This window comes from Embleya sp. NPDC008237, from assembly GCF_042956465.1.
In the GTDB taxonomy this organism is placed as follows: Bacteria; Actinomycetota; Actinomycetes; order Streptomycetales; family Streptomycetaceae; genus Embleya.
In genome coordinates this window covers 1-56,511 of the sequence record NZ_JBIBGL010000010.1, presented here as the reverse complement: position 1 = coordinate 56,511, position 56,511 = coordinate 1, and the positions used below count along the sequence as shown (strand labels likewise).

Sequence of the window (56,511 nt, the reverse complement as noted above, 5' to 3'; positions counted from 1 at the left end):
CCGCGCACCGTGCCGCCCGTTTCACAACACCAGCAGGTCGAAGAGCCGATCCAGGTCGGCCGCCGGATTCGCGGTCAACCCGCCGTGCACCGGACCGGGCTGCACGATGGTGCTGCGCGGCGCGGTCAGCCAGCGAAACCGCCGGCCGACCGGCTCGGCCCCGGGCGCGCCGGCCGCTTCGCTCCCCGCACATACGAGTTCCCACGCGGCGAGCACCGCGCGCGCCTGGGTGACGTCGGCGTCCGGGTCCAGCGCGCACAGCCTGGACTGTTCGACGTGGGTGCGCGCGCCCAGGAAGCCGAACGCCTGGCTGTACAGCGCGACACCGACGTTCAGGCACTCGCCGCGCTCCACGCGCGGCACCAGGCGGATGATCGAATACTCGAAGAACTCCCGTTGCGCGATCATCGTCATCACTTGAGCCAATCCGGGCGGTTCGACGGTTGTGCCGCGCCCTGCCGCGCGATCGTCTCGGGCGCGATGTCCGGAAGCCATGCGCGCGGTGCGGCGGCCCGGGCGAGCAGGTGCGCGATGTACGCCTCGCGCAGCGCGTCGGGGCTGTCCAGGCCCAGCGCGCGCTCGGCGTCACCGGACTCCAGCCACTCGTCCGGGACCAGCGCGAGTACCTCGGTGAGCAACTCGCGGGTGATCCGGGGCGCCAGTTCGGCGTCCGCCTTGAGCAGGCCCGGACCGCCGAGCGCGGCCAGCACGTGGTCGCCGGCGTCGAACGCACGCGTCGCGGCGGACTTCGCGGCCTGCCACGCGTGGTGGAACCACAGCGCGGCGCCGTGGTCGATCAGCCACAGCCGGCCGTGCCACACCAGCAGGTTCGGATTGCGCCAGGAACGGTCCACGTTCGAGGTGAACGCGTCCAGCCACAACACGCGCGCGGCCAGCTCGGCGTCCGGCTCCCACGTGGCAGGGGTGAAGTCGGCCGAGCCCGGCAGGAAGTCCATCCCCAGGTTCAGTCCGGCACTGGCCCGGACCAACTCCTGGACCTCCTGGTCCGGCTCGCCGCGCACGATCACCGGATCCACCTCGACCCGCACCAGGGCGGGCACCGGCAACCCGAGCCGGCGGGCCAGTTCGCCCACCACGACCTCGGCGACCAGCACCTTGGCACCCTGCCCGGCACTGCGGAACTTCACGACGTAGGTGCCCAGATCGTCGGCCTCGACGAGACCGGGCAACGAACCGCCCTCACGCATCGGCGTGACGTAACGAATGGCATGGACCAGGGGAAGCATTCCCGAACAATGCCACGGGGCGCACGGGGAAAAACACTCGCCCCATCGGGCCCGGGGCCGACACCCTGGGCCGATGACCTCCGCCGACCGCGTCCTGGTGCTCGCACCGCGCAGCACCGACACCGATCGTGCCCTGGTGGGCGCCGCGCACCGTCGCGGCCTGCCCGCACGCCGGCTGCACACCTGGCGTGTCCCCGAGGACCTGGTGGGTGCCCGAGCCCATCTGTACGCCGGCCCGCTGTTCGCCGACGCGATGGCACGCGAACTGGACCTGGGCCTGCTGGAGGCGCCCGAGGACTGGCCGGCCGAGCTGCCGTGCGAGCTGACCCGTCGGGAGATCACCGCGACCACGCTCGCGCACGCGTGGACGCTGCGCAGGCCGATGTTCGTCAAGCCGCCCAACGACAAGTCGTTCGCGGCGCGGGTGTATCGCGACGGCACCGAGTTGCCCGGAAGCGACGCGGCGGACCCGGACACGGTGGTCCTGGTCAGCGAGACGATCGCCTTCTTGACCGAGTTTCGGCTGTTCTGCCTGGACGGGACCGTGCGGGCGGCGTCGCGCTACGCGGTCGGCGGCGACCTGGGCGTCGCGCCGATCGACGAGTGCGCGCAGGGCGCGGACGCGCTCGCGTTCGGCGCCGACGTACTGGCCGCCGCCGGGTCCCGGCTGCCGTCGGCGATCGTGGTGGACGTGGGCACGACCGACCGGGGCTGGGCGGTCGTGGAGGCCAACGCGGCATGGGCCTCCGGAGCCTACGCGAGCGATATCGACGCCGTTCTGGACGTCGTGTTGCGCGCCGGTGGGCCGCGTGGGGAACACAAAGAGCGCGACACGTCGTTTCTGCGACACGCCCCCGTCGTTCGGCATCGGGCCTGACGGGACAATGGGCCACCCGGATCCGACCGGATCCCCGTTTCCCTGGACGTGACACGCGTGAGTTCGCCGGAATCCACCTCGGCGCCGATCGGCGACCTGTTCATGCGGCTGGCCAAGCGCATCCGGGTGCGCGCCGGACGTGAACTCGCCCCGCTGGGGCTGACCCCGGCGCAGGCGCATGCGATGAAGGTGCTTGCGCACGCCGACGAGCCGTTGCGGATGGCCGATCTGGCGGCGCGGTTGGAGATCGTGCCGCGGTCGGCGACCACCGTCGTGGACGACCTGGCCGCGCGGGACTTGGTCCGGCGCAGCACGTCCGAGTCGGACCGGCGCTCGACGCTGGTCGAGTTGACCGAGCTGGGGCGGGCCGAGCTGCGTCGGATCCGGGCGATCCGGCAGGGTGCGGGTGCGGCCGTCTTCGATCGGCTCGGCGAGGCGGATCGGGCCGAGCTGTTGCGGCTGTTGCAGTTGGTGGACCGGGAGTTGGTGGACCGGGAGGCTTCGGATCGGGAGGCGTCGGGCTCGGAGGGGCCGAGCTCGGAGGGGGCGGGCCGGCACGGGCCTTCTTGCCCGCCGCGGGGAGTGGGGTAGGCGCCGGGCCGGCGCGGGTTTACGCCGACAGCGATTCCGCCCAGAGCGTGAGGTGCTTCCCGTGATCGCCGCGGGTGGGCAGAGTCGAGCCCATGAGAATTCTGATTCTGGGTGGTAGCGCTTTCGTCGGCCGCGCCGTCACCGACGCCGCGTCGGCCAGGGGCTGGGACGTGACCGTTTTCAATCGCGGACGGCACGAACTCCCGGTCGGCGTAAGGTCGTTGGTTGGTGATCGGACCGCCGAGGGCGGCTTGGCCGCGCTCGCCGACGGTGAGTGGGACGTGGTCCTGGACACCTGGAGTGCCGCGCCGCGCGTGGTCCGTGACTCGGCCGACCTGCTGGCAGGTCGGGTCGAGCGGTACGTCTACATTTCCAGTTGCTCGGTGTACGCCTACCCGACGCCCGCCGGGTCGGGCGAGGAGGCCCCGCTGGTCGAGGCCTCGCCCGACGACGGTGACGACGTGGCCTATGCCAGGGCCAAGCGTGGCGCCGAGATCGCCATCGAGCAGGCGTTCGGCGACCGGTACGTGCATGCACGCGCCGGTCTGATCCTGGGCCCGCGCGAGAACATCGGCCGCCTTCCGTGGTGGCTCAACCGGATCGCCCGCGGCGGCCCGGTCCCGGCTCCTGGGCCGCGCGAGGCGCAGATCCAATACATCGACGCCCGCGACCTGGCCGAATGGACCCTGGACGCGGCCGAGGCGGGTCGTAGCGGCGCCTACAACCTGATCGGCCCGACCGGCCACACCACGATGGGCGAACTGCTCGACCTGTGCGTCCGGGTCACCGGTTCGGACGCCGAACTGCGCTGGCTCGACCCCGACACGATCCTGGCCGAGGGCATCGAACCCTGGCTCGAACTGCCGATCTGGCTTCCGGCCGGCGAGCTCTACGACAGCATCCACCGCCGGGACGTGCGCAAGGCACTGGGCGCCGGCCTGCACGTGCGCCCGGCCGAGGAGACCGTCGCCGACACCTGGACCTGGCTCCGCTCGGTGAACGGCGTCGTGCCCCAACGCCCCGACCGCCCGGTGGTGGGCCTGCCGGCGGAGAAGGAGGCGAAGTTGATGGGGAGCTGAGCGCGGTCGTTCGGAACGGGGGCGGGGCGGGGGCGGAGCGCGCGCGGGGGCGTGGGTTGGGACGAAGGGGCGCTGTGGGGGTCGCGGAGAGCGGGGCAACGCGGAGGTGACCGTGCGGCGCGCCGGAGTCCGGCGTGTGGCGTTGCCGCGTGTCGGGCGTCTTCGGCGCCGGCTCGCGACGCACCACCTTCACCCCGTCGGTCCCGCCGACTCCGGAGGTCAGTGGCCCCGGGGCGCATACATGATCACGCCGACGCCGACGAGACAGATCAACGCGCCGGCGACGTCGAAGCGGTCCGGGCGGTAGCCGTCCAACGCCATCCCCCAAGCCAGAGAGCCGGCGACGAAGACACCGCCGTACGCGGCGAGGATGCGCCCGAAGTTCGCGTCCTCTTGAAGGGTGGCGACAAACCCGTACGCACCCAGAGCCACGACACCCGCACCGATCCACGCCCATCCGCGGTGTTCACGAGTGCCCTGCCACACCAGCCACGCGCCGCCGATCTCCAGAACGGCAGCCGCCAGGAACAGAGCGATGGAACGGAAGATCGTCACGGGCGCGAGCGTACCGAGACACCGGCCGCGGACGGTTTGGCGTCCCCGCCGCCACAGTCGCACGACGACCCGCAGCCATGCCCCTTCTCGGCGCCTTCGGTTCGGCGACGCCACCAGGTCCAGCCGACCGGTGCGACGGCTGCGCCTTGTGCTGCCGCTCGGCGGCGGCATGTCGCACATGGCGGGGTTGGGCTGCTCGGCGCTTGTTGGTTCGATTCGCGTATCGGCTTCGGGTGGGTTCGGGGTGTGGCCGGGTCAGTGGGCGGCCGGTGGGGGGAAGGAGTGGTCGAGGAAGGCTGTCCAGGCTGATTGCACTCGTCGCCGGTGGGCCGTGGTGGTGCCGGCCAGGTGGTCGAGGAGGAGGCCGCGGAGGACGGCGAGGACCAGGGTCGGCGGGACGGGATGCTCGGCCAGGACGCGCCGGAGCGGGGGAAGCCAGTCGTCGAGGGACTTGCCGGCGAAGTCGGACCAGGGGCCGTCCGGGCCGTCGCAGGAGCGGACGTAGCCGTCGAAGAACAGCCGCAGTGCGCCTCGGCGTTCGGGAGCGATCAACCAGGTCCACAGCAGGTCGAGGGTCTCCCGGGCGGTGCCGGGGTGGCCGTCGGCGCGTTCGACCAGGGCGAGTTGTTCGGCTCGGCCGACGTCCAGAATCTCCCGGATCAGCCCCTCCTTGGCGCCGAACAGGTAGAGCAGTACGCGCGGGCTGGAGCCGATCGCCTGAGCCAGTGGGCGCAGCGAGAGTTCGGCCAGCCCGTGTTCGGCGACGTAGGCGACGCTCGCCGCGAGCAGCTCGTCGCGGCGGGCGGAAGTGGGGGGTTTCGCGTCGGCGGTCATCCGCATATCCTCTACTGAAACGACTGTTTCAGTGAAGGGTATCGAGACCATGACCTCGACACCGAGCCCCACAGCCGGCCAAAGCCCGGACCCGGGCCCGAGCGCCGTGACCGTGCGCGACGCGACCCGCCCCGGCGACCTGGGCGCGCTCGCGGCGCTGCACGGCGTGCTGTACAGCCGCGAATACGGCATGGACACCACGATGGAGGCGGGCGTCGCCGCGGGCATGGCCGAACTCGTGCTGGCCCGGGCCCGGGAGGGGCACGACGGACCCGGGCGGATGTGGGTCGCCGAGGACGCGGAACGGGTGCTCGGCGGCATCGGGATCACCCGCGAGGAGGACGGGTGGATGCGGCTGCGCTGGGTGATCCTGGATCCGGCCGCACGCGGTCGCGGCGTGGGCGGTGCGTTGCTCGACACCGCACTGGCCGAGGCCCGTCGGCGCGACGCGGTCGGCGTGTACCTGTGGACGATCGCGGGCCTGGATGCCTCCAGGCACCTGTACGACCGGGCCGGATTCACCCTGACCGAGGAACACCCGGCCCGCGCCTGGGGAATCGACGCCGTGGAGCAGCGCTTCGACCTGAAGTGGTGAACGGTGGTGAACGGGGTCAGCCGACGAAGGTCACATCCGTTTCGCGCAGGTGATCGGGGTCGGACAGCAGGTCGATGCCGACGATCCGGCCGTCCACGACGGTGAAGCCGAAGATCACCCGGGGCTTGCCGCGCGGTGCCCAGACGGCGCCGAAGATGCCGTCGACTAGCGCGGTGCGGGCGGCCTGGGCCCGGCCGGTGAAGGTCTCCGCGACCGCCATCGCGCCGCGAACGTCGTCCGTCGCGCCCGCCAGGACCGCGGCCCGGTCGGCGCGTACCACCACGTCCGGGTCGAGCAGGGCCAGTAGCGCCTGGAAATCGCCGGCACGCGACGCGGCGAGGAAGGCGTCGACCACCTCGCGCTGCCGGATGGGGTCGACGTCCGGGTCGCCCGGCGAACCCTGGACCCGGCGGCGGGCCCGGCTGGCCAACTGCCGGGTGGCGGTGGGTGTACGGTCCACGATCGGCGCGATCTCGTCGAAGGGCAGCGCGAACATGTCGTGCAACACGAAGGCGAGGCGCTCGGCGGGCGCGAGCGTCTCCAGCACGACCAGCAGCGCGAGGCCGACCAAATCGGCCAGGACCGCCTCGTGCTCGGGGTCGGTGCCCTCGTCGGGCGTGACCACCGGGTCCGGGACGTGCGCGTCCAACGGGTCCTCGCGACGGGTCCGGCGCGAGCGCAGCATGTTCAACGACACCCGGGCCACCGCCGTGGTCAGCCAACCGGCCAGGTTGTCGATCTCGCGCACGTCGGTGCGGCTGAGCCGGATCCAGGTCTCCTGGACCGCGTCGTCCGCCTCGCTCAGCGAGCCGAGCATGCGATACGCCACCGCCCGCAGACGCGCTCGGTGCTCCTCGAAGCGGCCCGCCAGGAACTCGTTCTCGTCCATCGGTCTCACATTCCCGTCGTGTCGTGTCACAGCCTTGACCGACGAAACCCGATGGATGTGACCGAACCGGCGATCCCGCGGGCGACCGACGAACACGCGCGGCGGACCCGACCCGTCGCAACGTCCCGACCCGGCAGGCGGCAGACGGCAGACGGCAGACGGCGATGGCCGACCACGGCCCACCCCGCCCGGCTCAGCGCAGCGGCAGCGTCACCCACACCGTCTTGCCGCCGGTCGCGTCCGGCTGGATCCCCGCGTACCCGCCGGCCTCCGCGACCAGGGCCTTGACGATCAGCAGGCCGCGTCCGCTGTCGTCGTCGACCGTCTCCAACAGCGCCTTGGGGCAGAACGGATGTCGATCGTGCACCCCCACCTGCACGCCACCGTCGTCGGTGCCGCACACGGTGACGCCGATGGCGGGGGTCAACACCCCCGCGTGCCGGACCGCGTTGGTCACCAACTCGGACACGACCAGACGCAGCGTGTCCACGAGATCGCCGTGGGCCGGCATGCCCCACTCGACGGCGATCGCGACCACCTTGCGCCGGGCCGCGGACACCTCCGCCTCGTGCGGCGGCAGATCGAACCGACACACCGGATGAGCATCGTTGAGCACGGTCATACCGCGCCTCCCGAGCCGGTGGCGGTCACGCGATGGACGGACACGGCACCGTGACGGTGCCCGGTGTGACTCATGATGTCCCCGATGGCGGGTGTACGGATCTTCCGAGGGAATTCCATCGGAGCGTACCGATTCCGACACCCGGTGCGTCCAGTTTGCGACACTTCCACGCCCCACTCGGCGGGGCGTTCGGGGGCGTGCGCGCGTGAAATGCCCTGGCGAGCGCGCCGTTCGTGCACGGCGCGCGCCAGGGGCGACCGGCCCGGGTCCACTCGTACGCGTGACACCCGCCCCGCGCGTCCGCCTCGGGCCCGCCGCGGCGACGGCCCCGGGGGTTCGGCGCCGGGGCGGACGCGGGGCGGGCTCGCCGCTACACCGTGGCGGGATGTACGCCCGACCCCTCCAGGTGCGGTCGGACCAGGACCTTGACGTGCTCGTCCGGCCGGCCCAGCGTGTCGATCGCGGCGGCCACCCCGCCGAAGCCCACCTGACCGGTGACCAGCGCCGCCGCGTCCACGCTGCCGGCGGCGATCCGGGCCAGCGTCTTCGGGTACTCCTCGGGCGGATAGGTCAGACACATCTTGACCGTGAGGTCCTTGTAGATGCCCACCACGGGTCGGAACGTGTCCTCGGTCATGCACACTCCGATCAGCAACACCGTGGCGCCCCGCGGCGCGGCGTAGGTGATGCGATCGAACATGCCGGCCCTGCCCGAGCACTCGAAGACGGTCAGCGGTTGTCCCGGCTCGGTGATCTCGCGCCACGCGACGAACGGGTCCTGCTCGGCCGGGTCGACCACGACGTGGGCGCCGAACGCGCGGGCGAGTTCGCGGCGGCGCGGCGAGGGTTCGGAGACCACCACCGGCGCCACACCGCGCTCGATCAGGCCGGCGATCGCGCCCAGGCCGATCGGCCCGGCACCGATCACGATCGCCGCGCCGCCCTTCTCCGCACCGGAGCGGGCCACGTTGCCGAAGCCGACCGCGAGCGGCTCGGTCAGCGCGGCGATGTGCGCCGGCACGTGGGAGGGCACCTTGACCAGCGCCGCGGCCTGCATCACCATGCGCTCGCCGAAGCCGCCGGGGAAGGTGTTGGAGAAGCCGATGGTGCGCAGGACGCCGCCGCCGTCCAGCGCCCAGGGCAGGCCGACCACCACCTCGCCCTCCTCGAAGCCGGTCACACCCGGACCGGGCCGCACCACCCGCGCGGACAACTCGTGACCCATCACCAGATCGGCGTCCGGGTCGAAGACGAACGAGGGTGTGTCGGAGTCGATGGACGCCTGTAGGAATTCGGCCGTGTGCTTGTATGCGGACAGGTCCGAACCGCAGATCCCGCAGGCCACCGTCTCCACGAGGACCTGCCCCTCGCCGGGTTCGGGTGCCGCGATGTCCTCGACCGTGAACGTGCCGCCGCGCAGTACCGCTGCTCGCATGATGGGCAATCTCCCTGTCGGGTCGACCGGTTCGCCGGTCACCGGGTCGCCGGGCCACGGGTCGCCGGGCCACGGGTCACCGGGTCGCCGGGCCGATGAACGAACGTGTGTCGGTGGGGTTCAGGACGCGGCGGGCGGCGTCATCGCGGCGACGACCGCTTGACGCAGCGCGCCGATGAAGCGCTCGCTGTTGTCGTTCGCCCAGGCCATCGAGGCCTGCCGTGGGCGGTTGGCGCCGGTGAAGTGCGGGACCACGTACTCGGCGAACAGTTCGTAGCTGCGCCGCTTGTCCGCGGGCCGCGCGATCGGCAGGTCGAGCAGGAGCAGCGTGCCGAAGCCTCCGGACCGCTCGGTCATCGCGGTGATGCGTTCGATCGCCTGCGCGGGCGTGCCGATCATCGCCACGCCGAAGGTCGGGAATCCCTCGCCGGTCCACTGCGCCACGGCCTCGTGGGGCGTCGCGCCCCAGGGCATGGTCATCCCGGACAGCCCCTGGATGTAGTCGACCAGGTGGTGCACGCCGTACTCGGCCTGCTCGCGCGCGGCCTCGGTGGTCTCGGCCAGGTGCATCGGCACCACCAGGCGCCAGCGCTCGCGGTCGGCGACGTGGCCGTGTTCGGCGCAAGTCTTGGCGTACACGTCCCAGTTCGTGGCCAGCGCGGCGAAGCCGGACGGGTCGGCGGCGGCGAGCGAGAGCAGGCCCATGCCGTGGGTTCCGGCCTGTACCGACCCGGACGGGGAGACGGTGGACGCGCATACGGTCTCGATGCCGGCGCGCGTGTACGGGCCCAGGTGCAGGCGGGCCTGGTCCAGGGTGAACCAGTCGGTCCGCATGGTCACCGTCTCGCCGCGCAGCAGCGGGACGATCGCGGCCAGCGCCTCGGCCATCATGCTGCGCTGGCGCATCGGGTCGATGCCCATCATGAAGGCGTCCGAGGCCAGTTGGCCGGGCCCGGAGCCGAACATCACCCGACCGCGCGACTGCAGGTCGAGCTGCACGATGCGGTCGGCCAGGACCAGCGGGTGGTGGTAGGGCAGCGAGTTGACGCCGGTGCCGAGTCGGATCCGGCCGGTGCGTTCGGCGGCGGCGGCGATGAACACCTCGGGCGAGGCGATCGTCTCGTATCCGGCCGAGTGGTGCTCGCCGATCCACGCCTCCTCGAAGCCGAGCGCGTCCAGGTGTTCGACCAGGTCGAGGTCCCGGCGCAGTTGCAGCGCGGGGTTGCCGTCGATGCCGTGGTAGGGGGCGATGAAGGCGCCGAAGCGGGTCGGCAGGGCGGCCTCGGACACGGCGGCATCGGACACGAGCGGGACCTTTCGTAGGACACAAGAACCTGCTTGGATGAGTTATGTCCTACATGGAGGATGGCGAGGAAACAAGGGGTACGCCCGCCGGTCGCACCGGACCGCGCACCCGGCGCACCGCAGCCGGCGGCCCCAGCGCCCGCACGCTGTTGTTGACCGTGCTGGGCGAGTACGTGCGCTGGCCCGGACACGACGGGGTGTGGTCGCCGACGGCCGTGGCGGCACTCGACGCGCTGGGGGTCCCGGAGGCGGCGACCCGGCGGGCGATCACCAGGCTGATCGCGGAGGGGTGGCTGGTGGCCCGCGCCGAGGGGCGGTACACCCGGCTGACCCTCGCGCCGTCGCTGTATCGGCTGCTGGCCGGGTGGACCGAGCGGCTCTCCCGGGCGACCCGGGAGACGCCCTGGTCGGGGCAGTGGCAACAACTGCTGTTCCGCCCGCCGGCGACGTTGCGCGAGGCGCGCGCGGTGGTCGAGGAGCAGCTCGCCTTCGAAGGCTTCGGCGATCTGGGTCGGGGCGTGTGGATCGCGGCGGACCCGGGCGGGGTGGGCGTGCTGCGGGCGCTGATCGCCGAGCGTGGCCTGACCGGGTACGCGACCTGGATGACGTCGAGCGTGAGCGACCCGGAGCGGGAACGGGCCCTGGTCGAACAGGCCTGGGACCCGGCGGCGATCCGGGTGGTCCTGGAGGCCTTCGTCGATCGGTTCACCGGGGCCCGGGCGAACACCGACGCGGAGGCGTTCGAGCTGCGTACCCGGCTGGTGCACGCGTGGCGGCTGACCTTCGAATGCGACCCGCGGCTGCCTGCGGCGCTGCTGCCGGCGGATTGGCCGGGGGCGGCGGCGAGCGACCTGTTCGTGGCCACGTGGCGCGAGATCCACGAACCGGCGCAGCGATGGTGGGCGCGGTTGGACCGAGACCCGAGGCCGGCCTGACCGAACCGCGAGTCACCTGCGGTGGGCGCGGGCCGGCGGGTCGGAGGGTGGGCCGCGCGCCGCCCTCTCGCGCCGCCCCGTCCCGCTCGGTTCGGCGGCCGTCCGGGCGATCGGCCGTCCGATCGCCCGGGCGATCGGCCGTCCGGGCGATCGGGTCGGGATGGGTGTGGCGCGGTTGCGTACCGATACCCCCTGCCCCTATGTTCTTCTCGTGCTCGTATGAAGAGCTGTTCAGACGTTACGATGTCCGAGTCGAGACGACGGCGGGTGGGGCGTGGACGCGATAGTGGAGGTGACCCGGTGGCGCAGCCGGTGAACGCGGACTTGGTGGACTCGGTGCGATCACGGTTGCCCGACGGTCCGCACCTGGCCGAGACCGCGGACGTGTTCGCGCTCCTGGGCGACCCCGGTCGGCTCACCCTGCTGGTTGCGCTCCTGGAGGGCGAACTGTGCGTCCGCGACCTGGCCGCCGCGTGCGGGCAGGGCGAATCGGCGGTCTCGCACCAGTTGCGGCTGCTGCGCGCACACCAGGTGGTGACGGTGCGCCGGGCGGGCCGGTTGGCCTACTACCGCCTCGCGGACGCGCATGTACGCCTGCTCCTGGACGTGGCGCTCGCGCACATCGGCCACGCCCCCGCCACCGATCACACCGGCTGCGCGAACGACCTTCCCGGAGGGACTTCATGACCACCCGCGACCACGACCACGGCCCGGACGCGCCCGGGCCCCCGGCGCCGACCCGAGAGCCGCGAGGGGCCCACGGCAGTCACGACGCGCACGGCAGTCACGACGGGCACGACCACGGGGGAGCCGGGCACGCGGGTCACTCGCACGGTGTCGCCGCGGACGCGGATCGGCGCTACCTGACCGCCGCGCTCGTGCTGATCGGCGCGTTCATCGTGGTCGAGGTCACGGTCGGCATCCTGGCGAGCTCGCTCGCGCTGATCACCGACGCCGGCCACATGGTCACCGACGCGTTCGCGATCGGCCTCGCGCTGGTGGCGATGCGGCTCGCGGCCCGGCCCGCGCGCGGGCGCTGGACGTACGGATTCAAGCGCGCGGAGATCCTGTCCGCGCAGATCAACGGCATCACATTCCTGGTCCTGGCGGTGTGGTTCAGCTACGAGGCGGTCCGGCGGCTGATCTCGCCGCCCGACGTCGAGGGCTCGCTGGTCATCGTCACCGCCGCGGTCGGCATCGTGATCAACGTGCTCGCGGCCTGGCTGATCTCGCGCGCCAACCGCTCCAGTCTCAATGTCGAGGGCGCCTACCAGCACATCCTCAACGACCTGTGGGCGTTCATCGCCACCCTGATCTCCGGTGTCGTGGTGCTGACCACCGGCTTCGCCCGGGCGGACGCGCTCGCCTCGCTGATCGTGGCGGCGCTGATGCTCAAGTCCGGTATCGCGCTGGTCCGCGAGTCGTGGCGGATCTTCCTGGAGGCGGCCCCCGCCGGCATCGAGCCGGACACGGTCGGGGCGGACCTGGCCTCGGTCGAGGGTGTCACCGAGGTCCACGACCTGCACATCTGGACCATCACGTCGGGTTTCCCGGCGCTGTCCGCCCACGTTCTGGTCGAGCCCGGAGACGACTGCCACCGGGTGCGCGACCGGCTCCAGGCGCGGCTGCGCGAACGGTACGCGATCACCCACACGACGCTTCAGGTCGACCACGCCGACCCGTCGGTGCTGGCGATCGGCGCGACCCGCGGGCACTGCGAGGACCCGCACGGGACGGTGCACACGCCCTGACGGGTGGTGGACGGCCGAGGAGCCCGCATACCGCTCGGCGGGGTATGCGGGCTCCTCGGCTCGGGTTCCTCCCCGAGTCGGCTCGGGTGCCGCCTCAGTTCGAGGCGGCTGCCCGGACCGTGCGCAGGCGCTCGGAGCGCAGCTGCTCGTGCCAGTGGTCGCCCAGCGGAGTCAGCGGCACGCCGGTGGCCCAGGTGAGCAGCAGGTCGGCGAGCGCCGGGTTGCGCGACATCACCGGCCCGTGCATGTACGTGCCGATCACCCGACCCGCGTAGGCGCCCTCGGTGCCGTCGCCGGTCCCGTTGCCGTTGCCGTGGGTGACCCTGGCCAGCGGCTTGGCGCCGGGGCCCACGTGGGTGACGCCCTGGTGGTTCTCGAACCCGGAGAGCACGGGCAGGCCGAGCGCGGGGTCGACCTCGGCCAGCACCTCGCCGACGCAGCGCTTGCCGGGCGCGCCCCGGCCGGAGCGCACGTCCAGCAGACCCAGGCCCGCCTCGGGCTGGTCGAGGTCGTCGATGAACTCGTTGCCGATGATCTGATAGCCCGCGCACACCGCGAGCAGCGCGGCGCCGGCACCGACCGCGGTGGCCAGCCCCGGGTCGCGGCGCAGGCGCTCGGCGGCCAGTCGCTGCGGCCGGTCCTCGCCGCCGCCGATCAGGTAGATGTCCCCGGAGGTGGGGACGGGCTGGTCGGAGCGTACGTCCACACGCTCGACCTCGATGCCGCGCATCAGCGCGCGACGCTCCACGATCAGTGCGTTGCCCTGGTCGCCGTATGTGCTGAGCAGGTCCGGGTAGATCCAGACCAGGCGCAGCCTGCTCTCACCGATCATGCCTGTGCCGCTTCCTTGATCGTCTTGCGCAGCTGTTGGAACGCCGTGTAGTTGGCGATGACCTCGATCTGGCCGGGCGGCGCCGCCGCGACCGCCTGGCCGAGCGTCTCGCAGACCTGGAACTGCAGGCCCGCGACCTCCAACCGGACGGCCAGGTCGAGTCGGCGCTGGCCCAGCACGAACAGCGGGCGGCCGGCGAGCTGGGTGAAGTCCACGTCCCAGATCCACGAGGTGTCCTTGCCGTCCGCGTCGAGCGCGTTGACGGACAGGATCACCGGGGTGGGCGGCGGATCGATCAGCGAGAACGTCTCGACCCAGCCGGCCGGGTTCTTCGCCAGGAGCAGCCGCAGCTTGCGGCCCATGTAGTCGACCACGTCGTAGCGGCCGGCGACGGCGGTGACGTGCTTCATCCGCTCCAGCGCCGCCTCCACGGGCACGCCGAACAAGGACGCGACGGCCGCGGCGGTGACCGCGTTGGCGCGGTTGGCCCGGCCCGGCAGCTGAAGGTGCAGCGGCCACACCCGCCCGTCCGGGTCGACCATGCGGTCGCCGGCGAGCGACCAGGCGGGCGAGGGGCGACGGAAGTCGCACTGCGAGCAGAACCAGTCGTCGCCCGGACGCTGCATCACGCCGCCGCACTGCGGGCAGGACCAGGAGTCCTCCTGCCAGGTCTGCCCGGCGGCGACCCACAACACGTCCTTGCTGGAGGACGCGGCCCACACGATCAGCGGGTCGTCCGCGTTGGCGACCACGATCGCGTCCCGCCCGCGCAGACCCTCGCGCCACTTCTCGGCGAGCATCCGGGTCTCCGCGGCACGGTCGAGCTGGTCCCGGGAGAGGTTGAGCAGCGCGATGGCGACCGGGTCGGAGTCCCGGGCGACGCCCGCGAGGTACTTCTCGTCGACCTCGATCACGCCGTAGCGGGCCTCGTTGCCCGCGCCCGCGAGGGCGGAGGTGATCCCCGCCGGCATGTTCGCGCCCAGCGCGTTGGACACCACGGGACCCGCGGCGCGCATCGCCTCGGCGACGAGGCGGGTGGTGGTGGTCTTGCCGTTGGTCCCGGAGATCAGCACCACCTGCAGCCCCACCGACAACTGCGCGAGCAGGTCCGGGGCGAGCCGCAGCGCGAGCTTGCCCCCGATGACCGAACCGCTGCCCTTGCCGGCGCGTCGCGAGATGGCCGCGGTCACCCGACTCGCGGTGATCGCCAATTTGGAACGCGGCGGCAACGCCTCGGAGGAGCGCTGCGGCGCACCCCCCTGGCCGGGAACGCTATTGCCTGACATCGAAGAAGGTTCCTCCAAGCGACGGCCCCGACCGGCGGTGGCCCATGACCGGTTGTACCGGCCGCCACCCTATAGGCGTGGACGCGCGGGGTGGTTGTCGTGGTTGCGCCCCGGCCGGGTCGGCAGGGCGTGCCTGTCCGCTCCGGCCGGCGCGCCGGCTGCGGGGGTTGGGATCTTGCGGCAGGTCGGTGGACCCGCTCCGGCCCGGCGGGCCGGGCGGGTCGATTGGTGCTTTGGGGTTACGCGAAGCGGTGGTTCGGGGTTCCCGGAAGTGGTGCTTCGGGGCTACGGGAGGCGCCAGTCGACCGGTTGGGCGCCCTGGGCGACCAGGAGGTCGTTGGTGCGGGAGAAGGGGCGGGAGCCGAAGAAGCCGCCGGCGGCCGACATGGGGGAGGGGTGGGCCGACTCGACCACGGCCGCGCCGGGGCCGAGCAGGGGCCGGGCGTTGCGGGCGTCGCGGCCCCACAGGATCGACACGAGCGGGGTGCCGCGGGCCGCGAGCGCCTTGATGGCCTGCTCGGTGACCTCTTCCCAGCCCTTGCCGCGGTGTGCGGCGGGGCGACCGGGGGCGGTGGTCAGGGCGCGGTTGAGCAGCAGTACGCCCTGGGCGGCCCACGGGGTCAGATCGCCGTTGGTGGGCATCGGCAGGCCCAGGTCGCGGTTCATCTCGGTGAAGATGTTGATCAGCGAGCCCGGCAGCGGACGCACCTCCGGGGCGACCGAAAAGCTCAGCCCCACCGCGTGTCCGGGGTTGGGATAGGGATCCTGGCCCACGATCAACACGCGTACGTCCGCGAAGGGTTGGGTGAACGCCCGCAACACGTTCGCGCCGGCCGGGACGTAACGCCGTCCTGCGGCGATCTCTCCTCGCAGGAAGTCGCCCATGGCGGCCACTCGGCCCGCCACCGGTTCCAGGGCCTTCGCCCATCCTGCCTCGACAATTTCGCCCAACGGCCGCGCCACCATGGGAGTTGAGCATAGGGCAAACGGGTGACAGTCCCGGCACGCCGGCAGCGTCGGCCACGGTACGGGCGTGCGGGCGGGGGACTTGGCCGGTTTCGGGGCTCGATGGTGCCGGGTGCCGAAGGCCCGATGCCCGATGGCCGATGGCCGATGGCCGATGGCATGGGCGTTTTTCGGTCGGCACGGGAAACGGGGAGGGCGGTCGTCGCGCCGGCGATCAGGCCGGGGACATCACCTCGTACAGGTTTCCCGTGTCGTCGGTGAAGAACAGGCCGCGTGGACACAAGGGGTGGTCGATGCGGCCGTTGGTCGGTTCGGCGGGGGAACTGCCGTACGGGATGTCGGCCGCCCGGAGTCGGGCCAGGATCGCGTCGAAGGTGGCCGGGTCGACGTCGAAGGCCAGGTGGTGTCCCTCCGCCGCGGCCACCGTCATGAAGTCGAGGGTGAGCTGCTCGTTGACCCGGACGGGCGCGAAGTGGCCGTGGGCACCGGCCGGAGGCAGTTCCTCCAGGCCCATCACCGTGGCGAAGAAGTGGGCCGCCGCCCGGTGGTCCGTGGCGGGGACGATGGTGTGGTTCAGCGAGACGGCCATCCTGCGGCACTCCCGGGAGCGTCGGTCGGTACGGACTCGCCTTCGCCATGGCAGACGACGATTCCGTCCGGAACGCGAGGCCGGTCGCCGGTCCGCCGGGCGAAGACGACGCCAGGGGAGACGCACGAGTTCCCGGCCGGGTTCCCGAGCGCGAGTCGTGGCGCGGTCGGCGCGGGTCGATCCGGGCAGATGCCGGTCGGGTCGGCGGACGGCGGCGGCGCGGGTCCGGTCCGGGATCGGACCGTGGTCACGGGATCGCTCGACCCGTTCGGCGCCGGTGCGGCCGACGCTCGGGCGCGGCGGCCGGCGTGTGGCGGGCGATCGCGCCGTGACGCCATGGGCATCCGCACGGCCGGCCGTACGGATGCCCATGGCGGTTCGCCGTCGGCTGTCCTGGCCTAGTCGAGCAGGCCCGTCACCGTGTCCCAGGCGTCCTCGGCGTCCGTGCCTGCCAGGGCCAGGGCCACCGCCGCCTCGCACGCGGCCAACGCGAAGACCGCCCCGACCCACGTGCGTTCCGCGGGGGTGAGGCGGCGCCACTCGATCGCGCCGCCGGCCCCGTCGACCAGATCCGACGCCACCACGAGCCAGCCCCACTCCGCGCTGCCCCGCCCGCCCGCCAGGGCGCGCAGTACGCCTGTGCCCAGCAACACATCCCGCGCGCCGAGACCGCGGCCGAGCAACGACGCCTCCCGGGCCGCGGTGGGCCGCAACCACACCCCGCCGCGCGGAGCCACCATGGACACCACCCCGGCGGCGACCCGTCCTGCCGCCAATACCGCCGCCACCCGTCCGGCCGACCCGGATATCGCCCCCGAAACCGCCACCACTGCCCCTTATCGACACCAGTTCGCACCCCCGGCCCATCGGCCGGCGGCCCACACCGTAGCGGTGCCCCGGATCGCAGCCCCCGCACCCCCACCACGCACACGACCCGCCAACGGTTTCCAGCCCACGTGTCCAACCGTCTCGACGCCGCCGGAAAGAGCCGGGCACGACCCGGCGGGGTCGCCCGGTGCGGCAGTGCGGCGGCGCGAACGGGACGCGGTGGGTGGCTTGCTTGCGCGACCGCGACCGCGAACGCGACCGCTATCGCTCCGCGCATGGCCTTGGTCCCGGGACCGCGGCGGGCCCGGGCCCGGGCTTGTTCCCGTGGCCCGGGCCCGGCGCTGTGACCGCAGTCGGGTTTGCTTCCGGTCGGGGTCAGTCGCGTAGGGCGCCTTCGGGGCGGTAGACCGTGAGGCGGCGGCCCTTGGCGATGCGTAGTTGGGAGGCGCCGGGGCGGACTTCGCCGTCGACGGCGAGTTCGGCGCCCTCCTGTATCTCGGAGAGGCGGACCGTGCGGGCCGTGGACGCCTCGTAGACGCGCGAGCGGCCGAGTGTGCCGGACAGGACGGCGGCCACCAGGCGGGTGCGGGCCAGGGGGCGCGAGGCGTCGACGATGCGCACGTCGAGGAGGCCGTCGGTGAGGTCGGGTCGGTAGGTGGGCGCGAAGCCCTCCGGGGCGTATTCGCCGTTGCCGAGGAACAGCAGCCACAACGAGCGCGGGCGGCCGTTGACGCGCATCTTGACCGGACCCGCATCCCGGAGCACCCGGACCAGGCCCACCAGCATGGCCGGCCACTTGCCGATCTTGCCCTCCAACTCCTCGCGGAAGCGCACCAGATCGGGGTAGACGCCGAGCGAGAAGGTGTTCAGGAAGAGCTCCGGACCCAACTCCCGACCGTCGTCGGAGAACGGGTGCGAGTGGTCGCGCTGCAACTCGGCGACGTCCACCAGCACCGCCTCGCCCGCCGCGAGCGCCAGCGCGGTGTCGTCCAACCGGGTCAGGCCCAGGTCGCCGGCGAAGTGGTTGAGCGTGCCGGCCGGGAAGACCGCCAGTGGCATGCCCCGGTCCAGTGCGATCCGTGCCGCGCAGTTCACGCTGCCGTCGCCACCCGCGACGCCCAGCACCTGCGCCTCCCGGGCCGCCTCGCACAACAACGCGACCAGATCGCCGTTCTGGCCGCGCTCGACCACCTTGGCTCCGGGCAACAACTCGCGCAGGCGTTGTGCCGTGTCGCCCTCGGGGCCGGCCGAGGAGTTGACCACGACCACCAGGCCTTCTCCCTCGACCAGCGACGGCACCTTCCCGCGCGGGGGCGGTGCGGACGCCGCCTCCACCGGCCGGGTCGGCCACCAGCGCAGTGTCACCGCCGCGAGGCCCGCGCCCAGCGCCGCGCCCGCCAGTACGTCACCCGGATAGTGCACGCCCGTGTACACCCGGGAGAAGGCCACCGATCCGGCCAGCGCGCCGGCCGCGACACCCAACGGCCGCGACTCCAACGCGACGCCCGTGGCGAAGGCCGCCGCGGACGCCGCGTGCCCGGACGGGAACGAGGTCGTCCACGGCTGCCGGCTGAGCCGGCGGGCCAGCGGCACCGCGTCGATCACCGGCCGGGGCCGGCGTACCCAACTCTTGAGGACCACATTGGTCACGGTCGACGCGAGCGCCACCGAGCCCAGTCCGCGCATTGCCGCCCGACGCCCGCTGCGTCCACCGGAAAGCGCCATCCCCGCACCGGTCACCGCCCACAGACGCGAATGGTTGGCCGCGCGGGACAAGGCGGGCAGCGCCTTGTTCGCCCACGGCACATGATGCGTTGCCACCCACGCGAAGGCCGCCCGGTCGGCGGCATGGATCTTTCCCATGGCGCCATCACTACCCGCAACCGGTCTCGCACACCACGACCTGCGTCACATCCGGAGAGCCTCGGACACCTCGGACAGTTCGGCCCGATACTCGATACGGTCGAGCCACTCGGCGGGCCAGCCGGTCAGGCCGTGTACGGCGCCGATCATCGCGCCCGTCAACGCGGCGATCGAGTCCGAGTCGCCGGACGTGGCCGCCGCGCGGGCGAGCGCCGACCTCGGGTCGTCCGGATACAGCGCGACGCACAGCACGGCCGTGGCCAACGCCTCCTCGGCGATCCAGCCGGCGCCGGTGACCTGGCACGGATCCGAGCGTCGGTCCCGCTCCAGCAGGGCGCGGTCCAACCGGTCCAGGACGCCCAGGCATTCGTCCCAGCCGCGTGCGATGAAGCCCTCCGGCGTGTCCGCGAACGGGCCGCGCCACAGGTCCTCGCCGAGCCAGTCGGCACGGTAGACCTTGCGCTGCGTCTCGGCGTGCGCACGCAGGTACGCGGGCAGTTCGGCGACCGGCACACCCGACCGCAGTCCGTGCACGGCGGTCGCGGTCAGATCCGATGCGGCCAGCGCGGTCGGATGACCGTGGGTGACCGCGGCCTGGAGTTGCGCGGCGCCGCACCGGGTGGCCTCGTCGAGGCCGTCGACCAGGCCCAGCGGGGTGACCCGCATGTTCGCGCCGCAGCCCTTGGAGCCGCGGCGGGTCGCGTCGAGCCAGGTTCGACCGGCGGCCAGCTCCGCGCACGCGGACATGCATGTGTGCCCCGGCGCGCGGGTGTTGTCCGGGGAGTCCCACCAGATCAGGAACCGCTCGATCACCAGCGGCGCGAACCGCTCCGCGGTCAACACCCGCGCGTTCGCGCGCGCGTCGATCAGCGCGTGGGCCACCGCCAGACCCATCTGGGTGTCGTCGGTGACCAGGGCCGGCGTGCCCTCGAGGTCCATCGGCCCGGGCAGTTCGTACCGGCGCACGATCTGCGCGTAGGACAGGAACTCCGTCGGCGCGCCCAACGCGTCCCCGTACGCCAACCCGAACATGCTCCCGCGCACCCGCTCCGCGTTCCCCACCATGTGGCACCACCCTTCGTCGAGGCCCCAGCCTGCCGGCCGCACGACCACCTTCCGGATCCTTTTCGACCCCGGCACCGAGGGCGACCGGAGCGCGGGCGGGCGGGGTGGGATGTGGAGGCGATCGTCGGGGCGGGTGAGGTGGGGCGGGATGGGGGTGGGGGCGGGGATGGGGATGGGGAGGCGGAGGCGCCGGATCGGTCGGGCTCCGGCGGGGGAGCGGGGCGTGGTGGCGGGCGGGGCGGTCGGGCGCGGTGCGGCGGCGGGCGCGGGGGCGCGGCGCCAGGTGTGGTGGTCGGCGGCGGGAGGGCGGCAGTCGGCGGCGCGACGGTCGGGGCGCGATGTCGTGCGGCATGGCCGAGGGTGGGTGCGTGGGTGGGATGTACCGTCTCGGGAGGGTTCGAAATCCGTGGATCGGGGCGAAGCTTCCGGTCATGGACGTACTCTCCGGCCGCATTCTGTTGCGCCCCATCGACCTCGATCGTTCGCTGGCCTTCTACCGGGACGTGCTCGGGCTTGCGATCGCCCGCGAGTTCGGGACCGGGATCCATCGGGGGACGGTGTTCTTCCTCGGCGGTGGTTTCCTGGAGGTCTCGGGCACCGCGACGGAGGCCGGGCCCGGGTGCGCGGACCTGCGGTTGTGGCTCCAGGTACGGGACTTGGTCGCCACTCACAAGGAACTCCTGGGCAAGGGCGCCACCGTGGTGCGCGAGCCGCGTCGTGAGGCGTGGGGGTTGGACGAGATGTGGATCGCCGATCCGGACGGTGTGCGGATCTGCGTGGTGCAGGTTCCGGACGAGCATCCGATCCGCTACCGACCCGGCATCTGACGGTTCGTCCGCAGCCGTCGCGAGAGCCGCCGGCTTCGCCGTGCGGTGCCGGTGCACAGCTCGATCGGCCCGTATCCCCGGGCCTCTTGACGCCCCCAGGCGCTGACGACACACTCAAGCTACCAGCCGGTAACAATTTCGACGACGTCCGGGGGCCCACCACCCATGACCGCCTTCAATCTCGCCCTCGACGAGGACCAGACCACCATCCGCGACTGGGTACACGCCTTCGCCGCCGACACCATGCGCCCGGCCGCGGCCGAATGGGACGAGCGGGAGGAGACCCCCTGGCCGATCATCCAGGAAGCCGCCAAGGTCGGACTGTACTCCCTCGACTTCTTCACCACCCAGGCCTTCGACCCCACCGGTCTGAGCATGCCGCTGATCATGGAGGAACTCTTCTGGGGCGACGCCGGGTTGGGCCTGGCGCTGACCGGCACCGCGCTCGCCGCGGCCGGCCTGGTGGCCAACGGCACGCAGGAGCAGATCATGACGTGGGCGCCGGAACTGTTCGGCACCGCCGACGACATCCGGGTCGCCGCGTTCTGCTCCTCCGAGCCCGACGCCGGCTCCGACGTCTCCTCGATGCGCACCCGCGCCACGTACGACGAGGCCACCGGCGACTGGATCCTCAACGGGGTCAAGACCTGGGCCACGAACGGCGGTATCGCGCACGTGCACGTCGTGGTCGCCACCACCGACCCGACCCTCGGCTCGCGCGGCCAGGCCAGCTTCGTGATCCCGCCGAACACACCCGGGCTGTCCCAGGGGCAGAAGTTCAAGAAGCACGGGATCCGCGCGTCGCACACCGCCGAGGTGGTCCTGGACAACGTCCGCGTCCCCGGCGACTGCCTGTTGGGCGGCAAGGACAAGCTGGACGAGCGGATCGCGCGGGCCAGGTCCGGCACGTCCGCGCGCTCGAACGCGGCGATGGCCACGTTCGAGTCGTCCCGCCCGGCGGTCGCCGCGCAGGCGGTGGGCATCGCGCGCGCCGCCTACGAGGTGGCCCTGGAATACGCGCAGATCCGCGAGCAGTTCGGCCGGCCGATCATCGACAACCAGGGCGTCGCGTTCACCATCGCCGACATGCGCACCCGGATCGACGCGGCCCGGCTGCTCACCTGGCGCGCCTCGTGGATGGCGGCGACGAACCAGCCGTTCACCGCGGCCGAGGGCTCGATGTCCAAGCTGTACGCCGGCGAGACCGCCAAGTGGGTGACCTCCGCCGCGATGCAGATCCTCGGCGGCAACGGGTACACCCGTGAATACCCGGTCGAGCGCATGCACCGGGACAGCGCGATCTACACGATCTTCGAGGGCACGAGCGAAATCCAGCGCCTGGTCATCGCACGCACGTTGTCCGGAGTGCCGATTCGCTGAGGACAGGGCGGCCGCCCGCCGGGTCCGTCAGCCGACCCGCGGCCACGATCGGAGATCGAGTGGACCTATCGGACGCCCACGATCGTGACCGTCACGTGCGAATCGGTGATCACGAACGTGGCGATGCCCTCGACGCAGAACGCGTACTCGCGCATGTTGTTCGACCTGGTCGGATGTCCGACGTGCCACGGGTCCGAGGCGAGCGCCCGCACCATGCTGTCCTAGGCGGACAGGACGTGGCCCGGTTTGCCCTTCAGCCACTGTTGGGTGCTGTACGAGGCGTCGACGCGGTAGCTCATCCGGGGTCTCCCCACTGGGTGCGGTCGGCGGGCACGGTGTCGACGGGGAGGCCGGCGTTCAACCGGCGGATGGTCTCTTCCATCTCGGGCCAGTCCGGGGAGCGGCGGCGTGCGAGTTCGCCCTGCCACAGGGGCAGCATGTCGGCGAGGGGCCGGAGATCGCCGTTGGCGTTGGCTGCGGTAAGTGCGGCCTGGTACTCGTCTTCGAATTCCATGCGCAGGTTGTCGGGCAGTTCGGCGCGCAACTCGGCCGGGGTGGCGTGCTCGGGCCCGCCGATTCCGATCGTGTGGCGGGGTCGACGGGGGTCCTCGGTCTGCTCGTCCATGCCTCCAGCGTGCCGGCCCGGCCGTCTCGTTCGGTAGCCGGCGTGCGCGCACCCGACGTGCGCCCCCGACGGCCCGTCGCGAGCCCCCGCCCGGTCCGCTCAGCGCAGTGGTCCCGGCTCCGGTGTCGGGTGCGGCTCGTCCGGGACAGGGGGCGAGCCCGGGTCGGGGGGCAGCGGTTCGGGGCCGGGTTCCGGCAGCGGGTGTGGCGTGGGCATCGGTGGGGCCGGGGGCAGTGGGTCCGGCCATGGGTCGGTCACGGCGACCTCCTGGACGAGGGCGGTTCCGGGCGTGCCCGGACACGTCGCGGCGGCGACGTCACCTTGCGAATACCCGCACCGACGCCGCCCCACCTCCGGCCACGCCGATCACGCCGTCGCGGGCATCTGCGAGCACCTGTGCACGCGCGTTCGCCGCGCCGTCCGTCGGCCTGATCACCCGACGAAATCCACCCATGGCGTCCTCGATCAATCGGGCAAATCCGGGTGGAAGCCGCATCGATAGGCCAGGAAGAAGGCCGACCACCCCCTGGTTGCACCTAATCTGAAGGCCCTCGTTCGAACAGGAGAAACCCCATGGGCGGCCAGGTCCCGATCAGCGAAACCCCCCTCCCGGGCATCGGTACGCAGTACACGCTCTCCACCGTCGCCGGCCGCGCCATCTCCGTGGTCGCCGGCCGGGACGGGGTGCGTCGGATCGCCTTCTACAACGTCGACGACCCGGACGCCTGCGGGCCCGGCGTGCGACTGACCCGCGCCGAGGCCGTGGCGCTCGCCGAACTGCTCGCCGAGGACTGACCCCCGCTCGCGGACCCCCTCACCCGCGTTCGAGCCGCAGACCGTCCTGCCCCTGCGAACACCGCGAGTACAGCCCCACCATGCACCCGGCAACACTGCTCATCGAACTCGGCGCCATCATCCTGGGCCTGTCCATCCTCGGTCGGGTCGCCACCCGAATGGGGATGTCACCCATCCCCTTCTACCTCCTCGGCGGCCTCGCCTTCGGGCACGGCGGCGTGCTCGACCTCTCGCAGAGCGACGACTTCATCGAGATCGGCGCCGAGATCGGCGTGGTCCTGCTCCTGCTGCTGCTCGGCCTGGAATACACGGCCGGCGAACTGGTCACCAACCTGCGCGCCGCCGCGCCCGCCGGGGCGATCGACGCGCTGCTCAACGCGGTCCCCGGCTTCCTGGCCGGCCTGCTGCTCGGCTGGGGGCCCACCGCCGCGCTCGCCCTGGCCGGCGTCACCTGGATCTCGTCGTCCGGGGTGATCGCGAAGGTGCTCGGCGACCTGGGCCACCTGGGCAACCGGGAGACCCCGGTCGTGCTGTCCGTCCTGGTCATCGAAGACCTCGCGATGGCGCTCTACCTGCCCATTCTCACCGCGCTGCTGGCCGGCGTCGGGCTGCTCGGCGGCTCGCTCACCGTGGCCATCGCGCTGGGCACGATCAGCATCGTGCTCTTCCTCGCGCTTAGGCACGGCGGCCGGATCTCCAAGGCACTCTCCAGCGAGGAGCCGGAGTTCCTGCTCCTCGGCGTGCTGGGCCTGACGCTGCTCGTCGCCGGCGTCGCGGACAAGCTCCAGGTCTCCGCGGCCGTCGGCGCCTTCCTGGTCGGCATCGCGATCTCCGGCGACGTGGCCGAACACGCGCAGAGCCTGCTGGCGCCGCTGCGCGACCTGTTCGCCGCGGTCTTCTTCGTGTTCTTCGGCCTGTCCACCGACCCGGGCGCGCTGCCGGGCGTGCTGCTGCCCGCCGCCGCGCTGGCGCTGGTCACCGCGCTGACCAAGATCGCCACCGGCTACTGGGCCGCCGCCCGGGCCGGCATCGCCAAACCCGGCCGCTACCGGGCCGGCGGCGCACTCGTCGCACGCGGCGAGTTCTCCATCGTGATCGCCGGCCTGGCCGCCACATCGGGCGTCGAACCCCGGATGGGGCCGTTCGCCGCCGCCTACGTGCTCATCCTCGTGGTCGCCGGTCCCTTCACCGCGCGCTACGCCGAACCGGTGCTGCGTCGGCTGTTCGGCCCCAAGCCGGTGCCGGCCCCGATCGAGGAGGACGACGACGACCTGAGGCCGCTGTAGCCCGCGGCCCGGTCGATCATGCCGAGAGGGCCTCGCCGGCCACGTGTACCGATCGGCCGACCCAGGTGTCGGTGCGCATGGACGCCAGTACGTCCGGGTGCGTCGAGGTCGCCACCGACCGTACGCCGCCGGTGCCCTCCACGACCGCGATCGCGATCGCCGGTTCGCCCCGCTCGAACGCCACCGTGCAGCCCACCACCTCGGCCGGCCCCGCGTAGTCCGGGTCCACCGGGCGGCTCGGCAACTCCGCGCGTATCTCGATCGCGCGGAAACCGTCGGCGGGCGGGCGATCCGACCACAGCGCGCCGGCCTGCTTGGTGACCATCCCGGACACGCTCGTCACCAGCCCGTCGCCGCCCGCGCGCACCCGTCGGGCCACCTCGACCGTCGCCTGCAACGCGTAGTTGTTCAGCGGCCCGCCGGCGAACGCCATCCCGCCCGTCGCGGTCAGCTCCCGCCCGGGGCGCCCGCTCAGGCCCAGCTCGTGCCGCTGGATCCGGACCGCCGCCGGAAAGCAGCTGTACAGGTCCAGGTGCTTCGTGTCGGACAGCCCGGCGCCCAGTGCCGCGCCGACCGCGGCGAATCCCGGGGAGCGGTCCGGATCGGGCCGGGCCACCAGCGGCACCATCGTGTTCGCCTCGGCCGCCGCCGTCGGGAACACCCACCGGTCGCGGGCCACCCCGAACCGGCGCGCGGCCTCGGCCGAGCACAGCAGCAACGCGGCGGCCTGGTCGACGTTCATCTGCGAGCAGTGCCACTTCGAGTACGGGCTCGCCAGCCACGCGTTGCGCCCGTCGGGTGCCAGCAGCTCGTCCGCGGACACCGCGCGGCCCCGGATCGAGTGCCCGGCGTCGGCGGCGACCGTCGAGAAATCCGCCCACAGCGCGGCGATCTCCCGGGCATCGTCCGCCGGCGGCCGGCCCCGCGCGGCGCCGATCGCCGACTCCATCACCGCGTACTGCCGCGCGGGCACGGCCAGATGCCGATCGATCTCGACCCGGGCCAGGATGTCCGCGCCGGGCGCCCACACCGTGTCCGGGACCCCCTCCGCGACCGGATCCGCGAGTTCGAGTCCGGCGATCCGCGCGCGCAGTCGCCGATGTGCCGCCTCGCCGCCCACGACGAGCACCGCCTCGGCCCGCCCGGCGGCGATCTCGGCGCAGGCCCGGGTGATCAACGACTGTTGCAGGACCCCCAGTTCGGCCAGCGTGCTGTGCGCGTCCACGATCTTGAACCGGTCCGCCAACCAGCGCCCGGGATCGCCGTGCCGCCAGGTCCCGCGCGGTACGAGCACGTGTCCTACCGCCCGCAACAGCGCGCCCGACCCCGCGGCGGCCTCCTCGACCGCCTGCGCCATCAGCTCCAACTCGCCGACTCCGGCCCCGGCCTCGGTCAGGCGCTGCCGCGCCACCCCGGCCCCGACCAACACCGGCGTCCGCGGATCGACCGCCTCCAGCCCCATCGCCGCCCCCTTGCCACAGCCCAGCCGCCCCGGACCACCCGGCGCGCGCCGACGTTAGCCGCGGATCCCGACGATCACCAGTGCGTTCGTCGCCCGTCGTGGTGCCGGCCGCGGTTGTGGATCACTGCTCGGCGGGCATAGGACAACCTTCGGCCGGTGGTTCGAGGAGCGGTGTGCGAGGAGCGATGTGATGACCGAGCACGATCCGTATGTGCGGGTGCGCGGTGCGCGGGAGCACAACCTGCGGGACGTGGACGTGGACATTCCGCGCGACACGTTCGTGGTGTTCACGGGGGTGTCCGGATCGGGCAAGTCCTCGCTGGCGTTCGGCACGGTGTACGCGGAGGCGCAGCGGCGCTACTTCGAGTCGATCGCGCCCTATGCCCGGCGGTTGATCCAGCAGGTCGGCGCGCCGCACGTGGACGAGATCAGCGGGTTGCCGCCGGCCATCGCGCTGCGTCAGCAGCGGTCCGCGCCGACCTCGCGCTCGACGGTGGGCACCCTGACGACGCTGTCCAATTCGCTGCGGATGCTCTTCTCCCGGGCCGGCGACTACCCGCCCGGCGCGGAGCGGGTGGATTCGGACGCGTTCTCGCCGAACACCGCGGCCGGGGCCTGCCCGAACTGTCACGGCCTGGGCCTGGTGCACGAGGTGAGCGAGGAGTCGCTGGTCCCGGATCCGGGCAAATCGATCCGGGACGGGGCGATCGCCGCGTGGCCCGGTGCCTGGTACGGGAAGAACCTGCGGGACATCCTGGCCACGCTCGGCTACGACGTGGACCGGCCGTGGCGCGAGCTGCCCAGGGCGGAGCGGGAGTGGATCCTGTTCACCGACGATCAGCCGGTGGTCACCGTGCACCCGGTGCGCGACGCGAGCCGGATCCAGCGCGACTACCAGGGCACGTACAGCAGCGCGCGGCGGATCGTGCTGAAGACGTTCGCGAGTTCGAAGAGCGCGACACAGCGCAAACGGGTCGAGCGCTTCCTGGAGAGCGGACCGTGCCCGGTGTGCCACGGTCGGCGGCTGCGGCCCGCATCGCTGGCGGTGACCTTCGCGGGGTACGACATCGCCGCGCTGGTCGCCCTGCCGCTGGCGGAGGCGGCGAAGGTACTGGCCGGGGCCGGGGCCGACGGCGAGCCGGCCGTGACGATCTGCGCCGATCTGGTGGCGCGGATCGCGGTGCTGGTCGAGTTGGGCCTGGGCTACTTGAGCATGGACCGGGAGACGCCGACGTTGTCGTCGGGCGAACTGCAGCGGTTGCGGCTGGCCACCCAGTTGCGGTCGGGGCTGTTCGGGGTGGTGTACGTGTTGGACGAGCCGTCCGCCGGGTTGCACTCGGCGGACACCGAGGCGCTGCTCGTGGTGCTCGACCGGCTGCGCGCGGCGGGCAATTCGCTGTTCGTGGTGGAGCACCGGATGGCGGTGGCGCGCCGGGCGGGCTGGCTGGTGGACGTGGGTCCCGGCGCGGGGGAGGGCGGCGGCCGGATCCTGTACAGCGGCCCGCCGGACGGGCTGCGTGAGGTGGCGGACTCGGCGACCCGCCGATTCCTGTTCCGGACCGATCCGCGGCCGGCGCGGGAACCGCGGTCGCCGAGCGGGTGGCTGACGCTGACCGGGGTGAGCCTGCACAACCTGCGCGAGTTGGACGTGCGTCTGCCGCTGGGCGTGTTCACGGTGGTCACCGGGGTCTCCGGGGCGGGCAAGTCCAGTCTGATCGGCGGGGTGTTGGCTGACGTGACGGCGGAGCACCTGGGCAGCGGGGCGCAGGAGGACGAGGAAGGGCGGCAGGAGTCCGGGGAGATCCGCGCGGTCGAGGGCCTGGAGGTGATCGACCGCATGGTGCGGGTGGACCAGAAGCCGATCGGGCGCACGCCGCGCTCGAACCTGGCCACCTACACCGGCCTGTTCGACACGGTCCGCAAACTGTTCGCGGACACCGACGCGGCGCGCGAGCGCGGGTGGACCGCGAGCCGGTTCTCCTTCAACGTGGAAGGCGGCCGGTGCGAGACGTGTTCGGGCGAGGGCTTCGTCGCGGTCGAGCTGCTGTTCCTGCCGGGGACGTATGCGCCGTGTCCGACCTGCCACGGTGCGCGCTACAACCCGCAGACGCTGGAGGTCGCCTACCGCGGACTGAGTGTGGCGGACGTGCTCGGGCTGACCGTGGACGCCGCCGCCGACTTCCTCGCCGAGGTGCCCGCCGCCGCGCGCAGCCTGACCACACTGCGCGAGGTGGGCCTGGGCTATGTGCGGCTGGGCCAACCGGCGACCGAGCTCTCCGGCGGCGAGGCGCAGCGGATCAAGTTGGCGAGCGAGCTGCAACGGGCCCGGCGCGGGCACACGCTGTACCTGTTGGACGAGCCGACGGCCGGGCTGCACCCGGCGGATGTCGAGTTGTTGATGCGCCAGTTGCACGGACTGGTCGCGGCGGGCAGCACGGTGGTGGTGGTCGAACACGACCTGGACGTGATCGCCGGCGCGGACTGGATGATCGACATGGGTCCCGGCGGCGGGGCGAACGGCGGCCGGATCGTGGCGAGCGGGGTGCCTGCGGACGTGGCGGCGAAGGGCGCGGGGGTGACCGCGCGATTCCTGGCGGCGCCCTGACGGGCCGGGGCGCGGCCGGGTCGGTCCGGCGGGGTCGGCCGCCGGGCGGGGTCGGGTCGCGGCCCCGGTGCGGGCGGGCGCCGGGGCGTAGCGCGGCACGTGCGCACCCCGGCCCGGTGGGCCGGCGTTCCCGGCCCGGTCAGCCCGCGTCCGGCCCGGCCAGGTAGGCCAGGATGGCGGTCGGATCCTCGCTCGCGCACGCGGCCCGCACGGCCGACTCGTGCGCCTCGGCCAGCGCGTTCAGCCGGGCGAGGCGATCGTGGCCGCGCCGGGACAGGTGGGCCGTGATCCGGCGGCGGTCCGTGCCGGACTGGCGTCGGTAGATCCAGCCGTTGTCCACCAGCGCGTCCACGATCCGGGTCAGGCTGGCATGCGGAATCAGCAGGCTCTGGGCCAGATCGCCCATCGACCGGCCCTCGCCGTCGCCCAGGGCGCGCAGCACGAGCCACTGGTCGAAGGTGCAGTTCTCCTCGGCCAACGTGTGGGTCAGCGTGCGGGTGAGGCGGCGCTGCGCGAGGGTGAGCATCTCGACCAGGAGCGGCTGCCCGACGGCCCGCTCCGCGAGTTCGCCGGCGGACATGCCCATCACCCCTTCACCAGACCGTTCTCGGGAGCATACTTACTCGCCTGATGAGCGTCGAGACAGTCTTGATCGAGCCGCTCGACGCACTGCATTCCGACCGGAACCCGCACGTGCTTCGAGTGGGGCTCGTGGTGCCCCAGTCCGGTGCGCTGGGCATCATCGGACCCTCCGCGGTGGATGCGGCGCTGCTCGCGGCGCACGAGATCAACACGGCCTGCGGGGTGCGCGACCGCCCGCTGGAACTGGTCCTGGTGGACGCCGGCGGGCCGCCCGACCAGGTCGCGGCGCAGGTCGAGCTGCTCGGCGACGCCGGAGCGGTGGACGTGTTGGTCGGCTTCCACACCAGCGATGTGCACCGGGCGATCGAGTCGGTGGTGAGCGGCCGGACCCCGTACATCTTCACCCCGCCGCACGAGGGCGGCGACCGACTGCCCGGGGTGGTGTGCACGGGGGTCGACCCGATGCGTCAGTTGCGCGAGTCGATCGGGTGGCTCACCGAGCACCATCGGCTGCGCCGGTGGGCGCTGATCGGCAACGACTACATCTGGCCGCAGGCCATCCACGCCGCCGCCACGCGGTTGATCGCGGACGCGCGCAGCAGTGTGGTGTACGAGCGGCGGGTGGGCTTCGGTGCGGTGCGGGCGGGGCTGGACGAGTTGTTCGCCGGGCTGCGGGCCACCCGGGCCGATGCGCTGCTGCTCAGCCTGATCGGCCGCGATCTGGTCGACTTCAACCGGGCGCTGCGGCATGCCGGGCTGGATCGCATCCTGGTGCGGCTGTCCGGCTCGCTGGAGGAGAACGGACTGTTGGCGTACGGCGGGGACGACACCGGCGCGATGTACGCGGTGATGCAGTCGTTCGCGTCGCAGACCGACGATCGTCGGCTGGGCCTGGCCGAGCGGCACCGGTCGTTGTTCGGGCCGCAGGCGCCGGTGCTGGATGCCTACGCCGAGGGCCTGTACGACGGGCTGCACCTGGTCGCGGCGTTGGCCGCGCGCGGCGCGCTCGCGCCGAGCGGGTTGGCGGCGGAGGTCCATCGCCTGTTGGACGGGGACCCGGAGGCCGCGCGCGGGGCCTGGGCCCGCTCGCCGCTGGGGCCACCGCGCCGGCAGGTGTACCTGGCTCGGGCGGAGGGGCTGGATTTCGCCGTGCTGCCGCGACGAGAAAGTACTTCCATTTGGAAATAACTGGTTCTAAGGTCTCTTCGAGACCCCTCGGGGTCGTCCCGAGGAGAGACCAACATGAGCGAAGTCCCCGCGCCCGAAATCACCGGAAGACCCGGGTCGACCGCCAGACCCGGCTCCACCGACAGTCCCGGCCCGACCGACGGTCCGGGCTCGACCGGCAGCCCCGCGTCGATCGAGAAGTACGGCTACAAGCAAGAACTCCGCCGCTCCCTGAGCTTTCGTGACCTGCTCGTCTACGGCCTGGTCTTCATGGTCCCGATCGCGCCGTTCGGCATCTTCGGCGGCGTGTTCCAGGGCTCGGGCGGCATGGTGGCGCTCGCCTACGTCATCGGCATGGTCGCGATGATGTTCACCGCGCTGTCCTATGCCCAGATGTCCCAGGCGTTCCCGATGGCCGGATCGGTGTACTCCTACGCCGGCCGCGGCATCGCCGCCCCGGTGGGCTTCCTGGCCGGCTGGATGATCCTGCTCGACTACATCCTGGTCCCCGGCCTGCTCTACCTGATCGCCGCCGTCGCGATGAACTCGCTCGTCACCTCGATCCCGGTGTGGATGTGGGTGGTCGGGTTCGTGCTGCTGAACACGGCGGTCAACTACCTCGGCGTGGAGATGACCGCCAAGGTCAACAAGATCATGCTGATCGGCGAACTGATCATCCTGATCGTGTTCATCGTGATCGGCGTGGTCGCGCTGATCGACGGCAAGGGCCGCGGCTTCGACTTCACCCCGATCTACAACAGCGACACCTTCTCCTGGAGCCTGGTCTTCGGCGCCGTCTCGATCGCGGCGCTGAGCTTTCTCGGCTTCGACGGCATCTCCATGCTGTCCGAGGAGAACAAGGACTCGGCCAAGGCCATCGGCAGGTCGATGGTCGCCGCGCTGCTCCTGGCCGGGACGCTGTTCATCGTGCAGACGTGGGTGGCCTCGCTGCTGGTGTCCGACCCCAAGGCGCTGATCGACAACGGCGACCCGGACGGCACCGCGTTCTACGACGCGGCCCGGGTCGCGGCGGGCGGCTGGTTGGCCAAGCTCACCGCCGTGGCCACCGCGATCGCGTGGGGCTTCGCCAACTCGCTGGTGGCCCAGGCCGCGACCTCGCGCCTGCTGTACGCGATGGCCCGGGACCGGCAACTGCCGTCCTTCCTGGCCAAGGTGCACCCCAAGCACCGGGTCCCGGTCAACGCCACGCTGCTCACCGCGGCGGTCTCGCTCGCCCTGGGCCTGTACACCAGCACCCGCGACGACGGCATCACCACGCTGAGCAGCCTGGTCAACATCGGCGCGCTCACCACCTTCCTGGTGCTGCACGTGTCGGTGGTCGTGCACTATCTCGTCCGGCACAAGAGCCGGGACTACTGGCGACACCTGATCGCACCCTCGCTCGGCTTCGCGATCCTGGCCTACGTCGTCTACAACGCCGACGGCGACGCGAAACGACTGGGCACGATCTGGTTCGCGATCGGCGTCGCCCTCCTCGCCGGCCTGGTCCTGGCGGGCCGCCGGCCCAAAATCTCCGCCATCGACCACGTCGAGGAACCGGTATGACCCTGCTCGAAGTCGTCTCCGTGAGGCCGACCTACCACCAGTACGCCTACACCTTCGGCGGGCGCCGGCCGCTCGTGACGGTCCGGCCCGGCACCATCGTCGAGTTGTCCACCGAGGACTGCTTCGGCGGGAGCGTCAGGGGCATCGACGACCTGCCCAGCGCGGTGTGCACCTTCCCCTACCTCAATCCGGTCACCGGACCGATCGCGGTCGAGGGCGCCGAACCCGGCGACACCCTCGCGGTGCACTTCGTGGACATCACGCCCGCCCGCGACTGGGGCATCTCCAGCACCTTCCCGCACTTCGGCGCGCTGACCGCGACGCCGACCACGGCGATGCTGCACGCCCCGCTGGAGGAAAGGGTGTGGGTGTACGACCTGGACGTCGCGGCCGGCGTCTGCCGCTTCCGGGCCCGGAAGAGCGACTTCACGGTGGAACTGCCGCTGGACCCGATGCACGGCACCGTCGGGGTCGCGCCGGCGGGCGGCGAGACGCTGATGTCGATCACTCCGGGGGCGCACGGCGGCAACATGGACACGCCCGAGATGCGCGCCGGTACCACCGCGTACTTCGGCGTCAACGTCGCGGGCGGGATGCTCTCGATCGGTGACGGCCACGCCCGACAGGGCGAGGGGGAGGTGTGCGGGACCGCGGTCGAGGCGGCCATGCGCACGGTGATCGTGGTCGACCTGATCAAGGGCGGCGCGCCCGCGTCGCCGCGCCTGGAGAACGACGAATACCTGCTCACCACCGGTTCGGCCCGGCCGCTGGAGGACGCCTTCCGGATCAGCCAGCGCGACCTGGTGGACTGGGCGGCGGACCTGCTCGACCTGGAACTGCTCGACGCCTACCAATTGGTCAGCCAGGCCGGCCTGGCCCCGGCCGCCAACGTGTGCGACACCAACTACACGATGGTCGGCAAGCTGCCCAAGGCGGTGCTCGGCCGACACCGCGCCTACGAGGGGCGGCACGACCACCTGCGGGCGGTGGCCGCGGCCTATCTGGCCGAGCGCTGAGACCGCGGCGCCGGTCGGGACCGCCGCGCTGCGAAGTCCCGTCCCGGTGCCACGACTCCGGGACCGGAGGGGCCACCGGTTCCCGGTGCCCGGCCGCAGCCGATCGGCCGCGCCGGGCGGGATGGGGGACATCCCCGGGGAGGAGCGGACGCGTCCGCCGACGCGGATCCCCTCACGGGAGCCCGGGGATGTTCCTGCACGTGTGCCGGCGGCTGCACGTGTGCCGACGGCCGGCACCTCTCGTCCCGAGGTGCCGGCCGGGTGACCCGACGGGGTGGGAATTACCGGCCCGGGTGGGTGTTGGCACTCGTGTGAACGTGTTGCCGCCGGGTGTCCGGTTCTCCGTGCTCGACAGGTCGCTCACCCTGGAGGGGGAGCACCCCGCCTCGGCGCTGCGCCATGCCGTGGCGTTCGCGCGCGACGTGGAGCGCCTGGGATACCACCGATTCTGGGTCGCCGAGCATCACAGCGTGCCGGGCGTGGCCGGGTCGGCACCCACCGTGCTGGCCGCCGCGGTGGCGGCGGTCACCGAGCGGATCCGGGTCGGGACCGGCGGGGTGATGCTGCCCAACCACCAACCGCTGGTGGTGGCCGAACAGTTCGGCGTCCTGGAGTCGCTGTACCCGGGACGGATCGACCTGGGCGTGGGTCGGTCGGTGGGCTTCACCGACGGGATCCGGGCCGCGCTGGGCCGGGGCAAGGACGCGGCCGAGGACTTCCCGGACCGCCTGGCCGAACTGCTCGGCTACTTCCTGGGCACCCAGGACGCGCACCCCGGAGTGCACGCCCGACCGGCCGAGGGGCTGCGCCCCGCCCCCTTCGTGCTCGCCACCGGTGCCGGCGCCGACCACGCGGCGCTCGCCGGGGTGCCGCTCGTGGTCGCCGCGGCGATCGGCGAGGAGCGCATGCTGAGCGCGATCGAGCGCTACCGGAGCGCCTTTCGCCCGTCCGCGTGGTCGTCGCGGCCCTACGTCGTGGTGGCCGGCACGGTCGCGGTCGCGGACACCGCGGAGGCGGCCCACGACCTGCTGCTGCCCGAGGCATGGGCCGCCGCCTACTCGCGCACCCGCGGCACCTTCCCGCCGCTGATCCCGGCCGAACGGATCCGCGCGACCGCGATGAGCCCGCGCGAGCGGGAACATCTGGAGGCCGCGCTCCGCGACCAGGTCCACGGCACCGCCGAGAGCGTGGCCGGCGAACTGGCCGGCCTGTTCGCCCGCACCGACGCGGACGAGTTCCTGGTCACCACGAGCGCGTACGACCGGGCCGGCCGCCTGGACTCGGCCCGACGCCTGGCCGAACTCGCGGGCATCGCCCCTCGGATCGCGGCCGGCGCCGCGCGTTGAGCCCGAGGGCGCGGTCACGATCGAGGGCCGGCCGCCCGGCCGCCCGGCCGCGCGGTGTCGGTCCGCTCCGCTCGGCGGCGCGGCAACCGCGTCCCGGGCCCGGCGCCGGGCCGATCGCACCGCGGATGTGCCCGCGAGGCAGCCGCGCGGGTCCGATGCCCGGCGCACGCCGAGGTGCGGCATCGGGCGCCGCCGCCGGATTCACCGGGGGAGTCGGACAGCCCGCGTGGCAGCGTGCGCGCGTTGCTAACGTGGTGCGGCCCGAGCCGGTCGTTCTGCGGGGAGGTTCCGACCGATGGCCCATGCCGGCCAGCACGCACACACGCTTCCACACCCATATGCACCCGGGCACACACCCGCGCACGCGGCCGTCGAGACGCCCGCGCAGATCGAGCGGCGCTGGATCGCCAACGTGGCCTCCGTGGTCGTGCCCGGTGTACTCGCGCACCGGATGTTGCGCCCGGCGCACCGGATCGGCAAGCCGGACGGGCTGATGGGCAACCTCAACCGGGTGCGCGCCTGGCTCGGTCTGACGATCGTGCTGGCCGTGTTCCTGCGCGGGCTGTACCAGGAGCGCACGCACACCTCCGGCGAGGCGGCCGGCACCACCACCAAGGTGCAGGGCGCGCAGGTGATCTCCGAATTCGCGTCGGCGATGGTGCGTCGGCTCGTGCTGCTGCCGCTGTACGGCATCGTCGGCATCCTGGTGATGGGCCTCGTACTGGTGCTCTGCGCCCGGCCGCACCTGCGCTCGCTGACCATGCGGCAGTTGATCCATCCGGTCCGCTCGGTCGGGCTGTTCCTGGTCGTCCCGGTGCTGGGCATCGCACTGGCCGTGGTCTGCCGCAAGGGCGCCGGCCTCGGCGCCGACACCAACACGCTGCGCACGGACGGCACCACGGTGCAACTGGTGTTGTCGTGGGTGTCCATGGTCGCCGGGATCTGGGTCTTCGGGTTCGCCCTGGTGGCCATCTGGCAGGTGGCGCAACATCTGTTCTCGGCGGCGGACGGGCACCCGATCCTGCCCGCGCTGATGGCGATGTGGTTGGCCTGGACGTTCGCGCTCACCGACCTGCTGGTCAAGACCGACAACCCGCTGTTCGCGGGCTCCGACATCGTGCCGGACAACATCAAGGCCGTGGTCGGCGTGGGCGGTTCGGTGATCATCACCGGGCTCGGCATCTGGGAGATCCGCCGGCTCGGCCGCTGGAACGGCATCACCTGGCGCAGCGGCCCGTGGGGGTCGCGGTCCCCGCAGACCCCGGGCGCGGTCCGGGGACCGCACTGAGGCACGGCGCGGACACCGGTTCACCGGGTGTCCGCGCCCGGACCGGACACGGCCTGGCGGACGCTCACCACACGTCGGGCGTCCGCGACCGGCTTCAGGCCCCGCGTCGTGCGCCGGCGATCAGGCGGTAGCCGAGGCCGGCGGTGCTTTCGTCGACCAGGAACAGTCGGCCGTCGTGCTCGAAGGGCGTGGGCATCGCCTCGGCGAGGGAGACGCCCAGCCGCAGCGGATACTCGTCGAGGACCCGGATGTGGCCGGTCTCCGGGTCGAAGCGGACCAGGCGCGGCGGCTTGCTGCCCCGGGCGTTGACCCACACCCGCAGACCGCCGTCCGGGTCCACCGAGATTGGCGCGGCCTTGCTGTCCACGCTCAGGCGCAGCATCCTGACGGCGGCGGGCAGCGCGGAGATCCAGCGCACCCGGCCGCTCTCCCGGTCGACCGCGATGATCTGGTTGGCCCCGGGCGTGTTCGAGGCGTGCACGGACTGCCCGTTGTTGCCGGGCACGTAGATCGTGCGTCGGTCGGCGAGGATGCGTGGCACGGTGTCGTGCGTGCTCCTGTGTGCGTCGTCGCGCGCGTCGCCGACCAGCGGACCGCCGACCTCGATCGGGTAGGCGGGTTCGCCGCGGTCGGACAGCACGACCAGCCGGGCCGGGCCGCCCGGCGTGTTCGGTTCGTCGACGATCACCGGGGAGGTGGACACCACCGGCGACCCGTCCTTGGGCACCGTGCCGTCCCTGGGCAGTTTGTGCACCCAGGCCGGCTTGCCGGTGAGCGGGTCCACGGCCCAGACGGCGTCGGTGGTCCCGCACAGTCCGTTGGCGACGAGCGCCGGCCCGCCGCGGAAGCCGGTGACGTGGCAGCCCGCCGCGAAGGTGCGGTCCGCGACCCACAGTCGGGCACCGTCCCTGATCCGGAACGCGGTGTCGCCGCTGACCACGACGCCGCGCGAGACGGCCAGACGCTCGCGGGCCGGGGGCCCCTCGGCGGTGCGCGGCTTGCTCCACACCTCGGTGCCGGAGGTGATGTCGATGCCCGCGATCCGGTCGCAGGCGGTACCGACGCCATAGACGACGACGGCGATCGGCCCGTCGGTCTCGGCGCCCGCGGCGCACATCGCGGCGCCGTTCGGGAGCGGCTTCTCCCAAACGGTGGCGCCGCTGTCCACCCGGTACGCGACCACGCGGGCACGTTCCGAGCGGACCACGGTGTCGCCCTGGAACCAGGTGCCCTCCAGCGTGCGCGCGTCGGCGACCGCGATCCCCGGGGGCTTGGGGCCGTCCCGGCCCTCCTTCAACGACCAGGCGACCGCGACGCGTTCGCCGGTGTTGTCGTAGTCGTCGGGATGGACGGCCTGGCGCACCGCGCCCACGCCCGCGATCGCGAGTACCACCAGGGCCAGGATCGTGCTGCGGAGCAGGATCGGGCGATCGCGCGCGGGCCGGATCCGGCCCGGGGCGAGCGGCGGGCCGAAGACGAAGTGGTGCGCCGAGGGCGCGGGTTGCAGCGGCATCGGGGCCGGAACCGGCGGGAGCGGTGAGCCGGGACCGGCCGGGCCGGCGTACCCGGGCGGGTGCGGCTGCGGGTAGGGCGCCGGCTGCGGCTGCGGGTCGTGCAGCGGCAGATTGGGGTTGGCGACGAACCCGCCGCCGGAGGAATTCGGGAGCGGCGCCGGACGGGGCTGCGGTCGGGCAACCGGCTGCGCCTGCGGTTGCGGCCCGGCCTGGGTCGGGATGTGCGGCCGGGACTGCTGCCGTGCCGGGTCCGGCGCGGGCGGTTGGGGGTGCGAACGGGTGGGGTCCGGGGGCGGCGCGAACCCGGGCGGCGTCTGCGCCCGGGCCGGTGGCACGAACGGCGGAGGGGCCCCGGCCGATGACGGCGGTGCGAACGGCGGAGGGGTTGCGGCCGACGGCGGCGGTGCGAACGTCGGTGGTGTCGCGGCCGACGGCGGGGGCGCGAAGGTCGGCGGCGTGGACTGTCCTGCCCGGGCCCGCCGTTGCTCGTCCCACGGGTCCTGCGGGCCCGGTGTGCCGTCCGGGTCGTGCGGGTGCTGTGGGGTGCTCACGCGCCGCCTCCCGGGGTGTCGGGTGTCACCGGGGCACCCAGGCCGACGTCGTGCGGACCGGGCAGGTCCTTCTTGAGATCGCTCCGGTCCACGGGGCCCACCGACTGGCCGACGTTGTGCAACCACAACACCAGGAACACGATCGCGGCGGCCGACGCGGCGGTGATCAGCACGCCGACCACGATCACCAGGCCCTTGCGCGGCGCGGCCGGGCCGCTCGCCGGGCGTGGCGCGGCCGGCCCGCCCCATGGTTGGGGCACCGGCCCCGGGCCCCGATCCTGTGGTGGCAATGAGTGCGTCATGACGATCGCGCCCCCCGTGTTCCTGTCCCGAATCCGCCCCGTGCGCGACCGCCGTCCGGCACCCCCGACGCAACGCCGCGTCGATCACCGTACCGACCCCGGCCGGCTCCCGCCGACAATCACCCCCCGCCCGAGCACGCACCAGCGCCACCACGAGCGGCGAACCCTCCCCGCCGGGCCGGGCGTTCGCTCCGAGGCCGGCGCAGGGTCGAGGTCCGGCTCCCGGACGCGGGCGGGACCACCTTGTGGGCGGTTTGTCGCGGTGGGGCAGGATGGCCATGCGTCGATCGACGTCGTTTTCGTAGCGGGGAAGTGGATCGTGTCGTTTCAGCAGCCGGCAGGAGGCGAGCAGCCGCCGCCGCCCGGTGGCGGGTCCTATGGACCGCCGCCGGGATCGTACGGGGCTCAGCCCCCTGGCCAGTCGTACGGTGGGCCCTACGGGCCGCCGCCCGGCGCCCACCAACCGGGCGCCCACCCCTACGCCGCGCCGCCGCCGCCCGGGCAGCCGATGTACGGGCCGCCCGGATACGGCATTCCGCAACCGCCGCCGCGCCGCGGGCCCAAGGTCGGCCTGATCGTGGGGGCCGTGGTCGCCGTGCTGGCGGTGGGTACCGTCGCCGTGCTGGGGGCGACCGGGGCGTTCTCCTCCGACGACAAGGACTCGGTGGCCGAGCCCACGTCGTCGGCTTCGGCCTCGGTGACCGGTCGGCCCACCTCGGCGCCGCCCGCGCCGCCCGAGCCGCCGGTTCGGCCCACGGGCACGCCGTCGACGGCCAAGCGCACCGTGGACACCCCCGCGCGGGCGGGCGGTCTCGACCGGATGGGCGACGACGCCTATCCGCTCCAGACCACCATCCGGCGGCAGGCGGTGGCCGGTTCGAAGGTGGCCGCCTACGGCCCGGCCGGGGCCGGCACGCCGACGGCGCTGGTCATGGTGATGGCCAACCCGTCGCCGCTGTTGTCGCCGACGACGGTGATGGATCAGATCATCGAGGGGATGCAGGACGGGGCGCAGGAGAAGTCGGCGGACGTGGGCAACGTTCGCGAGATGAGCCCCGGCGCGCTCGGCGGTGTGCTGCGCTGCACCAGCATCCAATCGGGCGGCAAGGCGCTGCCCACGTGCGTGTGGGCCGACGCGGACACCGTGGGAGTCGTCTACGCGATCAACGAGACGTCGCTGGACGCCGCGTCGACGCTGACCCTGCGGGTACGTCCCGATCTGGAGAAGTGAGCGGCGGGCGATTCGTGCGCACCCGGCGGGCCGGCTCGTTCATCGAGCCGGCCCGTTCGCATTTCCGCTTCACAGGGTCGTTCGCCCTCGGGCGATACCGGGATTGGGTGCGAGCGGGCCGGTGAACGGCTCGGCCGACGGGTGAACGGCTTCGGCGGGGCCGATGACTGCGCCGGGGAGCCAAATTCCGCCGGCGGTCTTGGTGACTCGTCCCAATGCGGTGCTCGGAGTGCTCATTATGCTTCGAGGAGTTGCTACCGGAGGAGTCGATCATGGTTGCCCCGTTCGACACGACGGATTTCCGGCGCACCCTCGGATACCTGCCGACCGGGGTAACGGTAATCACCACGACCGATCCGTTCGGTCGGCCCGTCGGTATGGCCTGCAATTCGTTCATGTCGGTGTCGTTGAATCCGCCGCTGGTCATGTTGTGCGTCGGAAACGCGTCGGCGACGCTGGTCGATCTTCGGCAGAGCGGTGGATTCTGCGCCAATATCCTCGGCAGCGGCCAGGGACAGTTGTGCCGGCAGTTCTCGGTCAAGGACATCGATCGGTTCGCCGGTGTCCGGTGGACCGAGTCGGCGGCGGGTCCGGAATTGTGTGATGCGCTCGCCTGGATGTCGTGTTCGATCGACGTCGAGCATGTCGCCGGAGACCACGTCATTCTCATCGCCGAGGTGACCGCACTGCGGGTGAACCAGGACGAACCCGAGCCGCTGGTATTTCACCGCGGCGTGTTCGGGTCGTTCCGGGAGAACGCCGAACCGCTCGCGGCAGGGGCATCGCCGCGGCCGGGAGCCGGCGGGGCCGCCCGAGCCGCGTCGGCCGCACCGAGCACCGCCGGCTAGGCGGCTCGTCGCCCGGGCCGCGCTCGACGAGTGCTCGTACCTCCCGAGAACCGGTTCATCGACCCGGGCGCCGTGCCGTGCCGGAGGCATCCGCCGGTCGTGACTTCGGCGCCGGCGCGGACGGGCGGCGGATCGGCCGCCGTCGGGGCTGGTATCGGCACGCCGTGCGCGCCATGCTTGCGCACATCTCGCGCCGCCGTGACGCACCGGCGAGGCGGAAAAGGCGAAAACAGGTCGGCGGGAACGATTTTTCCTCTCGCATATCGCTCACCGCGGCGGAGAATGGCCCATTAGGGATCAATTTTTCTATACCGGCGTATCGGTGGAAACATTCGACACCGCTCGGGTATCCTGCCCCGAGGTAAATGGAAGGAATGCATAGTTCACTGGGAGTGCCATTGTTTCCCGAACCGGTTGCCGGAATTTTCGAAGTTTATGAATGGAGTCTGGGCAGAGAAGGCTTCGCGGCCGACGACGTGGCACACGAATTCGGCTTCGAGAATCCCGGCCGGGGCGAGGAGATCATCGCCGAACTCCTGGAACTCCGGCTCATTCAGGCGTCCCGTCAGCGGGACGCCTGGTTCGTCCCGGCCGACCCGAGTATCGCCTCCTCGCAACTGCTGACGCGCAGCGAGCGCGAGCTGCTCGGCTGGAAAATGGCGACGGGCCAGCTCCGGAACGAGCTCGCCCGGCTTTCGCTGCTGTTTCGATCGAGCAAGTTCGGCGGTCGGAACGCCAACTCGTTCGACGTCGTGAAGGAGCCCGAGACGGTCAGATTACTTCTCTCCGAGGCGGCGGCGAACAGCTCGCACGAGGTCGTCTGTATGCAACCCCGCGGCGGGTGGCCGGTCGACGAGTCGGCCGAGGTACAGGAACGGGATTTCCGACTGCTCGGCCGGGGCGTGCGGATGCGGGTTCTGTACCAGCACGCCGCACGTTTCGACCTACCGATCCGCGAGTATGCCGGGAAGCTGGTCGACGCCGGCGCCGAGATACGGACGGCGGGAGCGCTTTTCGGCAGGATATACATCTTCGACCGCACTGCGGCGTATATCCTCGCGAACGGCGAGGACGGCGGTGCCGTGGTCGTGCAGGAGCGCTCGCTCATCGAATTTCTCTACTCGTGTTTCGAGCATGTCTGGGCGACGGCGAAGGATTTCGACAGTCGGCGGGCCGAAACCGAGGTCATCAGCAGTGACATGAAGAAGGAGATCGTCAGGATGTTGATCTCCGGAGCCAAGGACGAAGCCATCGCCCGGCGTCTGGGTGTATCGGTGCGCACCTGTCGTAAACACATCGGCCAGGTCATGCAGATGTTCGGCGCGACGAGCCGGTTCCAGTTCGGCTACCTCGTGAAGGAGGCGAACCTGGTGGAGGACGTGTAGCGGCAACCGGTTCCGCTCGCCCCGGCCGGCCGCGGCCGCGCATCCCCTCGACTCGTCCGTCGGCTCGCGCCCCGCCGGGGGCGTTCGCCGTGTCGTGTTCTCACGCGCTGGTCAAGAGCAGGTCGCGTGAGTTTCATCAAGTGGAAGTGCAGCTTGATGAGCGGGTCGGGGGGTGGAGTCCGCAGCGGTTCTGTCACACACTGTAGGGAGTCGCAATCGCGCGACGGCGGGGATGTCCGCCGAACACCAAGGGGGCCGCGTCGATCCGTTCATCCCTCGCGTCACCGGTCGATCCGAGCGTTTCATGCCGGGTTTCGGGGCCCACGGCGGCGAGGTGAGTTGCGCGTAGAGCAACCTGTACGAATTCATTCCGGGTTATTTTCCTCGGACTCGGGGTGTTGCAGAAGTCTGCACCGAGGACGGCCTTGCAGTCGGCGTCGCAACGATGCGACTCGGTCGACCCGACGATTCATCCTTTCCGTGTTCGCCCGCATCGGGCGAACGCTGCCTTGATGTGCACGATTCCTGTCGAAAACATTTCCGCACGCAAACTTTCCGCACAAATCTGGGGTGGTTATGAGCGGGTCCGTCTTTCGTGACATCGGCCGGGGGCCGAGAAAGCCCTTTGCCGTTTCGGGACGGCAGGGTGTGGTCGGCCGATGACCGAAAACGGGGGCGCACCGCGGCTTGCGGTGTTCGGCGCGGGAGTTATGGGGATCGGTATCGCGACCCTCGCCGTCGGGCGAGGAGTCCCGGTCGTGCTGGTGGACGTGGACCCGGCACGGCTGAGCACGGCACGCGAGCGGTTGCGGGGCGAGCTTCGGCTCGCGCACATGACGGGTGCGCTCCCACGGGGCGGCCCGATCGGCGAACTGGAACTCGCCGACTCCGCGGTGGCGGCCTCGGGCGCGACCTGGGTGATCGAGGCGATCACCGAGGTCGCCGAGCTGAAGGCCAAGGTGCACCGGGAGATCGCCTCCGTGGTCGCGCCGGGGACGCTGCGGATCACCAACACGTCGTCGATCCCGGTGGACGAGCTCGCGGGGGAGATTCCGGCACCCGAGTCCCTGGTGGGCGTGCACTTCATGAACCCGCCCTACCTGATCGGGACGCTCGAGGTGATTCGCGGGCCGCGCAGCGGTGAGCCGGCGATGTCGGCCGTGCGGGACCTGCTGTCCACCCTGGGACGCAAGGGGATCGAGGTCGCAGACGGGGCCGGCTTCGTCACCAGCCGGCTGCTGCACCGCATGATCAACGACGCGGCGAACGTCGTCGAGGAGGGCCGGGCCACGGTCGAGGACGTCGACGCCCTGATGGAAGGTTGCCTCGGGCACCCGACGGGACCGCTGCGGACCGCCGACCTGATCGGGATCGACAACCTCGTCGACTCCCTGGCGGTGCTGTACGAACGCACCGGGGACGAGGGTTGCCGGCCGAGCGAACTGCTCCTGCGCAAGGTCGCAGAAGGCAACCACGGTCGCAAGACCGGGCGCGGCTTCTACGAGTACGGCGTCCGCTGATGGCCGGCCAGGTGGAGATCAGCGAGCGCCTGCTCGACTATGTGCGATCGGTATCCCTGCGCGACGACGAGATCCTGCGCGACCTGGTCGCCGAGACGGCCTTCATGCCGGCCCTGAACGCCATGGTGACCATGCCCGAGGAAGGGCAACTGCTCGCCATGCTGGTCGGGTTGACCGGTGCCGGCCGGGTGTTGGAGATCGGCACCTTCACCGGCTACAGCACGTTGTGCATGGCCCGGGCGCTGCCGCCCGGCGGGCGGATCGTCACGTGCGACATCAACGAGCGCTGGACCAGGGTCGCCCGACGGTACTGGGAACGCGCGGGGGTGTCCGACCGGATCGAGCTGCGGCTCGGGGACGGCGCGGAGACCATGGAGACCCTGCTGGCCGAGCACGGGCCGGAGACCTTCGACCTGGTCTTCATCGATGCCGACAAGACCGGATACGCGCGCTACTACGAAGAGGCGTTGACCCACCTGCGGCCCGGCGGCCTGATCGTGCTCGACAACACGCTCTACTTCGGCCGGGTCGCGGATCCCGAGGCGGACGATCCCGACACGGTGGCCATCCGTGCGCTGAACGCCGCACTCCTGGCCGACAGCAGGGTGGAACTGTCCATGCTCGTCATGGCGGACGGGATCACGTTGGTACGCAAGAACAAGGTGCGATGAGGAAGGGGCTTTTCCCATGACGGACGCGACAACGGATCTGACGGTCGCCGACATCGAGCAGCGAATCGGCGAGTTTCTCGAGGCGAAGACCAGGGCGACCTGGGAGCCGGAGGTGGACCTGTTCGCCTCGGGCGCGGTCTCCTCGCTCTTCGCGATGGAACTGGTGGTGTACGTGGAGGGCACGTTCGGCGTCGCCGTGGAGGGCGCCGACCTCGCCATGGACAACTTCCGCACCGTGCGGGCGATGAGTTCGCTGGTGACCCGGCTGCGCACCGGCGGTGACGGTGGTGCTTGACGCCCTGACCGCGTTGGTGACCGACACGGTCGCCGACGCGGCGAGCGAGTGGGACGTGGCGGGTGAGATCCCGATCGACGTCCTCCGGGGACTCGGCGCCAAGGGAGTGCTGTGCGCCGAGGCGAACCCGAAATTCGGCGGGCTCGGCCTGTCCGGCACCGACAACGGGGAACTCACCGCCCACACCGGCACGTTGTGCAGCTCGCTGCGCAGCGTGATGACCTCCCAGGGGATGGCCGCGTGGACGATCCAGCGGTTCGGTGACCAGGCACAGCGAACGCGGTACATCGGCCGGCTCACCGGTGGGGAACTGGCCGCGGTCGCGTTCAGCGAGCCCGGTGCCGGCAGCGATCTCGCCGGGATGGCCACCGAGATCCGACGCGACGGCGACGACATCGTCGTGCACGGCACCAAAACGTGGATCACGGTCGCCGCCTACGCGGACTGGATCGTCGTGTTCGGGCGCCACGGGTCCGGCGGCGCCATCGCCGTGGTACCGACGTCGGCACCCGGTGTCCGGGTGACCCGGGTGGCCGACCCGCTCGGCTGCCGTGCGGGCGGGCACGCCCGCGTGGAACTCGACCGGGTACGGCTGCCTGCGGAGAACCTGCTCGCGGTGGCCGGCCAGCCGATGCTGATGCTGACCACCATCGCGCTGACCTACGGCCGCTTGTCGGTGGCCTGGGGCTGCGTCGGCATGTTGCGTGCGTGCCTGACGGCGGTTGCCCGACACGCCGCGAACCGCGAACAGTTCGGCAAACCCCTGCTCAGGCACCAGCTCGTCGCCCGGCACCTGGCCGAGCTCTATGCCGCGGAACGAACGGCGACGTTCGCCTGCGAGCAGGCGAGCCGCAGTTGGGACGGCGGTTCGCCGGAACAGGTGCCGGCGTCGGTCCTGGCCAAGCACGTCGCGGCCGGGAACGCCGCCCGCGGCGCCGCCTCGGCGATGCAGGTGCTCGCCTCCGCGGGGGCGGCGGGCGGCCATGTGGTGGAGCGGGCGTACCGGGACGCGAAGTTGATGGAAATCATCGAGGGCAGCAACGAGATCTGCCAGCTGATACTCGCCGAGCACGCCGCCTCCGCGGCGGGCTAGGCGGTCGCAGGAAACGGGGGCGGAGATGTCCGAAACACAACCGATCGTGAAGTGCCTGGTCTGGGACCTCGACAACACACTCTGGAACGGCACGCTGGTCGAGGACGGCCACGTCGAGGTCGACGAAGCCGTCCGCAAGGTGGTCGTGGAACTCGACGCACGCGGCGTACTGCAGGCCGTGTCCAGTCGCAACGACCATGACGAGGCCTGGGCGCGACTCGAAGCGCTGGGTCTGGCCGAGTACTTCGTGCTGCCGCACATCGGCTGGGGCCCGAAGTCCGAGTCGGTGCGCAGGATCGCCGAGCAGCTGAACTTCTCGCTCAGGACCATCGCGTTCATCGACGACCTGCCGACCGAACGCGCCGAGGTCGAGTACCACCTGCCGGAAGTCCGGTGCTACCCGGCCGAGCAGGCCGGCACGTTGCTCGATCTGGCCGAGTTCAGCCCGCCGGTGGTCACCGTCGACGCACGTCGTCGGCGGCAGATGTACCAGGCAGGGTTCGAACGGGACACGGAGCGGGAGAAGTACCAGGGCGCCGACGAGGAATTCCTGCGCTCGCTCGACCTGGTGATGCGGATCGGGAAGGCCCGGGACGAGGAGATCACCCGGGTCGAGGAACTGACCCTGCGGACCAGCCAGATGAACGCGACCGGCGTGCACTACTCGGACGCCGCGTTGCGCTCGTTCCTGTCCGACGAGCACCACGACGTGCTGGTGGTCTCGATGACCGACCGCTTCGGCCCGCACGGCGCGGTCGGGGTCATGCTGATCGAGAAGACCGCGCAGGCATGGCACATCAAGCTGCTGGCGACGTCCTGTCGGGTCGTCTCGTTCGGCGCGGGCGCGGTGCTGTTGCGCTGGCTCACCGACGCCGCGGCGCGGGCCGGGGTGCACCTGGTCGCCGACTTCCGACGCACCGAACGCAACCGAATGATGGAAGTGGCATATCGGTTCGCGGGGTTCGGCACCGCCGAATGCGCCTGCCTGGCCTCGTTCTCGGCACCCGAGGGAACCGAGTGCCTGCACCTGGAGCCGGTCCGGCAGGACCCGCCGACGACCATGCGCGTGATCGCACCCGAACCGCACGCCGCCGACCGCGAAGCGGAATGGCTGTAGGCGGGTTCTCATCGCCGGCTCGAACCCGGCTCGGTCGAACGCGGCTTCGTTGAACGCTGTCCGGTGGACTCGGCTTCGTTGAACGCTGCTCGGTTGAACGCTGAACAGGAACGATCTACACGGGGGCTCTCTTGCGGTTCTTGGTGCTCGGCCCGTTAAAACTGATGGACGACGAGAAACCGATCGCGATCGGCGGCGACCGGCGCCGCGCGACGCTCGGCCTGCTGCTGCTCAACGCCAACCGCGAGGTGGCGACCAGCAAGCTCCTCGAAGGACTGTGGGGCACCGAGGAGACGCCGCCGACGGCACGCAAGATCCTGCAGAACGCGGTGCGCGGCCTGCGCGTGATGTTCGCCGAGCACGCGCGGGGCGACGCCCGCCCACCGGCGCTGCTGACCTGTTCGCACGGATACCAGTTGCAGGTCGACCCGGAACACGTCGACATGTTCCGTTTCCACCGCCAGGCGCAGGCCGGCCGTGCACAACTGGCGGCCGGCCGGCCCGCCGCGGCGGCGGACACCCTGCGGGAGGTGCTCGCGCTGTGGCGCGGGCGGGCGCTGGCCGACCTGGTGGAGACCGGGCACTCCTGGGCGGAGCTGACGGCGCTGCAGAACGCCCGGCTGGACGTGATGGAGGACTACTACGAGGCCGAGTTGGCCAATGGACACCACCAGGCCGTCCTGGGCGAGCTGGAGGCGATGGTCGAGGCCGAGCCGCTGCGCGAGCGGGCGTGTCACCAGCTGATGCTCGCGCTGTACCGCAGTGGTAGACAGGCCGACTCGCTGGCGGTCTACCGCCTGGTGCGACTGCGGTTGGCCGAGGAATTCGGCCTGGAACCCGGCCGGGAACTACGGCTGTTGCAACACGCGATCCTGGTGCACGACCCGTCCATCGCGGCCCCCGCGGCGCCGGCGCGACCGGTGGTGCCCTCCCGCCTCGGTCCGGAGCCGGAGCCGGAGCAGCGTGAGCGGCCGGTTCGCCGGATGGTCCAGTGGGTCGCGCCGCCGAGCGCCGACGATCGCAGCACGGTCAGCGCCGTGCTGATCCGCGCCGACTTCGGAGCCGGCCGCCGGCTCACCGACGTCGGCGCGGCCCTGGAACGCACCGCGACCACCGTGCGCGAGGAGGTGGAGCGGCTCGGCGGCGTGGTTGCCGGGTCGACCGGCTCCGTCGCGCTGGCCGTGTTCCGACCCACCTCGCCGCAGGAGGGCGGCGGGGAACGGATCGCCGAACGGGCCGTGCACGCCGCGATGTCGCTGCGCCGGCGGATCTGCTTCGACGTGCCGGACGGCGAGCGGCCCGTGCTGCGGGTGGCGGTGTCGACGGGCGAGATCCCGAGCCGTCCCGGTGCGGTGTTCCTGGAGCCGCTGCCGGTCAACGGCGCACTGCTCGCCGACTGCGAGTCCCTGCTCCGCTTCGCCGAGGACACCGAGATCGTGGTCTGCGGCCGGACCAGGGCACTGACCGGGTCGACGATCCGGTACGGCCGGGAGGGCGGACTTCGGCCGCGGTGGACCGTCGAGGGACGCTGTCGCGACACCTTCGCCCAGCCGGAGCTCTTCGACCGCGAGCCCGAACTGGATGTGCTGAGCAGCCTGCTGGAGCGGGTCCGCCGCCGTGCCCGGCCGCACCTGGTCCTGGTCCTGGGCGCCCCCGGGATCGGCAAGTCCCGGTTGCTCACGGCGTTCGAGAGTCGCGCCGAGGACGCGGCGACGGTGCGGCTGAACTCCGGCGTGCCGGTGACCACACCGCACGTGGCGAAGCTTGCCGAGCACCGCCCGCTCGTGGTGTTCGTCGACGACCTGCATCTGGCCGACAACGCGGCGCTGCGGACCATCGAAGAGTTGCTGGAACTGCCGGAACCGATGCCACTGTTGGTGGTTGCCGCGGCTCGGCCGGAGTTGTTCCGCAGGCGCCCGGGATGGGGCGACGGTCAGCGGCACGCCAGTTGGATGACCCTGGAGCCGGTGACGCTCGACCCGCCCGTCGAAGCACCACGGGAGCACGACCTGCCGAGGCTCTGCCATGCCGCCGGCTGAGCACGGACCGGTTTCCTTGGTCCGGGAAGCCAGATTCGCGGGTCCGTATGGGTTTCCGGGACCCGGTTGCCCACCAGCCCCGCAGGGTTGACTGGCCTGGTGCCGCACCCGGCGTCGTCCACCCCGTGGCGGCGCCCGAAACGGCCCCTCGCCGCACCGCCGAAACGTCCGAGTACTCCGAGTATTCCGAGTATTCCGAGTACGAGGACGCTCCGGCTGCGCACCGAGGGGCCGCACCGAACACCGCCACGGGGCAAACGTCGCCGGGCACGGCACCAGTTGAGTACTCGGCCGGAGGAGTGACGAGACGATGGAGAACGAGGGCAGGCTGCGGAACTACCTCAAGCAGGCGGTTGGGGAACTGCAGGACACACGCGAGCGCCTGCAGGAACTGGAGCGGGCGGCCGGCGAGCCGATCGCGATCGTCGGCATGGCCTGCCGCTTTCCGGGAGGTGTCGTCTCGCCGGACGGGTTGTGGGAGCTGGTGGCCGAAGGCCGGGACGCGATCGGCGACTTCCCCACCGACCGCGGCTGGGACGTCGACGGCCGGTACGACCCCGACCCCGGCGTGCCGGGCAGCTTCTACGCCCGCGGCGGCGGATTCCTCTACGACGCGGCCGAGTTCGACGCCGACTTCTTCGGGATCTCGCCGCGGGAGGCGCTGGCGATGGACCCGCAGCAGCGGTTGCTCCTGGAGACGTCCTGGGAGGCGCTGGAGCGGACCGGGATGGACCCGCAGTCGTTGCGGGGCAGCGAGACCGGGGTGTTCGTCGGGCTGATGGGCCACGGCGGCCAGCGGTACGGGCTCGGCGCCGAGGAGTCCGGGCAGGGCGGTGACGGATTCGGCGGGACCGGGAGTGCGGCCAGCGTCGCCTCCGGCCGGATCGCCTACCTGCTCGGCCTGGAGGGGCCCGCGCTGACGGTCGACACGGCGTGCTCGTCCTCGTTGGCGACGATGCACCTGGCGAGCCGGGCGCTGCGGACCGGGGAGTGCTCGCTGGCGCTGGCCGGCGGGGCGTCGGTGATGGCCTCGCTGGACACGTTCGTGGACTTCTCGCGCCAGCGCGGGCTGGCCGAGGACGGCCGGTGCAAGGCGTTCTCGGCGTCGGCGGACGGTACCGGGTGGTCCGAGGGCGTCGGCATGGTGGTGCTGGAGCGGCTCTCCGACGCCCACCGGCTCGGGCATCCCGTGCTCGCGGTGATCCGCGGCAGCGCGGTGAACTCCGACGGCGCCTCCAACGGTCTGACCGCGCCGAACGGGCCGTCCCAGCAGCGGGTCATCCGCCGGGCACTGGCCGACGCAAGCCTGACGCCGTCCGACGTGGACGTCGTGGACGCGCACGGCACCGGCACCCGGCTCGGCGACCCGATCGAGGCGCAGGCGCTGCTGGCGACCTACGGCCGGGAACGCCCGCAGGGGCAGCCGCTGTGGCTGGGATCGCTGAAGTCCAACATCGGGCACACCCAGGCTGCCGCAGGCGTGGGCGGCGTGATCAAGATGGTCTCGGCGATCCGGCACGGCGTGCTGCCCAGGACGCTGCACATCGACGAGCCCACGCCCGCGGTGGACTGGGCGTCGGGCGCGGTGGAACTGCTGACCGAGGCGCGCGCCTGGCCCGAGACCGGCCGGCCGCGCCGGGCCGCGGTCTCGGCATTCGGCATCAGCGGCACCAACGCCCACGTGATCATCGAACAGGCCCCGTCGGAACCGGAGTCCGAGCACGCCGCCGAGCCGCAGTCGGGGCCGCGGCCCGGGCACGCGACGGTGCCGCTGCTGCTGTCCGCCTCCTCCACGACGGCACTCGCGGCCCGGGCCCGGCAGTTGCACGCCCACATCACGGCGAACCCCGGTGCGCCCGTGGCCGGCGCGTTGGCCACCCGAGCGCCACGACTGGTCCACCGCGCGGCCGTCACCGCCGACGACCCGTCGGCGGGACTCCTGGCACTCGCCGACGAACGGCCCTCCCCGGACGTGCTGGTCGGTACCGCCCGCGCCCGCGGCAAGACGGTGTTCGTCTTCCCCGGCCAGGGCTCGCAGTGGTCCGGGATGGCCCTCGACCTGTACCGCGAGTCGCCCGTCTTTCGCGCCCGACTCGAGGACTGCGCCGACGCGTTGGCGCCGCACGTCGAGTGGAACCTGCTCGACGCCCTCGCCGGGCCACTGGATCGGGTCGACGTGGTGCAGCCGGCCCTGTGGGCCGTGATGATCTCGGTCGCCGAGCTGTGGCGACACCACGGCCTGATCCCCGACGCGGTGCTGGGCCACTCCCAGGGCGAGATCGCCGCCGCATACGTGGCCGGCGCGCTGACCCTCGCGGACTCCGCAGCCGTCGTCGCCCTGCGCAGCAAAGCCATCACCCGACTGGCCGGCACCGGCGGCATGGCGTCCGTGCAACTCCCGGCGGCCGAGGTGGCGCACCGGATCGAGCGGTACGCGGGCGCGGTGGAGATCGCCGCGATCAACGGGCCCGGCAGCACGGTCGTCTCCGGCACGCCCGACGACCTGGCCGACCTCGTCGCGTCCTGCACGGCCGACGACATCCGCGCGCGGATCATCCCGGTGGACTACGCCTCGCACTCGGCGCACGTCGAGGCCCTGCGAGACGAGATCGTCACGGCACTGGCCGGCATCGAGCCTCGGCCCACCCGGGTTCCGTTCCACTCCACGGTGACCGACGAGGTCGTGGCCGGCCCCGAACTGGACGCCGAGTACTGGTTCCGCAACCTGCGCCGCACGGTCGGCTTCGCCGCGGGCACTCGCGCGCTGCTCGACCAGGGACACCGGGTGTTCGTCGAGGTCAGCGCGCACCCCGTGCTCACGACCGCGATCGGCGAGACGGTCGAGGAGGCGGAGGCGTCCGACGCGGTGGTGCTGGAGTCGCTGCGCCGCGACGAGGACGGGCCGGCCCGCTTCCGCACGGGGCTGGCCAGGGCGTACGTGCACGGTGTCGACGTCGACTGGCGGATCCCGCCCACTACGGCCGAGTTGCCGACGTACCCGTTCCAACGCCGGCGCTACTGGTTGAAGGAGGTCGCCGCGGCCGGCGACACCGCGGCCCTGGGCCTGCACCGGGCCGACCACCCGCTGCTCGGCGCGGCACTGCGCACGGCGGACGGGGAAACGTCGGTGCTCACCGGTCGGTTGTCCCGCGCCGCCCAGCCCTGGCTGGCCGACCACGGGATCGGCGACTCGGTGCTGCTGCCCGGCGCGGCGATGGTCGAGCTGGCCCTGCATGCCGGGGACCGGATCGGCTGCGGACACCTGGGTGAACTGACCATCCAGGCACCGGTGGTGATCGAGGGCGACCTGGACCTGCAGGTGCTGATCGGCGCGGAGGCCGACGGCGGCCGGCCGGTGAGCGTGCACACCAGCCCGAGCGGGCGAGACGACTGGACGCGGCACGCGACGGGCGTGTTGACCGCCGAGAGCCCGCCGGCGTCCGGTGACCTGGCCGCGTGGCCGCCATCGGGCGCGGTGGCCGTGCCGGTGGAGGGGTTCTACGAGGCGCTGGCCGACCGCGGCTACTCGTACGGCCCGATCTTCCGGGGTGTGCGCGCCGCGTGGCAGGACGGCGACGTCGTCTACGCATCGGTCGCCCTGCCGGAGGATCAGGACGTCACCGGATTCGGGCTGCACCCCGCGCTGTTGGACGCGTCGCTGCACGCGGCCGGCCTGACCGGGACGGACGCCCTGCGGATGCCGTTCGGCTGGACGGACGTACACCTGCACGCCACCGGCGCCAGGACGGTGCGGGTGCGGCTGACCCCGGTCGGGTCGAGCTCGATCGCCGTGCTCGTGACCGACGAGGCCGGACAGGTGGTGGCCTCGGTCGGCGAACTGGCGCTGCGGCCGGTGGACGCGGGTGCGTTCGGGCGGACCCGCGTGGACGACTCCGCGCTGTTCGGCTTGGACGCGATGCCGGTCGAGCTGCCCGAGCCGCCCGCCGAGCCGGGCTGGGTCACGCTTTCGGCGGAGGCACACGAACGCCCGGTGTCCCTGTCGGCGGCGACGGCGGTGTTGTGGACGTGCCCCACCGGTGAGCTGCGGGACGTCGTCTCGCAGACGTTGCGCTTCGTGCGGGAGTGGCTCACGGAGCCACACCTCGCCGACGTGCCGCTGGTCGTGCTCACCCGGGCGGACGAACCTGCCCACCGCGCGGTGGCCGGGCTGCTGCGCACCGCGCGCACCGAGCATCCGGGCCGGCTCCGGCACATCGACGTCGACGACCACCCGTACACGCGGCGGGCGCTGCCGGCCGCGATGGTCGCCGAGCATCCGGAGCTGGTCCTCCGGGCCGGCGTCGGCGCGGTGCCGCGGCTGGTCCGCGCGTCCGCGTCCCCGGCGCTGCCGGCGCCCAAGGATGTGCCGTGGCGACTGGCGCTGACCTATCGCGGTGAGCTGGACGGCCTGTCGCTCACCGCGTGCCCCGAGGTGCTGCGCCCGCTGGAGGCGGGCGAGGTGCGGATCGCGGTGCGCGCGGGTGGGCTGAACTTCAAGGCCGTGCTGCTGGAGTTGGGCATGGTGGCGCAGGACGGCTGGTCCTCGCTGGGCGAGGGCGCCGGGATCGTGCTGGAGGTCGGTGCGGACGTCACCGGACTGGCCCCGGGCGACCGGGTGATGGGCCTGTTCACCGGGGGTCTGGGCTCGGTCACGATCTCCGATCGCCGGCTTGTCGTGGCGATGCCGAAGGGCATGTCCTTCGCCCGGGCCGCCGGGATCCCGGTGGTGCATCTGACGGCCTACTACGGTCTCGCGGACCTGGCCGGGCTTCGGGCGGGCGAGTCGTTGCTGCTGCACGCCGCGACCGGCGGGGTGGGCTTCGCGGCCCTGCAACTCGCCAGGCACTGGGGCGCCGAGGTGTTCGGCACCGCCAGTGCCGGCAAGCGGGACGTGCTGCGTGCCTGGGGATTCGACGACGACCACCTCGCCGATTCGCGCAGCCTGGGCTACGCCGCGCGGTTCGGGCGGACCACCGGCGGTCGCGGCGTGGACGTCGTGCTCAACGCACTGGCCCACGAGCACGTCGAGGAGTCGCTGGCCCTGCTGCCGCGCGGCGGGCGATTCGTGGAGATGGGCAAGACCGACATCCGCGACGCACAGGAGATCGCCACGACGTATCCCGGAGTGCAGTACCGGGCATTCGACGTGATGGAGGCCGGGTTCGAGCGCATCGGCGAGATGCTGGAGGAGATCCGCGTCCTGTTCGACGAGGGCGCGCTGCGGCCGATGCCGCTGACCGCGTTCCCCGTGCACCGCGCGCCGGAGGCGTTCCGGTACCTCAGCCAGGCGCGGCACGTCGGCAAGATCGTGCTCACCCTGCCCGCCCCGCTCGACCCCGACGGAACGGTGCTGGTCACCGGTGGGACGGGGGTGCTCGGCGCACTCGTCGCCCGGCACCTGGTCGCCGAACACGGCGTGCGCCGGCTGCTGTTGACGAGCAGGCGCGGTCCGGCGGCCGAGGGCGCGACCGCGTTGCTCGCGGAGCTGCGTGCGGCGGGCGCCGAGGTGTCCGTGCTGGCCTGCGACGTCTCCGACCGGGACTCGGTGGCGGAGCTGGTCCGTTCCGCCCACCGGCTGACCGGGGTGATCCATGCGGCCGGGGTGATGTCCGACGGCGTGCTGGAGGCGTTGACCCCGGAGGGTCTCGACACCGTGCTGCGGGCGAAGGCGGAGTCGGCATGGCACCTGCACGAGCTGACCCGAGAGCACGACCTCTCGCTGTTCGTGCTGTTCTCCTCGGCCGCCGGAGTGCTGGGCAACGCCGGTCAGGGCGGGTACGCCGCGGCGAACGCGTTCCTGGACGGGCTCGCGGAGCATCGGCGCGGGCTCGGGCTGCCGGCCACCTCGATCGCGTGGGGCCTGTGGGCCCGGGAGAGCGCGATGACCGGCCACATGAGCGAACTCGACCGGGACCGGCTGTCCCGGATGGGTCTGGGCGCGATCACCGACGAACAGGGCCTGGCCCTGTTCGACGCCGCACTCGACCTGCACCGTCCGGTGGTGGTGGCGGTGCCGGTCGACGTGGCCCGACTCCGCGCCGGCGGCCGTCCGGTGCCCGACGTGCTGTTCGCCCTGGACCCGGCGGCGCCGACCCGACGACGGGTCGTGACGGCGGCGACCGCGGCGACCCACGCGGATCGGCTCGGGGCACTGCCCGAACGGCAGCGGCGCAAGGAACTGCTGGAACTGGTACGGGAGTCCGCCGCGATCGTGCTCGGCCACAGCACGGCCGCGGCGGTCGACGCGGACAGCGCGTTCAAGGAACTCGGGTTCGACTCGCTGACGGCGGTGGAACTGCGCAACCGACTGGGCAACGGCACCGGGCTGCGCCTGCCGCCGACGGTCGTGTTCGACCACCCGACACCGACCGAGCTCGCCCGGTTCCTGGACGAACTGCTCGTGCCCACCGAGGAAACGACCGTGGGCTCGATCGTGACGGAACTCGACCGCCTCGTCGTGACCCGGCTCGACGAGAGCGAGCGGGGCCTGCTCGCCAAGCAGTTGCAGGAGGTGCTGCGCCGGCTCGCGGTGCCGGACGAGGCAGGCGGGGAGCGCGACTTCACCGCGGCCTCCGACGACGAACTCTTCGACTTCATCGACGGCGAACTCGATATCGCGTGATCTTGCACGTCCGAACGGAAGGGGGCTGCCCGAGATGTCCAACGAGCAGAAGCTTCGAGAGTATCTGAGGCGGGTCACCACGGACCTGCAGCGAGCACAGCGCGAGCTGCGCGACGCCGAGGCCGCCGCTCGCGAGCCGATCGCGATCGTCGGAATGGCAAGCCGCTTCCCGGGCGCCCCACACACCCCCGAGGACCTGTGGGAACTGCTCCGCGAGGGCGGGGACGCCCGCACCGAATTCCCGACCGACCGCGGCTGGGACATCGATCGCCTGTCCGACCCGGATCCCGACACCCCGGGCACCACCTACCTCACACAGGGCGGCTTCCTGCCCGACGCCGGGCGGTTCGACGCCGAGTTCTTCGGGATCTCGCCGCGCGAGGCGCTGGCGATGGACCCGCAGCAGCGCCTGCTGCTGGAAACCTCGTGGCAGGCACTGGAGAGCGCGCGGATCGACCCGGCTTCGCTCCGGGGCAGCGCGGGCGGCGTGTTCGTCGGGGTGATTCCGCAGGAGTACATGCCTCGCGCGGGGGAGACGCCCGCGGAGCTGGAGGGCTTCGTGCTCACCGGCGGCACCACCAGCGTTGCCTCGGGGCGGATTTCCTATGTGCTGGGCCTGCTGGGGCCGGCGGTGACCCTGGACACGGCGTGTTCGTCGTCGTTGGTGTCGATCCACCTGGCGGAGCAGTCGCTGCGCAGCGGGGAGTGCGACCTCGCGCTGGCGGGCGGCGCCACCGTGATGGCCGGCCCCAGCGTGTTCGTGGAGTTCTCCCGGCAGCGCGGGTTGGCTCCGGATGGGCGGTGCAAGGCGTTCGCGGCGGCGGCGGACGGTACCGGTTTCTCCGAGGGGGTGGGGGTGCTGGTGTTGGCGCGGCTCTCCGAGGCCCGTCGGCGCGGGCTGCCGGTGCTCGCGGTGATCCGGGGCAGCGCGGTGAACTCCGACGGTGCCTCCAACGGCCTGACCGCGCCGAACGGTCCGTCCCAGCAGCGGGTGATCCGGCAGGCGCTGAGCAATGCCGGCCTCTCCGCCGCCGAGGTGGATGTGGTGGAGGCACACGGCACGGGCACCCGGTTGGGCGATCCGATCGAGGCGCAGGCGCTGTTGGCCACGTATGGGCGGGCACGGTCGGCCGGCTCGGACGATCGGCCGCTTCTGTTGGGCTCGTTGAAGTCGAACATCGGGCATACGCAGGCGGCGGCCGGGGTGGCCGGGGTGATCAAGTTGGTGATGGCG

The 56,511-nt window shown here is 72.2% G+C and carries 49 protein-coding genes; 28 read left to right on the top strand and 21 right to left on the bottom strand.

Going from position 1 to position 56,511, the window contains the following annotated elements:
- Positions 1 to 21: 21 nt before the first annotated feature.
- A complete protein-coding gene (locus tag ACFZBU_RS25340; RefSeq protein WP_391585934.1) occupies positions 22 to 414 on the bottom strand; it encodes a DUF3037 domain-containing protein in 393 nt (130 codons plus the stop codon).
- A complete protein-coding gene (locus ACFZBU_RS25335) occupies positions 414 to 1,247 on the bottom strand; it encodes a HipA family kinase (protein WP_391585933.1) in 834 nt (277 codons plus the stop codon). The genes ACFZBU_RS25340 and ACFZBU_RS25335 overlap by 1 nt, the downstream gene beginning before the upstream one ends.
- Before the next feature lie 73 nt (positions 1,248 to 1,320).
- Here ACFZBU_RS25335 and ACFZBU_RS25330 point away from each other — a divergent pair, with 73 nt between their 5' ends.
- The 3 genes from ACFZBU_RS25330 (at position 1,321) to ACFZBU_RS25320 (ending at position 3,794) form a co-directional block, all read left to right on the top strand.
- Positions 1,321 to 2,124 (top strand): ATP-grasp domain-containing protein, encoded by an 804-nt coding sequence (locus ACFZBU_RS25330; protein ID WP_391585932.1) that lies wholly within the window; start codon positions 1,321 to 1,323, stop codon positions 2,122 to 2,124.
- A gap of 57 nt (positions 2,125 to 2,181) precedes the next feature.
- A complete protein-coding gene (locus ACFZBU_RS25325; RefSeq protein ID WP_391585931.1) occupies positions 2,182 to 2,715 on the top strand; it encodes a MarR family winged helix-turn-helix transcriptional regulator in 534 nt (177 codons plus the stop codon).
- 92 nt (positions 2,716 to 2,807) lie between these two features.
- Positions 2,808 to 3,794 (top strand): SDR family oxidoreductase, encoded by a 987-nt coding sequence (locus ACFZBU_RS25320; protein ID WP_391585930.1) that lies wholly within the window; start codon positions 2,808 to 2,810, stop codon positions 3,792 to 3,794.
- 219 nt (positions 3,795 to 4,013) lie between these two features.
- On the opposite strand, the gene ACFZBU_RS25315 is transcribed toward ACFZBU_RS25320, so the two are convergent.
- On the bottom strand, positions 4,014 to 4,349 hold the full coding sequence (locus tag ACFZBU_RS25315; RefSeq protein ID WP_391585929.1) for a YnfA family protein: 336 nt from the start codon (positions 4,347 to 4,349) through the stop codon (positions 4,014 to 4,016).
- Between the two features lie 255 nt (positions 4,350 to 4,604).
- Positions 4,605 to 5,183, bottom strand: a complete 579-nt coding sequence (locus ACFZBU_RS25310; protein ID WP_391585928.1) for a TetR/AcrR family transcriptional regulator — start codon at positions 5,181 to 5,183, stop codon at positions 4,605 to 4,607.
- A 49-nt stretch (positions 5,184 to 5,232) separates the two neighbouring features.
- On the opposite strand from ACFZBU_RS25310, the gene ACFZBU_RS25305 reads away from it, so the two are divergent.
- Positions 5,233 to 5,778 carry a GNAT family N-acetyltransferase gene (locus ACFZBU_RS25305; protein WP_391585927.1) on the top strand — a complete coding sequence of 182 codons (546 nt, stop codon included), beginning with the start codon at positions 5,233 to 5,235 and terminating at the stop codon, positions 5,776 to 5,778.
- A 16-nt stretch (positions 5,779 to 5,794) separates the two neighbouring features.
- Here ACFZBU_RS25305 and ACFZBU_RS25300 read toward each other — a convergent pair whose 3' ends face one another.
- From ACFZBU_RS25300 to ACFZBU_RS25285, 4 genes are all read right to left on the bottom strand, one after another.
- Positions 5,795 to 6,667: a sigma-70 family RNA polymerase sigma factor gene (locus ACFZBU_RS25300; protein ID WP_391585926.1), complete on the bottom strand. Its 873-nt coding sequence runs from the start codon at positions 6,665 to 6,667 to the stop codon at positions 5,795 to 5,797.
- Positions 6,668 to 6,860: 193 nt separating this feature from the next.
- The gene (locus ACFZBU_RS25295) at positions 6,861 to 7,289 is read right to left on the bottom strand and encodes an ATP-binding protein (protein ID WP_391585925.1); all 429 of its coding nucleotides are present in this window, start codon (positions 7,287 to 7,289) and stop codon (positions 6,861 to 6,863) included.
- Between the two features lie 370 nt (positions 7,290 to 7,659).
- On the bottom strand, positions 7,660 to 8,724 hold the full coding sequence (locus ACFZBU_RS25290) for a zinc-binding dehydrogenase (RefSeq protein ID WP_391585924.1): 1,065 nt from the start codon (positions 8,722 to 8,724) through the stop codon (positions 7,660 to 7,662).
- A gap of 120 nt (positions 8,725 to 8,844) precedes the next feature.
- A complete protein-coding gene (locus tag ACFZBU_RS25285; protein ID WP_391585923.1) occupies positions 8,845 to 10,029 on the bottom strand; it encodes an LLM class flavin-dependent oxidoreductase in 1,185 nt (394 codons plus the stop codon).
- 44 nt (positions 10,030 to 10,073) lie between these two features.
- Between ACFZBU_RS25285 and ACFZBU_RS25280 the strand changes: the two genes are divergently transcribed.
- The 3 genes from ACFZBU_RS25280 to ACFZBU_RS25270 all read left to right on the top strand — a co-directional run bounded on the left by ACFZBU_RS25280 (position 10,074) and on the right by ACFZBU_RS25270 (position 12,715).
- Positions 10,074 to 10,964 carry a PaaX family transcriptional regulator C-terminal domain-containing protein gene (locus ACFZBU_RS25280; RefSeq protein WP_391585922.1) on the top strand — a complete coding sequence of 297 codons (891 nt, stop codon included), beginning with the start codon at positions 10,074 to 10,076 and terminating at the stop codon, positions 10,962 to 10,964.
- 300 nt (positions 10,965 to 11,264) lie between these two features.
- Positions 11,265 to 11,651: an ArsR/SmtB family transcription factor gene (locus ACFZBU_RS25275; RefSeq protein WP_391585921.1), complete on the top strand. Its 387-nt coding sequence runs from the start codon at positions 11,265 to 11,267 to the stop codon at positions 11,649 to 11,651.
- Positions 11,648 to 12,715: a cation diffusion facilitator family transporter gene (locus ACFZBU_RS25270; RefSeq protein WP_391585920.1), complete on the top strand. Its 1,068-nt coding sequence runs from the start codon at positions 11,648 to 11,650 to the stop codon at positions 12,713 to 12,715. Before ACFZBU_RS25275 ends, ACFZBU_RS25270 begins: the two co-directional genes overlap by 4 nt.
- 94 nt (positions 12,716 to 12,809) lie before the next feature.
- Here ACFZBU_RS25270 and ACFZBU_RS25265 read toward each other — a convergent pair whose 3' ends face one another.
- The 7 genes from ACFZBU_RS25265 to ACFZBU_RS25235 form a co-directional block, all read right to left on the bottom strand.
- A complete protein-coding gene (locus ACFZBU_RS25265) occupies positions 12,810 to 13,544 on the bottom strand; it encodes a glutamine amidotransferase (RefSeq protein ID WP_355535707.1) in 735 nt (244 codons plus the stop codon).
- Complete coding sequence (locus ACFZBU_RS25260; protein ID WP_391585919.1) at positions 13,544 to 14,833, bottom strand: MurT ligase domain-containing protein; 1,290 nt, start codon at positions 14,831 to 14,833, stop codon at positions 13,544 to 13,546. The genes ACFZBU_RS25265 and ACFZBU_RS25260 overlap by 1 nt, the downstream gene beginning before the upstream one ends.
- Before the next feature lie 285 nt (positions 14,834 to 15,118).
- Positions 15,119 to 15,799, bottom strand: coding sequence for a uracil-DNA glycosylase (locus ACFZBU_RS25255; RefSeq protein ID WP_391585918.1), 681 nt, complete (start codon positions 15,797 to 15,799; stop codon positions 15,119 to 15,121).
- A gap of 214 nt (positions 15,800 to 16,013) precedes the next feature.
- On the bottom strand, positions 16,014 to 16,388 hold the full coding sequence (locus ACFZBU_RS25250; RefSeq protein ID WP_391585917.1) for a VOC family protein: 375 nt from the start codon (positions 16,386 to 16,388) through the stop codon (positions 16,014 to 16,016).
- A 398-nt stretch (positions 16,389 to 16,786) separates the two neighbouring features.
- Entirely contained in the window at positions 16,787 to 17,215 is a 429-nt protein-coding gene (locus ACFZBU_RS25245) for a hypothetical protein (RefSeq protein WP_391585916.1), read from the bottom strand.
- 376 nt (positions 17,216 to 17,591) lie between these two features.
- Positions 17,592 to 19,079, bottom strand: coding sequence for a phosphatase PAP2 family protein (locus ACFZBU_RS25240; RefSeq protein WP_391585915.1), 1,488 nt, complete (start codon positions 19,077 to 19,079; stop codon positions 17,592 to 17,594).
- Positions 19,080 to 19,124: 45 nt separating this feature from the next.
- Positions 19,125 to 20,144, bottom strand: a complete 1,020-nt coding sequence (locus ACFZBU_RS25235; protein WP_391585914.1) for an ADP-ribosylglycohydrolase family protein — start codon at positions 20,142 to 20,144, stop codon at positions 19,125 to 19,127.
- Positions 20,145 to 20,575: 431 nt separating this feature from the next.
- Here ACFZBU_RS25235 and ACFZBU_RS25230 point away from each other — a divergent pair, with 431 nt between their 5' ends.
- Together ACFZBU_RS25230 and ACFZBU_RS25225 are read left to right on the top strand one after the other, a co-directional pair.
- The gene (locus ACFZBU_RS25230; protein ID WP_391585913.1) at positions 20,576 to 20,971 is read left to right on the top strand and encodes a VOC family protein; all 396 of its coding nucleotides are present in this window, start codon (positions 20,576 to 20,578) and stop codon (positions 20,969 to 20,971) included.
- A gap of 165 nt (positions 20,972 to 21,136) precedes the next feature.
- Positions 21,137 to 22,351, top strand: coding sequence for an acyl-CoA dehydrogenase family protein (locus ACFZBU_RS25225; protein WP_391585912.1), 1,215 nt, complete (start codon positions 21,137 to 21,139; stop codon positions 22,349 to 22,351).
- A 65-nt stretch (positions 22,352 to 22,416) separates the two neighbouring features.
- Here the strand turns inward: ACFZBU_RS25225 and ACFZBU_RS25220 are convergent, their stop codons facing one another.
- On the bottom strand, positions 22,417 to 22,566 hold the full coding sequence (locus tag ACFZBU_RS25220) for a hypothetical protein (protein WP_391585911.1): 150 nt from the start codon (positions 22,564 to 22,566) through the stop codon (positions 22,417 to 22,419).
- An 80-nt stretch (positions 22,567 to 22,646) separates the two neighbouring features.
- Positions 22,647 to 22,976: a DUF6247 family protein gene (locus ACFZBU_RS25215; RefSeq protein ID WP_391585910.1), complete on the bottom strand. Its 330-nt coding sequence runs from the start codon at positions 22,974 to 22,976 to the stop codon at positions 22,647 to 22,649.
- A 573-nt stretch (positions 22,977 to 23,549) separates the two neighbouring features.
- Here ACFZBU_RS25215 and ACFZBU_RS25210 point away from each other — a divergent pair.
- On the top strand, positions 23,550 to 23,771 hold the full coding sequence (locus ACFZBU_RS25210; RefSeq protein WP_020555717.1) for a hypothetical protein: 222 nt from the start codon (positions 23,550 to 23,552) through the stop codon (positions 23,769 to 23,771).
- A gap of 80 nt (positions 23,772 to 23,851) precedes the next feature.
- Positions 23,852 to 25,057 (top strand): cation:proton antiporter, encoded by a 1,206-nt coding sequence (locus ACFZBU_RS25205; protein WP_391585909.1) that lies wholly within the window; start codon positions 23,852 to 23,854, stop codon positions 25,055 to 25,057.
- A 16-nt stretch (positions 25,058 to 25,073) separates the two neighbouring features.
- Here the strand turns inward: ACFZBU_RS25205 and ACFZBU_RS25200 are convergent, their stop codons facing one another.
- Positions 25,074 to 26,519, bottom strand: a complete 1,446-nt coding sequence (locus ACFZBU_RS25200; protein ID WP_391585908.1) for a hypothetical protein — start codon at positions 26,517 to 26,519, stop codon at positions 25,074 to 25,076.
- Between the two features lie 190 nt (positions 26,520 to 26,709).
- Here ACFZBU_RS25200 and ACFZBU_RS25195 point away from each other — a divergent pair, with 190 nt between their 5' ends.
- Positions 26,710 to 29,124, top strand: coding sequence for an ATP-binding cassette domain-containing protein (locus tag ACFZBU_RS25195; protein ID WP_391585907.1), 2,415 nt, complete (start codon positions 26,710 to 26,712; stop codon positions 29,122 to 29,124).
- A gap of 139 nt (positions 29,125 to 29,263) precedes the next feature.
- Here ACFZBU_RS25195 and ACFZBU_RS25190 read toward each other — a convergent pair whose 3' ends face one another.
- Entirely contained in the window at positions 29,264 to 29,704 is a 441-nt protein-coding gene (locus ACFZBU_RS25190) for a MarR family winged helix-turn-helix transcriptional regulator (RefSeq protein WP_391585906.1), read from the bottom strand.
- Positions 29,705 to 29,754: 50 nt separating this feature from the next.
- Between ACFZBU_RS25190 and ACFZBU_RS25185 the strand changes: the two genes are divergently transcribed.
- The 5 genes from ACFZBU_RS25185 (at position 29,755) to ACFZBU_RS25165 (ending at position 36,089) form a co-directional block, all read left to right on the top strand.
- The gene (locus tag ACFZBU_RS25185; RefSeq protein ID WP_391585905.1) at positions 29,755 to 30,894 is read left to right on the top strand and encodes a substrate-binding domain-containing protein; all 1,140 of its coding nucleotides are present in this window, start codon (positions 29,755 to 29,757) and stop codon (positions 30,892 to 30,894) included.
- 54 nt (positions 30,895 to 30,948) lie between these two features.
- Entirely contained in the window at positions 30,949 to 32,439 is a 1,491-nt protein-coding gene (locus ACFZBU_RS25180; RefSeq protein WP_391585904.1) for an APC family permease, read from the top strand.
- Positions 32,436 to 33,455 carry an acetamidase/formamidase family protein gene (locus tag ACFZBU_RS25175; protein ID WP_391585903.1) on the top strand — a complete coding sequence of 340 codons (1,020 nt, stop codon included), beginning with the start codon at positions 32,436 to 32,438 and terminating at the stop codon, positions 33,453 to 33,455. Before ACFZBU_RS25180 ends, ACFZBU_RS25175 begins: the two co-directional genes overlap by 4 nt.
- A 311-nt stretch (positions 33,456 to 33,766) precedes the next feature.
- Positions 33,767 to 34,801 (top strand): MsnO8 family LLM class oxidoreductase, encoded by a 1,035-nt coding sequence (locus ACFZBU_RS25170; RefSeq protein ID WP_391585902.1) that lies wholly within the window; start codon positions 33,767 to 33,769, stop codon positions 34,799 to 34,801.
- A 295-nt stretch (positions 34,802 to 35,096) separates the two neighbouring features.
- Complete coding sequence (locus ACFZBU_RS25165; RefSeq protein ID WP_391585901.1) at positions 35,097 to 36,089, top strand: hypothetical protein; 993 nt, start codon at positions 35,097 to 35,099, stop codon at positions 36,087 to 36,089.
- Positions 36,090 to 36,183: 94 nt separating this feature from the next.
- On the opposite strand, the gene ACFZBU_RS25160 is transcribed toward ACFZBU_RS25165, so the two are convergent.
- On the bottom strand, positions 36,184 to 38,154 hold the full coding sequence (locus tag ACFZBU_RS25160) for a PQQ-binding-like beta-propeller repeat protein (protein ID WP_391585900.1): 1,971 nt from the start codon (positions 38,152 to 38,154) through the stop codon (positions 36,184 to 36,186).
- Entirely contained in the window at positions 38,151 to 38,456 is a 306-nt protein-coding gene (locus tag ACFZBU_RS25155) for a hypothetical protein (RefSeq protein ID WP_391585899.1), read from the bottom strand. Before ACFZBU_RS25155 ends, ACFZBU_RS25160 begins: the two co-directional genes overlap by 4 nt.
- Positions 38,457 to 38,775: 319 nt before the next feature.
- Between ACFZBU_RS25155 and ACFZBU_RS25150 the strand changes: the two genes are divergently transcribed.
- From ACFZBU_RS25150 to ACFZBU_RS25100, 11 genes are all read left to right on the top strand, one after another.
- Entirely contained in the window at positions 38,776 to 39,687 is a 912-nt protein-coding gene (locus ACFZBU_RS25150; RefSeq protein WP_391585898.1) for a hypothetical protein, read from the top strand.
- 272 nt (positions 39,688 to 39,959) lie between these two features.
- Positions 39,960 to 40,535, top strand: a complete 576-nt coding sequence (locus ACFZBU_RS25145; RefSeq protein WP_391585897.1) for a flavin reductase family protein — start codon at positions 39,960 to 39,962, stop codon at positions 40,533 to 40,535.
- A gap of 398 nt (positions 40,536 to 40,933) precedes the next feature.
- Positions 40,934 to 41,920 (top strand): LuxR C-terminal-related transcriptional regulator, encoded by a 987-nt coding sequence (locus tag ACFZBU_RS25140; protein ID WP_391585896.1) that lies wholly within the window; start codon positions 40,934 to 40,936, stop codon positions 41,918 to 41,920.
- A gap of 659 nt (positions 41,921 to 42,579) precedes the next feature.
- Entirely contained in the window at positions 42,580 to 43,440 is an 861-nt protein-coding gene (locus tag ACFZBU_RS25135; protein ID WP_391585895.1) for a 3-hydroxyacyl-CoA dehydrogenase family protein, read from the top strand.
- Entirely contained in the window at positions 43,440 to 44,111 is a 672-nt protein-coding gene (locus ACFZBU_RS25130) for an O-methyltransferase (RefSeq protein WP_391585894.1), read from the top strand. Before ACFZBU_RS25135 ends, ACFZBU_RS25130 begins: the two co-directional genes overlap by 1 nt.
- Positions 44,112 to 44,127: 16 nt before the next feature.
- Positions 44,128 to 44,406 carry an acyl carrier protein gene (locus ACFZBU_RS25125; RefSeq protein ID WP_391585893.1) on the top strand — a complete coding sequence of 93 codons (279 nt, stop codon included), beginning with the start codon at positions 44,128 to 44,130 and terminating at the stop codon, positions 44,404 to 44,406.
- A complete protein-coding gene (locus tag ACFZBU_RS25120) occupies positions 44,390 to 45,499 on the top strand; it encodes an acyl-CoA dehydrogenase family protein (protein WP_391585892.1) in 1,110 nt (369 codons plus the stop codon). The genes ACFZBU_RS25125 and ACFZBU_RS25120 overlap by 17 nt, the downstream gene beginning before the upstream one ends.
- Before the next feature lie 25 nt (positions 45,500 to 45,524).
- Positions 45,525 to 46,616 carry an HAD-IIIC family phosphatase gene (locus tag ACFZBU_RS25115; RefSeq protein ID WP_391585891.1) on the top strand — a complete coding sequence of 364 codons (1,092 nt, stop codon included), beginning with the start codon at positions 45,525 to 45,527 and terminating at the stop codon, positions 46,614 to 46,616.
- Between the two features lie 164 nt (positions 46,617 to 46,780).
- Positions 46,781 to 48,655 carry a BTAD domain-containing putative transcriptional regulator gene (locus tag ACFZBU_RS25110; protein WP_391585890.1) on the top strand — a complete coding sequence of 625 codons (1,875 nt, stop codon included), beginning with the start codon at positions 46,781 to 46,783 and terminating at the stop codon, positions 48,653 to 48,655.
- A 310-nt stretch (positions 48,656 to 48,965) separates the two neighbouring features.
- Complete coding sequence (locus ACFZBU_RS25105; protein ID WP_391585889.1) at positions 48,966 to 55,277, top strand: SDR family NAD(P)-dependent oxidoreductase; 6,312 nt, start codon at positions 48,966 to 48,968, stop codon at positions 55,275 to 55,277.
- A gap of 34 nt (positions 55,278 to 55,311) precedes the next feature.
- On the top strand, positions 55,312 to 56,511 hold a 1,200-nt coding region (locus ACFZBU_RS25100; RefSeq protein WP_391585888.1), incomplete at its 3' end, for a beta-ketoacyl synthase N-terminal-like domain-containing protein.

Bases quoted from the DNA above. Each gene is read 5' to 3' on its own strand.
- ACFZBU_RS25210 (WP_020555717.1), top strand. From the start codon at position 23,550: ATGGGCGGCCAGGTCCCGATCAGCGAAACCCCCCTCCCGGGCATCGGT.
- ACFZBU_RS25105 (WP_391585889.1), top strand. From the start codon at position 48,966: ATGGAGAACGAGGGCAGGCTGCGGAACTACCTCAAGCAGGCGGTTGGG.
- ACFZBU_RS25135 (WP_391585895.1), top strand. From the start codon at position 42,580: ATGACCGAAAACGGGGGCGCACCGCGGCTTGCGGTGTTCGGCGCGGGA.
- ACFZBU_RS25155 (WP_391585899.1), bottom strand. From the start codon at position 38,456: ATGACGCACTCATTGCCACCACAGGATCGGGGCCCGGGGCCGGTGCCC.
- ACFZBU_RS25115 (WP_391585891.1), top strand. From the start codon at position 45,525: ATGTCCGAAACACAACCGATCGTGAAGTGCCTGGTCTGGGACCTCGAC.
- ACFZBU_RS25225 (WP_391585912.1), top strand. From the start codon at position 21,137: ATGACCGCCTTCAATCTCGCCCTCGACGAGGACCAGACCACCATCCGC.
- ACFZBU_RS25125 (WP_391585893.1), top strand. From the start codon at position 44,128: ATGACGGACGCGACAACGGATCTGACGGTCGCCGACATCGAGCAGCGA.
- ACFZBU_RS25165 (WP_391585901.1), top strand. From the start codon at position 35,097: ATGGCCCATGCCGGCCAGCACGCACACACGCTTCCACACCCATATGCA.
- ACFZBU_RS25215 (WP_391585910.1), bottom strand. From the start codon at position 22,976: ATGGACGAGCAGACCGAGGACCCCCGTCGACCCCGCCACACGATCGGA.
- ACFZBU_RS25290 (WP_391585924.1), bottom strand. From the start codon at position 8,724: ATGCGAGCAGCGGTACTGCGCGGCGGCACGTTCACGGTCGAGGACATC.
- ACFZBU_RS25320 (WP_391585930.1), top strand. From the start codon at position 2,808: ATGAGAATTCTGATTCTGGGTGGTAGCGCTTTCGTCGGCCGCGCCGTC.
- ACFZBU_RS25310 (WP_391585928.1), bottom strand. From the start codon at position 5,183: ATGACCGCCGACGCGAAACCCCCCACTTCCGCCCGCCGCGACGAGCTG.
- ACFZBU_RS25130 (WP_391585894.1), top strand. From the start codon at position 43,440: ATGGCCGGCCAGGTGGAGATCAGCGAGCGCCTGCTCGACTATGTGCGA.
- ACFZBU_RS25295 (WP_391585925.1), bottom strand. From the start codon at position 7,289: ATGACCGTGCTCAACGATGCTCATCCGGTGTGTCGGTTCGATCTGCCG.
- ACFZBU_RS25250 (WP_391585917.1), bottom strand. From the start codon at position 16,388: ATGGCCGTCTCGCTGAACCACACCATCGTCCCCGCCACGGACCACCGG.
- ACFZBU_RS25255 (WP_391585918.1), bottom strand. From the start codon at position 15,799: ATGGTGGCGCGGCCGTTGGGCGAAATTGTCGAGGCAGGATGGGCGAAG.
- ACFZBU_RS25305 (WP_391585927.1), top strand. From the start codon at position 5,233: ATGACCTCGACACCGAGCCCCACAGCCGGCCAAAGCCCGGACCCGGGC.
- ACFZBU_RS25185 (WP_391585905.1), top strand. From the start codon at position 29,755: ATGAGCGTCGAGACAGTCTTGATCGAGCCGCTCGACGCACTGCATTCC.
- ACFZBU_RS25230 (WP_391585913.1), top strand. From the start codon at position 20,576: ATGGACGTACTCTCCGGCCGCATTCTGTTGCGCCCCATCGACCTCGAT.
- ACFZBU_RS25330 (WP_391585932.1), top strand. From the start codon at position 1,321: ATGACCTCCGCCGACCGCGTCCTGGTGCTCGCACCGCGCAGCACCGAC.
- ACFZBU_RS25145 (WP_391585897.1), top strand. From the start codon at position 39,960: ATGGTTGCCCCGTTCGACACGACGGATTTCCGGCGCACCCTCGGATAC.
- ACFZBU_RS25190 (WP_391585906.1), bottom strand. From the start codon at position 29,704: ATGTCCGCCGGCGAACTCGCGGAGCGGGCCGTCGGGCAGCCGCTCCTG.
- ACFZBU_RS25195 (WP_391585907.1), top strand. From the start codon at position 26,710: ATGACCGAGCACGATCCGTATGTGCGGGTGCGCGGTGCGCGGGAGCAC.
- ACFZBU_RS25180 (WP_391585904.1), top strand. From the start codon at position 30,949: ATGAGCGAAGTCCCCGCGCCCGAAATCACCGGAAGACCCGGGTCGACC.
- ACFZBU_RS25270 (WP_391585920.1), top strand. From the start codon at position 11,648: ATGACCACCCGCGACCACGACCACGGCCCGGACGCGCCCGGGCCCCCG.
- ACFZBU_RS25175 (WP_391585903.1), top strand. From the start codon at position 32,436: ATGACCCTGCTCGAAGTCGTCTCCGTGAGGCCGACCTACCACCAGTAC.
- ACFZBU_RS25200 (WP_391585908.1), bottom strand. From the start codon at position 26,519: ATGGGGCTGGAGGCGGTCGATCCGCGGACGCCGGTGTTGGTCGGGGCC.
- ACFZBU_RS25300 (WP_391585926.1), bottom strand. From the start codon at position 6,667: ATGGACGAGAACGAGTTCCTGGCGGGCCGCTTCGAGGAGCACCGAGCG.
- ACFZBU_RS25240 (WP_391585915.1), bottom strand. From the start codon at position 19,079: ATGGGAAAGATCCATGCCGCCGACCGGGCGGCCTTCGCGTGGGTGGCA.
- ACFZBU_RS25335 (WP_391585933.1), bottom strand. From the start codon at position 1,247: ATGCTTCCCCTGGTCCATGCCATTCGTTACGTCACGCCGATGCGTGAG.
- ACFZBU_RS25110 (WP_391585890.1), top strand. From the start codon at position 46,781: ATGGACGACGAGAAACCGATCGCGATCGGCGGCGACCGGCGCCGCGCG.
- ACFZBU_RS25205 (WP_391585909.1), top strand. From the start codon at position 23,852: ATGCACCCGGCAACACTGCTCATCGAACTCGGCGCCATCATCCTGGGC.
- ACFZBU_RS25280 (WP_391585922.1), top strand. From the start codon at position 10,074: ATGTCCTACATGGAGGATGGCGAGGAAACAAGGGGTACGCCCGCCGGT.
- ACFZBU_RS25235 (WP_391585914.1), bottom strand. From the start codon at position 20,144: ATGGTGGGGAACGCGGAGCGGGTGCGCGGGAGCATGTTCGGGTTGGCG.
- ACFZBU_RS25260 (WP_391585919.1), bottom strand. From the start codon at position 14,833: ATGTCAGGCAATAGCGTTCCCGGCCAGGGGGGTGCGCCGCAGCGCTCC.
- ACFZBU_RS25340 (WP_391585934.1), bottom strand. From the start codon at position 414: ATGACGATGATCGCGCAACGGGAGTTCTTCGAGTATTCGATCATCCGC.
- ACFZBU_RS25220 (WP_391585911.1), bottom strand. From the start codon at position 22,566: ATGGTGCGGGCGCTCGCCTCGGACCCGTGGCACGTCGGACATCCGACC.